This is a genomic window from Chryseobacterium sp. FP211-J200, from assembly GCF_001643375.1.
In the GTDB taxonomy this organism is placed as follows: Bacteria; Bacteroidota; Bacteroidia; order Flavobacteriales; family Weeksellaceae; genus Epilithonimonas; species Epilithonimonas ginsengisoli.
In genome coordinates, this window is the sequence record NZ_LSHB01000027.1 from 1 (window position 1) to 48,436 (window position 48,436).

The window sequence follows — 48,436 nt, forward strand, 5'->3', positions numbered from 1 at the left end:
TATAATGCACTACGGGTTAAGTATTAATTTGACATTATCAAACCTCATCTTCCAAATGCAAAATTTGAAATCCTATTTTTAGACGCTCCTAAATCCTGTTGGGATAAGACTTCTTGCTATTATTCATACAAACATTCCGGTTTAGTTAAAAAGATTTAATTTTTTAAAGAAGTAATGTAAAACGATAATTTAGTTAGACTAAAATTGCTCAAAAGTTTACTCAATTAAAAAACTAAATATTTACAATTAGTCGATAAATCGCTAATAATGTCTTAAATTATTGTGGGATCCTAAACAACTGCAAATTGCAATTTCTTCCTATGGTCGAAAACGCTTTTTTGCCAAGGCGGAGCAAGCACATTTCAAAATCATTGCCTTGTCAATTCCGTGTCTGTTTTTGAAAAGAGCTTGCGGATTTATTTTTTTATTGGTCTTTTTAATTTCAAAATATTATTAAGAAATTCCTATCACAGAATTGCTTCGTTGTTTTAAGGAATATGACCTTATTTATAAACAGAACAATTTCTACATCATCGATCAAAACCTGTGTAAATCTACCGTATTAATTTGCTAAGGTGTGTAAAATAACTACAAGTAATCATAAAACCTGTGGAAAATGAATACAAGTTATGATGATATATAGAATGCTACTATATTCTAAAGGATGAGTAAAATAGCTACAGGTCGATGGATGCAACTGTGCAAGATATTACACGTATCATTTTAACCTGTGTAAAATAGATACAGCTACGAGAATTTGTTCGACTGTTTTGCTTTTTATCTTTTAAAGCATCTTTTTTTATGTAATAAATGTTACTCCATCGGCATTTTTAAACCTGTGAAATTTGCATACTTTATTTTGCAAGATGTGTCTTTGTATATACAAACTTTTCAAGTTTTATATCCAAAGACGATCTTGCCTTTTTTTCAAAAAGGGGAAAAAACTGCGGAACTTGTTTTTTTGTTTTTCATTAAATTTTGGTATAAGAATCCAAATTAATTCATATTATTCTTTTTTAATCCCCGGTAGTTTCTAGACTAATCCAAATTACTTCTATTCAGCCTAAACCCCTTGAATACTATTGTTTTAGAAGGTTTTAACACCCAATTTTGTCACAGAATTTTTAATCAAAATACTAATGAAAAAATTGAGTCATCTTCTACTAGCATTAATAGTAGTATCAATCCAAGGGCAGGTCGGTATCAATACCCAAAATCCGGAAGCGACTTTAGAAGTGGTAGGAAAACCAAATGATGCCAATCATTATGACGGAATTATTCCTCCACGAATTACAGGAAACCAACTCGCTGCAAAAACATATTCATCTGCAAAAAAAGGAGCTGTCGTCTTTGTAACATCTCCGGCCACTAATTTATCAGCCCAGGTAGTTAATATCACAAAATCCGGATTGTATTATTTTGATGGTGATCTATGGAAGTCCTTCTTACAAGAAGACACGTTAAATACAGTCGCACTCAGGGGCCACACTTCTACAACTGAACTTGTTGTCAAGAACAATCTGCATCTTAATTTTGATGAGAAAGAAAATTACATATTAGGAAGTTCTAGGAGTCCGATCACCGGTGACTACAATTCTATTAATGCTTCAGATTCAAATATAACGTCGGGAAAGGGAAATTCAGCAAATTCCTATGCAATGTCTCAAGGGGAAGTTACAGGTAAACTTAACTACGGTGCAGGCGTTTCGGCATTGAATGGTATTGCAAACGGAATAATCTCAGGAAGTAGAAATGTTGGAATTGGACCGGGTGCTATGTCCTACATCACTTCAGGAAACGACAATATATCAATTGGCTATCTATCAGGTACGGGAAATCGTACAGGATCTAACAATATTTTTATTGGTATTGGTGCAGGCAGTCCAGCCACAGGAAACAGAAGTGTAAGTAATAAACTTGCTATACATTCAACCCCCGTTACAACAAGTTCAACCAGCTTTTGGGATAGTATCACGAACAATTATACGGATTACAGATTTGCTTTGATTTCGGGGGATTTTTCTGAGAGATGGTTAAATATCAATGGCAAGCTAAGCGTTACACCTTCCCAAATGCCCAATGCAGACGGAGATTCATCCTATACAAAAAAAGTAGTTACCAAAGCTGATGGCTCATTTGGTTTTGCAACAGAGACAGTTCCTAACCCTCCCTCGACCGGAACGTATATTCTGAAAAGTGTGAATGGAGTAGCGAGTTGGGTAATACCGTAAGATCAATGTAATAAAAGACTTCTACCAAGCATTTCATAATCTAAAAAAACAGAACAATGACAATCTATTTCAAACTCATTATCCTGGTTATTTGTATGTCTCTCTCATCCTGTAAATCTATTATTGCCAATCCGGGCAAGCCATTAGAAGATAATTCTTTAGAATTAAATCAGAAATACGAAATTCAAGATTTCACTGCAAAAATTAATAAAATAAAAATTACATCAGTTGATGGTAAAAATATTTATGGCATTTCCAAAAAAGGAGATTTTATATCAATTGATAAACAACAAATCAGGGAAGTGAAAAAAGTAAAAGTCGTCAGTTCCATTGTTGTGGGTATTATGGCAATTGCAGCGGTCATATTTGTTCCAATATAAAAAACAACATTTAGAAAATCAAATTTGAATTTGAAAGATGAATACTGATGAAGCAAAAGATGAAGTGATTTTGTTCAGGATCAAGAGTCAAAAAAAGAAATATTGGAAAATGATATGTTCCAAAAAACGAATTTCATTGACCAGTTTAATAATCGATTCTGTTGAGAACAGGATTTTAAATGATGAGAGGAGAGAAATATTGGAGTTCATGGAAAAGCAGGATAACATCTTTGGGAAAATTGAAAATAATATCAATCAGGTTGCAAAAATAGCAAATGGTCAGAAGTTTATCAGCGAAAGTGAACTCAGCAATTTTTCAGATAAGTTATCAGAGATCATCATTCTGAAAAAAGAACAGAACGAAATCTTTACAAAAATCTATGCAAGGCTATCAAGATGATTGTTAAGATTATGAATCCGGCAGGTGTCAGTTTTCACGCAGTTAATTATAACGACAAGAAAATAGATTACGGAACCGGAGAATTAATGCTGATGAAAAATTTTCCTTCATTTATCAACGAATCAAGCAGTAAAGTAGAAGTAAAAAATTATTTGAGAGCTATTTCGATCGGGAATAAAAAAATATTGAAGCCTCAATTTCACGCGATGCTCTCTACAAAATTTCAAGGACATTCGAAGGAAGAACTGACTAAGATTGCGGATAGTTTTATGGACAAGATGAAATATGGCGAACAGCCATTCATTGTGGTTTTTCATAAGGATACAGATAATAATCACGTACACATAGTTTCTACCAGGGTTGATAAACAGACAGGCAAGAAGATCAATGACAGTTATGAAAAGCTTAAAGCACAAAAAGCATTAAGCGTAACAATGGAAAAATTGTATGGCCAGAAACCGGAAGAAGAACTGGAAAGACTGCTGAACTACAAAATAAGTTCGCTCAGTCAGTTGGAAACTTTACTAGGCAGAAATGGTTACAAGATAGGCAAAAACACAAGTGATGAAAATTTTTTAAACATTTTAAAAAACGGAGTACCCCAAAAATCTATTAGAGGGGATCAGATTGTTTTTGATAACAGCAAAAATGATAAAAGGGCAAAACAGATCAAAGCAATAATAAGCAAATACAAAGAATTGTATTCTTCCAAGGTTTTTAAAGTTGTAGATGATAGAAAAAATGAATCAATGCTTCCAAAAGAAAAATCGGAAAGAAAAAGAGGTAAGGATTCTGAAGTAAAAATCACCTATGAAAGTGAAATTCAAAAAAAGCTGAGGGATGTTTTCGGGATCGATATGGTTTTTCATCATAAAGAAGATAAAAATCCTTTTGGGTACACTTTAATCGACCACAAAACAGGAAAAGTATATAAAGGAAGTGACATTCTGAAAATGAATGAAGTATTTGAATTTACTTCTTACAAGCTAGATAAGAAGACTTTTGAAATACTCAAGGATTATAATATTCGCAGCCAAGAAACAAAAAAGCTCCTGATTGAATTTTTTAATAAGAATAATCCGGAAACAAAAATCAAGGACTTTATGCTTTTTGAAAACAGAGGGAAGAAAGATTTGGAAACCTATCGAAAAGTTCAGTTTGAAGTCAAGGATTTCATTAAAAATAAAAAAAACACAAATGATGAAAAAAATATTTCAATTACCAAAGGCGAGGACAGAAAGCTGTATGCGGTTCATACGCGGTTCCATTATATCGGAGAGCTACAATCATTAATTGGAGAAAAGGAATATCAAAAATTGCAGAATCCGATACAAGCAAATGAAAACCGAACTGAAAATAATGAAAGGAACGAACTAAGCAAAGCTGTAAACGAACTGTTATTTGAATTATTGAAAAGTTCAGGAACGGCAAAAGACCCTGCCGAAAATGAACTCAAGAAAAGACGCAAAAAAAGACGATAATATTGATGGTTGCCGGTTGATGGAAAAATCATCTTCAGTCCAACAACAATCAGATAAAAAAATCAACTAAGCCCAATGATCATAACGTTTGCCACACAAAAAGGAGGAACCGGAAAAACGACATTAGCCATCGCTTTTGCCAATTACATTTCGGCAATTTCGGAAAGAAAACTGAATGTTTTCGATTTTGATTATCAGAAATCATTTTACTACAAATGGAAAGATGATGAATTATCGGAAAGTCCGAAGTTGTATGAGGTAGAAATTATTGGCGATGATGACCAACAGCCATTTGCAGACTTTGAGACACTCATTAATTTAAAAGATAGCGATGAGATAAACCTGTTCGACTTGGCGGGAACACTCGATGCAAAATACAGCGATCTGTTAATATACAGCGATTTTATCGTGATCCCGTTTGAATATTCAGATGTTTCAGTCAAGTCCACCTTGGTCTTTATCAATATGCTGGGACTATTGGAAAGTGAGGCTGAAAGAGTATTTATCCGTTCCAAATATGATAAAGGCTACAAGTATCTGAATCAGGAAGGAATGGACGTTGAGCTGAAAAAATTCGGAATGCTATTGGAAAATCCGGTATTCAAAAAGAATTGCCTGCAAAAGATTGATACCAGAAAGCTGACCTATGAACAAAAATACGGGGTAAGAAGATCTTTCGATGAATTTATAGAATATATTAATCAAACATTGAGGATTACCCTTTGAAATAAAAAATAGACCTAAGTATTAATCTCTATAATTTCTGAAAATATGATAAAAATATCACTTTGCATACTGGCTGTTTATCTGATTTATTATGCAGGTAATATCTTATATGACCTGTTTCTCAAAAAAGAAAGAGAAACTTATAAAGAAGAGACGGAGGAATTTTCATTGTCCGAAATTTCCGAACAGTATGAAGCTTCTGCTATGAATATTGGGATTGAAGATGTAGAAAATCTCAACACTCCCAAATCCTTTAATAAAAATCCAATTCGTTTCGATAAAATTGAAGGAAAAAATGAAAGACCAGATTTGGAGTATCTAAGGGAAAAATTTGAATCTGAGCAAGATCTGGATGAACCTGTGGAAAATAAAACTGAAAATACAAAAGATTTTCCTTCAAAGAACGAAGATATTCAAAGTTCTGTTCAAATGGAATCTGCTTCCTCCATTCAGAAATCAAATAAAGACAAATGGCATCAAATGCTTAATCTGGCAGAAACCAGTGTGCAGCTCATTGCCAACAATGATGGATACAAAACGTACCAATCCACTATGTAGTCCTAAATTACTGAAATAATTTAATGTACTTATAAACAACGATTTAAAATTTCGATACAGCCTAAGCTATGTCTAAAATTCAACAACCAATCCATTTTTTCACCTATTAAAATCTCTTTATTTATGAATCAAAAATTCAAAAAACAACGTGTGATGAAAAAAGCTATAACTGCTTTTCTCATAGTCCTGGCAGTAACTCCTGCTTTTGCCCAGGGAGGTGCCACAGCAATCTCCAACGCAGCAAGTGATATCACGGATTATTGGGATCCGGTCAAGCTGATCCTGAAAGCAGTGGGAGGATTGGTAGGTTTCATTGGAGGTCTTCGAGTGTATAACAAATGGACGAATGGCGACCAGGATGTCAATAAAGAGATTCTTGGTTATGGAGGTGCAATGATCTTCCTGCTTGTAGTTCCGGAATTCGTAACAGCATTCTTTGCCTAATATGGGATTTTATCTTTACAAGGGGCTTAAAAAACCCCTTGTGTTTTTCGGACTAAAAGGGAAATACATCTTGTACGCCGTCGGAGTCATCGGAGGTGGAGTCATTGCATCATTAATACTTTCAAAGTTCGGTCTCTTAGGTTCTTTACTAGGTCTTGCAATCACTGCGGGAGGTGTTTATTTCATCTTCAAAAGACAGGACAAATATGGTCTGTATGACAAAACCAAAAACTTCGATCAGATTTTAATTTTTCCAAAAAGGTTAGACAGTAATAAACTTTTAAAGAATGGCAACAACAAAGAAACAGGCATTTAGCATTCCTTTTATCGGCTATGATTATGGAAAGGATTTCAATTGGGATTTTGATGTTCTTTTCGGACAGTATGGGAATCCTATTATCGGGATCAAGATAAAAAATATTGTAGAACAGTATTCTGCAGACCCGGATAGCTATCTCAACTTCCACACGGTTTTAAATCAGGTGGTATCGATAATTGGAGAGGGGAGAATTGTTCAGAAGCTTGATATTTTCTCCAAGAAAAAATACAGTGCAGAGCAATCCAACCAGTTTCTGCAACAGAAATATTCGGAACATTTTGACGGCAGGCTTTTCAAAACCATTGAAACAGTTCTGTTTTTTACCGATATCATCGATGATAAGCTGAAAAGGAAAATGAAGCATTATCATTTTTCGGATAAAAGCTATAAGGAATTAAGGGACAAATGCCAGAAAGTATTGATGCTTTTGAAACAGAATAATTTTGAACCTGAGTTTTTATTTGAGAAAGATTTCGAATACTACATTTCCGGAGTTTTGTCGATGCAGTTTACCGAATCTCCAACATTTGATAATATAAAAAGCAACAACGAATTTTTGCAAATAGGAAACAGGTTTGTTAAAAACATCTCTTACGTGGATGTAGAAAACATTGATCTGCCTTCAGAAATAGAACCGTATTCCTTTCTGGGAGGTAATGGTGCAGCTGCTGAAACAGCAGTAGACAATTTTAGTTTTATCAATGAACTGGAAGACTACGAAACTATTGTCTACAATCAGATCATTTCCATTCCGCTTCAGGCACAACAGCAAAGGGAACTTGACAAAAAAAAGAAGAAACACGAAGGTGCAGCTAATAATTCTCCGTCCAACGCCATTATAGCAGATGAAATTCAGACACTGCTTCACAACATTGCAACCGATGGACAGCTCGTCGTCAATGCTCATTTTTCCATCCTTTTTTCAGCAGAAACTCTGGAGAAAATGGAAAATATTCAGTCGATGATAGAAAATAAACTGTTCACAAAAGGAATCATTGTTTCTAAAAATGCCTACAACCAATTGGAACTTTGGCGATCAGCCATTCCTGGAAATGGAACAGAACTCAGGGAATACGATTTATTTATGACGACAAGCGAAGCGGCCTTGTGTTTTTTTTTTAAAGAAAGTTACCCCGTCAATGAAGAATCCAATTTCTACCTGAGATTTACGGATAGACAAGGCGTTCCGCTAAAAGTAGATCCTTCGGATTTACCGATGAAAACAGGAAGAATTAATAACAGAAATAAGTTTGTTTTAGGACCCAGCGGATCAGGCAAGTCATTCCTGATGAACAATATTATCGAGCAGTATTTGACTTACAATTATGATGTAGTGATTGTTGATACCGGGGATTCCTACTCAGGAACGTGCAAATATAAGGAAGGAAGATACATCCAATACACAGAAGAGAAACCAATCACGATGAATCCCTTTTTGATGGATAAGAAAGAATTTAATATTGAAAAAATAGAATTTTTAACCAACCTGATTTTCCTGATCTGGCAAGGTCCGGATTCTTCAATGTCTTCCGCACAAAAATCCATTTTAGATAATGTGTTGATGTCATATTACCATCAGTATTTCAACTCGGGAAAGCCGTGGTACGAAAATAAAACTTCTGAAGAACTCATTTTATATCTGGGTAAGTATAACATTCACGAAGATGATCTTTTTTCTGAATATGAAAACGAAGCCAAAGGACAGCATACTTACTATGATATTTTGGGAATTACTTTCGATGCCAGTTCCGATGAAATAAAAGAAGCGGGAAGAAAATTGTTGAAATTTTATCATCCCGATAAGAATATCAATAATCCGGAATATGAAAGTGAGAATTTCTATAAAGTGTATGAAGCGTATGACACGCTGAACGATGAAGAAAGAAGAAAAATATACAATGAGACACAGGTGATTCTTATAAAATCCAATGACATCATCAGGCAACCAAGATCAGCTGCAGACTGGAATGAATCCTTTAGAAAAGCCATTATCAGAAAAATAAAAGAACTAGAAGAAAAGCTGGTGGTAACAGAACTTTCGTTCAATGGCTTTTATGATTATTGCGATCAATTTCTTCCGATTTACCTGAATAATAAAAAACACAATATCAAAGAAAAGGAATTCAATCTGCGTACTTTTTTGTTTGTCCTGAAAGATTTTTACAAAGGCGGAAGGTACGGAACGACTTTAAATGAAAGCGCAGACAATACGCTATTCGACGAATCATTCATCGTCTTTGAAATTGATAATGTAAAGGACAATCCGAAACTGTTTCCGATTGTCACACTCATTATTATGGACACTTTTATTCAGAAAATGCGCCTTAGAAAAGACCGTAGAAAAGCCTTAATAATTGAAGAGGCTTGGAAGGCTATCGCAAGTAAACTGATGGGAGGCTACATCCTTTATTTATATAAAACGGTGAGGAAATTTTGGGGAGAAGCAGTAGTGGTAACGCAGGAACTGGATGATATTATTGGCAATGCTGTCGTAAAAGACAGTATCATCAACAACTCGGATACATTCATTTTGCTTGACCAAACCAAATTCAAAGACAACTTTGATAAAATCGCATCATTGCTTTCTCTCAATAAAGTAGAGCAAAACAAGATTTTTACCATCAACAATCTCAACAACAAATTCGGGCGCAGCCGATTCAAAGAATTTTACTTAAAACGAGGTTCAAAAGGAGAGGTGTATGGAAATGAGGTTTCATTGGAGCAATATCTAACCTATACCACAGAAAAACCAGAAAAGTCAGCAGTGGAGTATTACGTACATCAATATGGCGACTATGATGAAGCATTGCGCAGAATAGTTGGTGATCTCAAAACCTTCGGAGACAGTCTGGAAAACTTGGTATCACTGGTGAACCTATATCAAAATCCATTGGATGATAAAATCAATTCTTTCTACAGAAGAATGAAAAAAGAACACAAAGGGAAGAATGTTTTTAAAATCATCTCACAGGAATTAGAAGACCGAAATATCAGTTTTTCAGAATTAATCAATAAGCAACAATATGAAAAAGTATAGCATTTTATTTTTATTTTTTGGAAGTTTTCTTTATTCGCAAAACACTTACATTGATCCAACGGTAACGGCTGCGATGATTTTTTATTCTGAAAATCTAAAAGCTAAACAGAATGAAGTCATTGAGGAAACTTCAAAATTAAAGGACGCACAGACCTGGGTGGGAACTCAAATGGTAGCAGCCAATGACATCCAAAATAAAATTCTGAAGGGTTTAAAAGAGGTTTCCGGCACATTGCAAAATGGAATTCAGGCACAGGAGATCTACACTGAACTTAATAAATGCTACAATTATTCATCACAAGTGGTACAACTAGCATCAGAACATCCTGAGTATGCCATTTTTGGGGTGAAAGCTTCACAAAAAACGTATGAGCAAAGTCTGAAAATAGTGACCGACGTTTCTGATATTCTAGCCTCCGGAGAGCTGAATCTGGCTACTGCAGGAGACCGATATAAAATTTTGCATAATATTTCCGGTAATGTGAAAAATCTGAAGCTTTGGCTTTTAGCAATCAAACTGCGATTAGAAAAAGCAAACCGATTAGGATTCTGGAATTCTATTAATCCATTTGCAGGGTACATCAATACCGATAAAGGGATTGTTGAAAACATAATGAACAGGTACAAACGGAATTTTTAATTTTTTCTATTATGAAAAAAAGAATTCTTTTCAGCCTATTTATTCCCGCTGTTTATTTTGTGTTGACATCCTCCGGTGGTGGCTCTACACCAGCTTGGCAACAGGAAAATGTTTCCTTTCCGATGATGGATATAGAGATCAATGCCACGATGAAAGAACACGACAGGCAAAAAGAAATGCGACAAAAACAAACAGCAAATGCTACCGTAGAAACTGCCAACAGAGCCCAATGGAACCAGTTCAAAGATAAGATTACCAAAGTTCAGGACAGATTGCGAATTGTTTCATTTGCCATTCAAGCTATACCAACCGGAATTACAATGAGCAGGGAAATAACGAAGATAACAAACAATCAGACCGCCACTATCAATGAGATAAACGATGCTCCTTATTCCATTATAGCTGTTTTGCCTTCTCAGGTTCAGTTTGTTGATGATCTGCAAATGGTAACACGGCTTGTAACCGGGATCATTTTGTCTTACGGAGCCATTAACCAAATGGAAAAATCAGAACGTAAAGTGTTATTAGAATATGCTTTGGGCGAAGTAAAAACATTGAGCAGGAATTCCACGCATATGCTTTTGAAGATAAGGGATATTAAAGCCAAGATAAAACGCAACAAAAGAGCCTTTCAATATTATGTCAACAGAGATAAGCAAGTGGTTGAGAACATAATGAGTCACATCAAATCCTTTTAGAAATGAAGAAATTAATGACCATTGGAATTGTGGTATTTTCAGGAATCACTGTTAATAGCCAGCAAATAGTTATCAACGACAAACTTCTGTCACAAATTACCGTAAACCACGGCGTCCGATTAGGAAGTGAGCAAACTTTTCTGGATTCATATAAAAAGCAAAAAGAACTGTATGATGATGTCAACAATAAAATTACGCAGATCATAGCCATCCAGGAGTATATCTATCAGCAGTTGAAGAATGTGAATTCAGCCCTGACCCAGAGTAAAAAACTCATTTATCTCTATCAGTATTTGGGTAAAATAGTGACGAACTCCAATAAGATGCTGGATCTATCCACACAGCATCCTGAATATTCTGTACTCATTTCAAAATATTATGTTGAAATCGGGAAGCAGACGATGAAGCTTCAACAAGAAGTTACCCAGGACATTCTCAATGAAGACAAAGATTTTTTGATGGATGCAATGGATAGGGAAATGCTTATTGAAAAGATATTTACCCGTGTCAGAAACATCAACGGAAATATTCTGTACATCAATCTACGATTGGAGAATGCCAAGAAAATCCCTTATCTGTATCAGGTTCCGGTTCTCCGTAATTACATCAATATTGACAGAGCCATTGTCGGAGACATTATCACAAAATACCACTACATCTTTAATTAAAAATTATGGAAAATCTACTGAGGAAAATAAGCTTATTTCAGTTCCTCTTGCTTGCAACCACTGTGTTTGGACAATTAAGTGTAAAGAGATTGAATGACCCTTCCATTGTTGCCCAGCATAAAAGAATGGTCTTTCAAGATTGGGGAGATTGGAGACCCTACCCAAAATATTTTTTAGGCATTCAAACCAATTTCGCCTACGCTACGGTTTGGGGAATGTGGGCTCCGAAAATTAACAGGGATTATAAAGATGGCGAAGACATCAGACCATTAAAACCTTCAGGCGTGCAAAATCAAAGATTCGCTCAATTAAAATTTCAGGAGGAAGAAGCTAAAAAAATAAAAGCAGCTTCAGACACTATTCATAAAAGAAGTGTTCAGGATTTTGCCCATTGGACTTCTGCTACTGTTGATGCAGACCCTCTATGGTTATTGTATTACAAACGAATGCTAAAACCAATTACCGAATTCTCCGATACACCTCAAAATTTTCAAGAATGGCGACTGAAAGACCAACAAACGTTTGAAACACTCAGCTCAACAGGCACCATAAGAAGACTTCAGGAAGAATTGGATCTCATCAAAGAAAAATATTCAATGTCGAGAAGTATGGATATGCCAAGGGGAAAACGATTCATTATGTACCACGAAACCCTTATCAAATGGAGAAAATTTGTAACGGAATTAAGGAAGCACAATAATAAGACAACACTTCTTACAGATTATAAAAATATTTTGAAAAACCATTCAAATTATGCCTTACCACCGGGATGGATACCTGCTTCAGACCAGCAGATCGTTCACAATGTGATGAGCCAATATAAACACCGATATTAAAAATGAATAAAACGATAACCGTAACTTTTTGCGTATTCGCAATTCTACTGCCTGTCATGGGTTTCGCCCAAACAGACGACGATTACAGTAATCTACTCCAATTTTTAAAAGGAGATGGCGCCTTTGAAAAATGGTTTATGGAGGTTTTTACCAAATTAGATAATAGTGTACAAGATAGCGCAGCAGGATCTGCTTTGATAGGAAAAGCGATAGGCGGATTAGGCGCTCTTATGTACCTCGGATATATGGGTTGGCAAATGGCAGCAGGAGATAGAGAATGGGAAATCACCCCAATGCTGAAACCAATTCTTATCGGATTTACACTTGTTTATTGGAGCGGATTTGTCAATATGATTCAAGCGCCATTTGAGGCGATTGCCGAACCCGGAATATCAATTTTCAGTGAGATCGAATCAGAAGTCAATGATTTGCGGGTCGAGAGATTTAAAAAGCAACAGCAATTATTAGATGCCGTTATAAAGCTGAAAGCGGAAGAAGATGCCAAACAGGAAGTTATTGAAAATACTACTGAAGATGCAGATGATTCATGGTTTGATATCAGTGAGGGATTGGATAAACTCATTCAGCCCATAAAAGAATGGCAGATAAGAATGGAATTCCAAATGCAGAAATTAGTGGCAGAACTCATTGAGTTTGTTTGTCTTTCCGTTCTGAGGATTTGTGTTTATCTCATTTTCTTCATTCAAAAAATATGGGCTTACATCCTGATTATTTTAGGCCCGATAGCCGTTGGGATGGCTCTTGTACCTGGATTTGAAAGCTCTTTATATAGCTGGGTGTCTAAGTTCATCAATATTAACTTGTACACTTTTGTTGCCTACACCATCATCAACATTGGTCAGCAATTAATTGCTTCAGGGTATACAATGGAGATAGAAAGGTACGATACGCTTTTATCCAACGGAACCATTACCAACTTAGACGCTTTGATGGTCTATGTGAGTAATTCGGGAATGATCTACAATCAGCTGTTTACGTGTGTTGCCTATGTGGTTACAGGAATCGGAGTTTTAATGACTCCAACTATTGCAGACAGTATTGTTTCTGCGGGAGGAGCAGGATCAATGACCAAAATGAAAAATGCAGCAGGAAAAATAGCAAGCAGTGCCAAAACAGCAATATTGGCGGCTAAAACAGGAGGAGCTTCTGTCGCAGCGAGTGCAGCAGCAGGCTCAGCTTCGGGAAGAGTTAAGGAAGCGATGAAAAACGGAAAATAATCTCAAAAATTACCATAAATGCTTATTAAAAACATAGAACAAAGAATTAAAATCAACAAGGTCATTTCAATCTCAACCATTGCCTTTGCTGTTTTCATTGTCATTGCAGGATTTTTCTTTGCGTACAGAATGATCGAGGATTCCAGAAGATCCATTTACATTTTAGATAATGGGGTTCCGGTTCTTGCCAAGCAAACGGACGTACTTCTCAACCGACCTGTTGAATACAAAGCGCAGATAGAACTTTTCCACAGACTGTTTTTCACACTCGCTCCAGATGATACCTATATCAAGGATAATATTCAAAAGTCATTATATCTCATTGATGACAGCGGGAAAAAAGAATATACCAACTTAAAGGAAAAAGGTTTTTACAATCAGATCATCGCGTCCAGTTCGATGGTCAGTATCCATACCGATTCTATTGCACTCAATATGGAACAGAAGAAATTTAGCTTTTTCGGAAAACAGATGATCACAAGAAAATCTTCTGTCATTACCAGAATGCTCATCACCGAAGGTTTCTTTGAAGACATCATTCGGAGCCCTAATAATCCTCACGGCGTGATTCTTAAAAACTGGCGAATCATCAATAACGAAGAACTATCCAATCAAAATAAAAACTCTTACTAAAAATGGAAACTACATTTAAAAAAAAAGGTCAGAAATGGCTGCAGTGGGCAGTTCAAAATCCGAAGAAATTCTTCACGTATTCAATGATTCTACTGTCGGTTTCATTTATAGGGTCTCTCATTCAAGGTATCTTTTTCCCTTCCGAAACGGCTTTCAAAATAAGGCCTCCGGTTCTCTATTCTAAGAGTAAGATGAGTCAAAATCCACCTGTGAACAATGATAAAGAGATGGAGAAAATTGTGAACGAACTGAAAACTTTAAAAGAAAAAAGAGACCAAAACGCTCTTGAAAAAGAAGACAGCTTACGAATTGACTATCTGTTCAACCAATACCAAAAATTAAAAAATGGCCGGTAGCACCGGAGGCAGTTTATACAAAAATCAAAAATAAATGAAAAAAATAAATTTTAAAGAAAAAAAATATGTTTTGCCACTATTGGCTTTGCCATTTCTTTTTCTTTTCGGCTATGTAGGAGCGCAGTTTGTCAAAGAGGACACTTCTGAAAAAGACAAGCCAAAAGAATTATCTCTTTCACTGGGTGATACGCAGGATTCTATTATGAGCAAAAATGATGCTTATGATGCTTTCTTCAAAAAAGAGGATAACAGAACAATGCTCGGTGGATTGGACAAAGAAGAGGATAGTTTATTGAACTATGATGACCAGTTGTCATTAGCGCAAAAAAGAAAAATAGATTCACTAAAAGCAGTCAATAGCAGACAAAACGGATACCAGGCAAAAGGAAATCAATCCTCCTATTACAAACCAAATCAATCACAAAGGGACGATAAAGATTACAACAGGTCTTCGGAAATCATCAAAATGCTAAATGACAAATCCTACGGAAACCAGGAAGATAAATACGCTGATACACCTAAAGAAAAGACACAAAGTGTCCAACCAGACCCTGTAAAATATCTGAAAGAACAAATGCTCGTGATGGATTCTTTAGAAAAATCCCGTGATCCTGAGTACCAAAGTAAACTCGCAGCAGAACAAAAACTGAAGTCCAATAAAGAGAAAATGGAAGATTTTCTTAATTCAACTTTCAATGTGAGCAAATCCGGAATCAATAGTGGTTTCAATGCTTTCTATAAGGAGAAAGAAAACAGCTTTATCAAAGCGGTCATTGACGAAAACAACAAAGGCTTTCTTGGAAGCAGGATCAGATTTCGATTGTTGGAAGACATCTTTGTTGGAAACAAAAAGATTGGCAAAGGTTCTATACTATATGGTCAAATTTCGGGATTTTCAATGCAAAGAGTCAATCTCAATATTGTTTCGGTCTTTACAAAAGGAGAGATCTATCCGGTCAATCTATCCATTTACGATGTTGACGGGATGAAAGGATTGTACGTTCCACAAAGTGTTTTTAGAGATATGATGCGGGAAATGGGTAGCAACTCAGTTCAAGGAACACAGATGGATATGGGCGGAAAAGGATTTTTTTCAAGTATTGGAAGCAGCCTTTTTACATCAACATCTAAATCAATCGCCAACCTGATCAAAGAGAACAAAGCAAAATTGAAGTACAATTCTTATGTCTTTTTAATCGACGAAAAACAACTGAAAGATGCAAAAAACCAACAAAAAAAATAAAACAATGAGAACTTTATTATACACCCTTTTACTTTTCGCAGCAAACTTACTGATTGCACAAACGGCAACCAAAGAACAGATTATTTCCGATTTACCGGAGATTGAAATTACGGACGGGATCAACCTGCATATTATCTCACCGGAGCCCATTCAATACGTCGATTTATCAACCGAACAATTAACCGGGGATTTACCGGCTACCAATATTGCCAGGATAAAAATAACCGACCATCCTGATTCTGACGAGAAGGGAAAAATAAAAATACCATCGGTTCTTTTTAATGGAGATAAAATCGGAGTGATAACCGTTGTTGCTCAATCTTTCGTCGCACAGTACAAAGTTGTGTACAAAAACCAGGACAACTTAAATATAATTACCAATATCCATATTCAACCCGAAGCGATGCAACCTGTAGAGTTTGAAAAAATGACATTTTCAAATCTTGAGTTGAGAAAATTTGCAATGGATATTATTCAAAAAAAATCTGAGAAAAATCCAATAAGGGAAGAGAAGAATCTAAAACTCAGTTTTCAGCTGAACAATGTATATGTCATCAGTGACTACATCTTTCTTGATATGACGATTAAAAATAATTCTAATCTAAGCTACGATATTGAGGATTTGAAATTTTCCTTAGAAGACAAGAAAATCCATAAGGCCACCAACAACCAAAGTGTAGATATGACCCCGCTTTTTCAACTGAATCCTCAAACACATTTCAGGAAAAATTTCAGAAATATTTATGTTTTCAAAAAATTCACTTATCCAAGCAGCAAAGTAATGATGATTCGTCTCATTGAAGAACAACTTTCTGGACGAACCATCGAAATGAAAGTCAATTATTCAGATATTCTGAAAGCAGATACTTTCTAAGCCGAAATCCGGCCTTCATCTTAAATAAAAATCAGAACAAAATGCAAGAACAACAACATCAAATCAAGATCTACGGCTTTCTACAAAAAGCTGTATATGCAATCGTCGCATTGGACTGTGCTTCGCTTTTTTATCTGAATGCTGATGTTCCGGTGGTTTCCAATTTGCTAAAAAATTTTTCAAAGCTGAGTTTTATCTATCCACCTATCAATGCCAAATTTGCAACCTTGATTTTGATAGGATTAGTTGCGATTGGAACAAAAGCCAAGAAAAAGAAAGACCTCAATATTGCCACAGAAATTGTTATCCCAATAATTTTAGGATTACTGATGATTTTTTCATCGTTGGTTTGGCAAAATGAAGCAGGAAATACAAAGCTTCCAAAAGTATTTCCCGGTCTTAATCTCTATCAAGTAATTTATGCCGTACTATCTTTCTTAGGAGCCGTAATTCTACAAATAGGAGCAGACAGCATTTCAAAACTGATGCAGCAGAAAATGGGAAAAGACCGATGGAATGTAGAGGAAGAATCTTTCGATCAAAATCAAGAACTGATAACTTCAGACGTCACAATCAACATCCCATACCTGTTCCGTTTCAAAAACAAAAGCAATAAAGGTTGGATGAACATCAATCCTTTTAGAGGAACGATGGTCATCGGAACACCGGGCAGTGGAAAATCGTTCGGAGTCATCAATCCTGCCATAAGACAAATGATTGCAAAAGGTTTCTGTCTCTGCATCTACGATTTTAAATTCCCCGACTTAGCGCAGATTGCATACTATCATTATTTGTTGAAAAAAAGTAAAGAATCTGACTACGATTACGATTTTCACGTCATCAACCTGAATGAAGTTGAAAAATCAAAACGAGTAAATCCGTTTCATAAAAAGTACATCCAAACTTTGGCAGAAGCCCAGGAAATGGCAGAATCAATGGTATCCTCTTTACAAAAAGGAGGTTCAAGTTCAGGAGGAGGCTCTGAAGCTTTCTTTACCCAATCTGCCATCAATTTCCTTTCGTCCTGCATTTACTTTTTTGCAACATTCGAAAATGGTAAATATTCTGATCTGCCACACATTCTTTCCTTCATGAACCGCAGCTACAAAGAGATTTTCGATATTCTTTTTACAAATGAAGAAATTTTCTCTTTGCTTTCGCCCTTCAAAACAGCTTATGATAACAAAGCTTTTGATCAGCTGGAAGGACAGATTGGAACTTTAAAAATATTCCTTTCCCGATTGGCAACTAAAGAAAGTTTTTGGGTGTTTTCGGGAGACGAAGTGGAATTAAAGATAACCGACAGAGATAATCCTTCCATTATTGTTCTGGCTTCAGACCCGGGAACACAGGATATTAATTCTGCATTGTATTCTTCGGTATTAAACAGGACTTTAAGATTGATCAATTCCAAACACAATTTACCGGGAGGAATTATTGCAGACGAATTTCCTACGATTTATATTCATAAAATTGATAACATCGTAGCAACTGCAAGGAGCAATAGGATTGCTGTTTTATTGGGGCTTCAGGAACTTCCACAACTTCGACAATTTTATAAAAAAGAAGTGGCGGACACCATTTCTGCAATTGTTGGAAATATTCTTTCCGGTTCTGCTAGAGACAAAAATACGCTCGATTGGTTAGAGAAACTATTCGGAAAAATCAAACAAAAATCATACTCCCAATCTATTTCACAGCAGGGAACGACCACAAGTATCAATGAAAAAATGGATAATATGATTCCTGCAGGAAAAATTGCGGCTCTGAAAACAGGAGAAATGGTGGGAATGATTGCGCAAGGAGAAGAAAATGATGCTGAGGAATATAAAACGTCCGCAGTCAACGGTAAGATAAATTTAGATATGAAAGCCATTCAGGAAGAAGAGAAAAATTATGTAAAAATACCTTCGTATTACTCTTTTGTAGACAAAAAAGGAAACAACCGCAAAGAAGAAGTACTGATGACCAACTTTAGGAAAATCAATAAAGAAGTAGAACTCATTGTGAACGAAAATATAAAAACTGCATAAAATGAAAAAACGAAGATACACAGTTACTTTGATAGTGCTGTTTTACAGTTGCTTATCATTTGCACAATTCAATACACTTAGAGCAACAGTACCGAAAAAGTCTGAAAATCCAAAAGTATCAGAAAAATCCACTATGGTAGAAGGGATAAAACAAAAAAAGAATAAAAGATCTTGGAAAGAGGTTTTAAACATCACCACAAAATCAGATTTAAAAAATGAAACAGAGGGTTCGACGAAGTGGTTAACGAGTCAGATCGATTCTTTGAAAATGTTGATTAAAGAATATAGCAGTGTAAAAGAATTACGAAGAAATGAGTTTGAAAAACTGAAAGATTCTTTGATGCTTCAAGCAGAGAATAGAGTAGAAGTCACAAAGCAAACATCAAAAAAACAGGAACTTTCTACAACGTATGATTTTGTAGATGAACCGAAAGATTTTTTTTCAAAAATTGTAATGCCGGTTAAAAACAAAATTACAGTTACATCTTCCTATGGGACTAGAACGCATCCTATTTTCGGAACGAGAAAAACACACAATGGTATCGATTTAAAAGCCAGCTTCGAAAATGTGTATTCCGTTTTGGACGGAATTGTTACTGCAACAGGTTGGGACTCAAAGGGGGGTGGAAACTTTATAAAAGTAAAACATTTTGACCGTTTCGAAACCTCGTACCTACATCTCTCAGAGATATATTATCGGGCAGGAGAAAAAGTAAAAGCAGGCTTTATCATTGGGAAAAGCGGAAATTCAGGAAACTCTACAGGTCCACATCTGCATTTTTCTGTAAAAGAATTTGGACAAAACATCAATCCATCTCATTTTTTAAATGACCTCATAAAAGTAAACAATTTAATAGCAAACCATTATGAACACTAATACTTTACCAACAGACGAACTGAAAAAATACGGAATTATCAATGAAGATCTGTCATTCTCTAAGAAACTTAATGCAGATGATATTCAGAAATTTCTGAAGGGATACACCATCGTCGCGGACAACGACAAAAACAGAGCCACTTTTCAGCTTACGGATAATAACACCCAACTGAAGGTCATCTTTTTGGAACGGGATAAAAACCTATCGGAAATAATTAAAAACAGTATGGTCAGAGTTGAGTATGCCAATGTTCAAAAGCTTTTACACAAGCTGTTACCGGTTTTTTCGACTCTTGAAAAGAAAGCTTTCATTTTCGACAAAGAAACCAGCAAAGTTGTTGAGTTTGACTTCATTAAAAATGCAAAGGAAATCACCGCAATTATTGCTGATAAAAAGGATACGGAAGAACTGAATCGTTACAGAACTGAATTGCTAAAAATGAAAAGTTTTCTTTTGGACATGATAAACCAGTATCCTGAAGCAGACAAAGTGATAACGAAAAATCTCACCATCGTTTCCAGAGAGATCAATACCGTGGACAGCATAGCTACGAACCAAAAACAAATTTTCAAAGCAGGTGATTCCGATATTCAGCTGAATGGGAATGCCCCGGACTTGTATCAGAATGCCAATCAAAGAAGAGACGATGACCTGGAGCAAGATGAAGAAGTGGATAAATTAAGAAATTTTAGAAGGTAAATGAAATGTATTATAATCTCACCTGGTTTGATAAGAATATAGTTCCTAGGACTAAGGGTTATAAAGATTTTGTAAACGAAATGAAAAATAGTTCATCTGAACATTTTTTCAGAGATGGTGAAAGAATTTTCACAGACAAAGAAAATTATTACATGAGGATTCTTGAGCACAGAAATTATAAAAGCAAAATAAATACTTCCGTACTGAACATAGAAAAATCCACGGAAAGCGAGATTAATCAAGAACAGTTGAATGATGTTAAAAAACTGATTTCTGAAAAAGAATTATCTGTTGCCGGTGGCAATCGTCATATTGAAACCACAATTGAGGGTTATAGTGCAAAGGAATTAATAAACTTATCGACTGAGGGATTAAAACATTTATTAAACCTAAAGAAAGAAGAGCTTCAAATCCAAAAAGAAAATGATGATCTGAGTAAGATGAGTTTCATTTTTAATGAAATAAAAGAACTTGAATCTATCATTCAAAATAAATCAATTATAAACAATAAAAATCCACAAATTATGGAAAACAACAAAACATTTGACCAAGTAGAATACTTGAAAAACCAATTAAAATATCTTGGTTTTGGTGAAGCGGAAAAACTTCACAATGATTTAGAAAAAGGTATTAATTCCAAAAGACAACAATTCGAAATTAAAACAACCTCAGACAAAACTTTACCAGAAAACAAAGTAGATTTTACCTTGAAATTCAATAAATCTGAAGGCGGTGGTGTTTTTCTCAATTCTTACAACGCAAATTTGACTAGTGAAAAGAATGAAGAAATTTCACATAATTTTCCTATCAGTAAAGAAAACACTTTTACTGCAAAAGAAGCAGTGAATCTTTTGGAAGGCAGAACGGTAAAAATAGAATTTAATAATCCGAAAACCGAACAGCTGGAACCCGCTTTTGTCAAACTCAATTTCGACGAGCCAAAAACCGAAAAAGGAAATTACAACTTCCAGAATTTCTACAAAAATTATGGAGTGGACGCAGCTCAAATTGTAGAAAAATCGAATCTGATCTTTGATAAACCTGAATGGAAGGAAAACACCATAAAATCTTTGGAAAAAGGAAATATTGTCAAGGTGAAATTTGAATTGGATGATAAAGTGATAGAAGGTAAAGCGGTGCTAAATCCTCAGTATAAAAATCTAAGTCTTTACGATCAGGATATGAACAGAATCAATACCAATAAACCTTTGGAAGGCTTGGAACAGGATAACAAGCAAGAAAAAAATAATGTCAAAGAACAGAGCATTAAAAGATAGATAAGACTTACAACCAATCATTTATTTCCTAGCGGCAAGTCAAATTAATAAGGCTGCCGCTTTTTTTTAAATCTCCCAAAATGAAAAAACTTATAATACTTCCTTGTTTATTTTTACTATTTGTCATTATTTCGTGCCACAAAGAGATTAAGTCGGAGAAAGGCGGAATCGATATTATCTCCAATGTTTACTTTGACGCATCCAAAGGACTGGATAAGATGCAGAATTTCCATTTGTCAAAGATGAATTATTCAGGAAATCAGCTGTTAGAATTAGTTCCCGATCTTGCATTTCCCGAAATCAATAAGCAGCTCTATTATATTAAAGATTCACTCTGCTATTCATTAGATTCAGAGAGCAGCAACATCATCCTTTCCGATATTTTTGCTAAGCAAAATCCTTTATCGATCTGGAGTAAAAAAGAAGGTGCGATTTTTTCAAAAGAATGGATTCCGAACTATAAAAACAGGAAAAACTTATCAGACACCATTTTATTCAATAAAAAATACAAACGATTTGAGATCAATTCCCCTTGGCATTATAGCCGATTTTACATTTATCCGTCGGATACCATCTTGCCGTATTCTCTTTATAGACACGCGGAAAAAGACTATCACGGAAGGCTTGAAAGGATTGATTCGTACAATAAAAAGAATGACATATTTGTTACACTCCAACTAATACCGAGAAAAAATTGGGACAGTGAAGCTCAAGAGATTTTTGAATATAATCACTTCATAAAAAAAAGAAAAAAGTGAACGATCAAGAATTTTTTAATGAAATAATTGATGACATTTCTGTAACTGAGGGAAATAAGAAAGAACTAATTGTTTTCGCAGACAGTAATGATCAATTTTCATTTTTGGAGCTTCTTCAATTGAATAAGCAAATCAATAATAGAACACTTGTTACACTTAATTCCGTTTCAAATACTAAAAAGTTCCTCAATAGATACCAGAATTATGATGGCAAAATGTTTCTTTGTCTGAGCGGTGACAGGACAGGAAATGAGATAACCAGGAAAATTCTTACGGAATTTGATGGTAAAAACATCAAAGACGTTCGACCTTTGTATGAAATTTCTGAAAGCAAGAATCAAAACCTGAGCGAATATTTAGAGAACAAATTAAATCGTCAAAATCAAAATACTAATTTAGTTGAACCAAAAATTTCTGAAAATGAAAACGATGCAATTGAATCCGGAAGAACATCCAATTCTCAGCAATTGGGAAAAGGAACACCTGAAGAAAACACTGGAGAACTTGGTTCAAAAATCAAATCCGAACAAAACGGAAATTACGGAAGCGGACAAACAGTGGGCAGCAACAATGCTGGAAATGGACTTGCAGGCACAGAGCGGAGTAATTTGGGAAACCGATACCGAGGAAGAGGATCCTATGACGACTCACAACAGAATAATGTTGGAGAGACTCAAGGACGCTCCGTGGGCGGAATCGTACCCGGGAGAACTGTATCCGATAGAAGAAGACCTGATGGAGGACTTTCCGAGATAAGTGAGGAGTCAACAAATAATTTAGAGTTAGATGCTCTTATTTCAAAATATAAAGGGCAAAAACTGAATAGTGATCAAGTTGCGGAAGTAGTTTCTGCGGCTTGTTTTGTTTCCGAGAATCACAAGGTTATTCTCAAAGAAAATCTGAAAGTCACGGATGATTTAAAAGAAATCTGCAATCAATTCCAAAGTGGCGGAACCTCAAAAGAAGGCAGAGGAATTTTAGACGAATATTACACACACGATAAAATTGTCGATGCAGTCCGTAATTTAATCAAAGACCATTTCAAAACTCAAAAAGAAATTTCGGTTTTAGAACCAAGTGTTGGAACTGGAAATTTCATTTATGCTACTCACGAATTATCTGTAAATTCTAAAATTACAGGATTTGAAATCAACGAGACCACCGCGAAAATTGCCAAAATTCTGCATCCCGAAGCTGACATCAATCTTCGTTCGTTTGAAACTGAATTCATCGACGAGAAAGGCAACAAAAAAGGCTTTTCACAGCAATACAATTTGGTCATCGGGAATCCACCTTATGGTGAACATCGTGGGCTTTATAAAGGATTGGGAGAAGAACCAAAAATTTCTAAATATGAAGATTATTTTGTAAAAAGGTCTTTAGATTCCTTAAAAACCGACGGCGTTTTGGCGATGGTTCTTCCATCAGCTTGGCTGAGCAGGCAAAAAAAATTGCAAAACGCCAATATTTTGGATGGATTTCGTTTGCCCAACGGAGCTTTTGCAGGAACACAGATCGGAACCGATATTATCATTCTAAGAAAAAATAATCAAAATATTTCAAAGGATATTTCCCATTATTTTGAAAATAATCCAACAAGAATTTTGGGAGAAACCCGCGAAAAAACCAACCGTTTTGGTCGATTAGAAAAATATATTTACGGAAATTTAGATGAAGCTTTATTTAAGATTGAACAGTTTAAAAATAGGAAAGAAACCCAACGGATCGGAAATCTGTTTGAAGATTTGTTTTTAGAGGAAGAACCTAAAGTTGAAAATAAAGTTCCTGTACTAAAAAAAGGAAGTGCAGAAATCGAAGATTCTGCGAGGATTGAAAGTCAAAATAAAAATGAAGTAAATATAACAGAAACTCAAGAAAAAATTGAATTGGTACTTTCTAAGCTCAATAACATCAAGTTTAAATCTCCGACAATTACGACTGAAATAAGCAAGTACGAAAAACTGCACGAAGATCTGATCACAAAGCCGACATCGTTTTCTGATGAAAAATTAAAAGACCTTATTGAAAAAAGTGATAGAATAATTTCTATTCACAATACGAGAGCCGAGAAGGAATATCAACTTCAAACGAAACCGGTAATAAAAAAAGGTGTTTTAAAATATCAATTCTCCAAACAGGATGAAATTGTAAATGCTTCCTTGCAAAATAGTTCTGAGATTACCAAAGAACAAATTGAAGCATTCAGGGATACGTCTTATGACGGCACGCTCAACAATCACGAAAAACATTCCGAATTTTCAAATTATTCTGATGGAGTTTGGATTCACGATTTTTATTACACTGAAGGAAATATTTACGCAAAACTGGAACAATTGGAACGAGATTTTAGCCGAAGTTCGGCTTCCAATTTTTCAATTAAAGATAACATTGGCGCCGGCAATGCCGGTCAATACGAAAAACAAAAAGCATTATTAGAAAATGCATTACCAAAAACAAAATCGCTAGATGAGATTTATGTCAGTCCGAACCACGAGTTCGTACACAAGTTTGAGTTAGGTCAAACAGAAAAAGACCAATATAATCATATTACAAAGCGTACCGAATCTGTCATAATAGATTACAACCTTGCTGAAAAGTTCAAAGATTTTGTAGGCACTTTACCCAGTGATGCCTTCGCTGGCTCTTCATCTTGGGAAGTCAAAAGTTTTGTAGACAATGAAACTGTGACAGGAAGCGATAAAGAAAGAAATGCATTAGTCCGTGAAAGACGAAAAGCTGCAGCTAATGATCTCTTTTACAAATTTGTCCGTGAAGAATTATCAGAAGATCTACGAGAAAGATTTGTAAAAGAATTTAATCGCAATTACAATAACATCAACGTTCCGGACTATTCTAAATTCCCTTTGTTTTCGAGGATCTACCTGCATTTTAAAGGTCAGGAATTGCGTTTGACCGAAGTTCAGAAAGCTGGAATCGGAAGACAGACCACAAAAGGGGTAGGGCTATTAGCGCACGAGGTCGGTTTTGGAAAAACGCTTTCCGGAATCCTTTCTATGCACGAAGCAATGGAAAGGGGAAATGCTAAAAGACCAATAATCGTTGTTCCGAATGACAGTATTCTGAAACAGTGGGTGGAAACCATTTTTGAAACCGTTCCCAATGCTAAAGTTAATGTTTTAGGGAATTTGGGGAAAGATTATGATCTCTCAAAATTTGACAACAAAGACGGAGAAATTACGATCGTTACTTATGAAGGTTTTAATAATATCGGGTTTTCATCAGAAATAACCGAAGAACTTTCTTCAAAATTCAGCTACATCTCTACAAGCGAACTGAAAGGTGTTACCAATACGGAAAGGGACATCCAAATTGAACTTCAGAAAGAAAAGGAGATTGAGGGAAAAATGAAGCGTGGAAAGATCTATGATTGGGAAGATTTTGGATTCGACCATTTGACTTACGATGAAGTTCACAATGCGAATCATATAGTAGGAAAAGTAAAAATTGAAGATCGCAGATTTGCTTCCGATTTTAGAAGTCAAAACCAACAGACTTCCAAATTGGGAATTAATACCTGGATGGCTGCGCAATATATTCAAGACAAAAATGACGGAAGAAATGTTACTTTGCTTTCTGCGACTCCTTTTACCAACAAACCCTTAGAATATTATTCGATTTTATCTCTGATTGCGAATAAACGGTTGGAAGAATCGGGATATTTCAACGTCAATACATTCTTCGAGACCTTTATGGAAGCGGATAATGATATGGAAATTGATGCAAAGGGCGATGTGAAGTTTAAAGCCAATGTTCGGAGATTTAAAAACAATTCGCTTTTTCAGCAGTTACTTTCGGAATTCATTGATATAAAAGGAGAGGAGGATAACCCTGAATTGATCCGTCCGAATAAAATCAACAAAGAGTATAAAATTGAGCAGAATGATCTCACAAAAGAACAATATGACTTGCTCAATGAAAATTTCAGCGAAACTGAAAAGGGTGCAATTCTTACTCATATTCTCAATGCCCGACTGATTGCGATTTCGCCGTATTTATCTCCTTATTTTGAAGGTGACGAACCTTCTGTAAAAGAATTTGTCGAAAATTCTCCAAAGTTGAAACAAACAATGGATTTAATTCAACAAAATAAAAATGACATTCCGGAATCGGGACAAATTATTTATTCTGAATTGGCGGTTGCTCAATTTCCTAAACTAAAAGAATATCTCATTAAAGAAATCGGTTACAAACCCGAAGAAATCGGCATTATTACCGGAGCGACCAATAAAAATCAAAGAATTTCTATTCAAAATGATTTTAATGAAGGAAAAATAAAAGTAGTTATTGGTAGTGAAGCCATTCAGGAAGGAATGAACCTTCAGGAAAACACAACCGATGTTTATATGCTTACTTTGCCCTATAATTTTACTTCACTTCGACAAGTGGAAGGACGAGCGTGGAGGCAAGGAAATAAAAACGAAAATGTGAGAATCAATTTTATGTTGACCAATGACAGTATTGATGTTTTTATGCTTCAAAAATTGCAATCCAAACAGGCAAGATATTTAGAAGCGATGAAAAAAGGAGCCGATGTTTTGGATATTTCGGACATAAGTACACAAGAGCTTAAAACATCCATCATTACCAATCCCGAAACCAGAGCCAACATTGAAATTGAATTGATGAAAAAAAGGATTGAAAGTGAGAAAAATAAGCATCTCGCAGATAGTGCTTTTGTCTTGAGAAAATACGAAGATGTTTTGAAAGTTCAAGAATTAGTAACCAAAGCTGAGCATTCATATAATAGAATTGAAGGCTATTCAAAAAATGGAGATGGAAATTCTGAATATTGGGCAACCCAATTGCCATCTTATCAAAAAACAATCGACCTACATAAGGCTCAAGTACAAGAAGTAATTGAAAATTTAGCTCAGAAAGGAATAGATGGTACTCAAATTGAATATCAAACCAAAACCACTGAAGCAAAGATTGCAGAACTTGATAAAAAATTGGAAGAACTTCCTGAAATCAAAGTCGATTTAATAATACAATATAAAATAGAGAAGGCAGAACAGATTAAAGCTAATGAAAATAGGGATTACATAACAGAAAGAAAAGAAGAAAATCAGTATCTTTTTGAGGAAGATAAAAATAATTTTTTGGGAAAAATTAATGACTCTGTGCACATGTTTCAGAAAATGGATGGAAATCGAGAGCAGGGAAGCTACTTCGAAAGAAGAAGGTAATTTAGAAGTATGATATAATGGAAATTTGCTTTTAGTAAATTTCCAACTTATTTTATCTTTACTGCCCCCGCCAACTCTGACTTCACATATTTTTGAGATAAGCATTCAAAAATTTACAATTATGATTAGATTTATTATAAAATGGTGATTTGATCCTCAGTTTAAATAATTATTTTTGTAATAAAACTGATATCAATGGATAATGAAATGATTTCCGCAAAAGGAGAAAGAGCTGCTATAGGAGGATATTTACCTCAATTTGACGAATTTGCGTGGTTTGTTTATCTTAATTTAATAAATAAAAGTCTTTCTTGGATAAAAGTTGCAGATCCGGAAGCAGAAAAGCTCGATGACATCCAATATTCTACATCTTCGGAAGTTCATGCATATCAAGTTAAATGGACAATTTCGGAGGCAAATATATCATACACTAATTTTATTAGCCTTCTACCGGTAATTCTATCAAGTTGGCAAAATTTGAAAAGAATTAATGTAAGTAAAAAGGTTATCCCACATTTGATTACAAATAAAAAATTATCAACGAATGACACTATAAAAATCGGAAACGATAAAATAGGAAGCTTTCATGATTTTATAAATGAGGTTTGGAAAAAGCTACGTAATAAAAATGCAATTAATGATAAGTGGAATCCTGTCATTGAAGATTTAAAAAAAACACTTAATGTAGAAGAGGAAGAATTTAACGAATTTGTTGAATGTTTTGATTTTCACCATGCCTACAAACAAAGAGAATTTAGTGTTACAAACTCGAAGTACTTAAGAGAGGATAATGATCTACAAGACTTGAGCAGATTTATTATAGAAAAAGTAGCAAGTCCAATGCGACTCGTAGAATTCTCACGACTTCAGATAATCCAAGAACTAGGCTGGGAAAACCGCTTTAAAACAACATTCAATCACGATATAGTAATTGATAGGAAGAAGTATCAGCCTATAACAAGTAGTTTAGACTTATTAAGTTCTAAGGTTAATCATCTAGAATCAGGCTATATTTTTCTTTCGGGAGGACCGGGCTCAGGTAAATCTACCTTGCTGAACCAATGGTCTAAAGCATCCACTGAAAGAATTATTAAATATTATGCTTTTGACTTTGCAAATCCATCATCACATTTAAATTATCATGAAAGAGGGAATGCAATTCATTTATTTTTTGATTTAGTTTTCCAAATTAAAGAAGAAGGTATATATAAAAGAGATATTTTACCTTATAAGGATCTTGTTTTTTTAAAAGATGTATTTTACGAACAAATAAAATACATAGGTGAAGAATATAATGAGTCTCAACAAAAAACTATAATCATTATTGACGGGTTAGACCATGTTCCGAGAGAATATAAATCAGCTTCAACCAGTTTTCTTAGAGAACTTCCATTACCTGCAACATTACCAAGTGGTGTTATTATTATTTTAGGTAGTCAGTCTTACGATTTAAGCGACATTCCACAAGAAGTTAAAAGTGAACACCAGAATTCCGAAAGAACTATAAAAATTGATTCTTTAAGAAAAGAAGACGTTTATAATTATATAGATAACGTAGATTTCATTGCCGAAGTAACTCTTGGTATAAAATCAAAAATATATGAAAAGTCGCAAGGGCATCCCTTATATTTATCATATTTGGTGGAAAAATTATCAGGAATAGAGAGCTTAGAGGAAGCGATTGACTCCCTTCCAACAATTGAAGGAGACATAGATAACTATTATAAAAAGATTTGGGAACCGATTAATCAAGACGAAAACTTAGTTAGTTTTTTAGGCTTGATTGCTAGAATAAAAGGCTTAATAAATATCGATTTTTTACAAGAATGGTCTTTTGAAAGGGCAACACACAAATCATTTAATGAGAAAGCAAAAATTTTATTTAATGAAGAGAATAAAGCATTGTCTTTTTTTCATAATTCATTCAAGCAATTTTTGTTAACCCAAACAGCCATAAATTATTTAAATAACGATTTTGATTTCATTTTGCATCGTAACTATCACAAACAGTTAGCGGAATATTATGAGAAATCTACTATCGAGCAAAGATGGAATCAGAACTATCATTTGTTCGAATCTGAAGATTTTGACACATTTTTAACTGTAGCAACTCCAGAAAATTTCACTAATCAGCTATTAAATTTTAGACCTGCGGACGAAATTAAAAAAGATATAAATTTAGGTATTGAAATTAGTAGAAAGCAAAATAGTTTAATTTTTCTTCTAAAATATTTGTTTTGTTCCGCTGAGATTGAAAGAAGGTTATTTAATATTAATCCTGCATCTCTTACAGAAGAACTTTTACAAATAAATAAATTTAGTGAAGCTGTAGGATACTTAAGATCAGGAAATGTACTGCATTGTTCAGAATCTTATGCCTTAAAAGCCTCTAGGATTTTTTTTAATTCTGGATACAAATCAGAAGCTGAGTTATTTTACAATTTAGCTTATCCTGAAATCATTACTAATCAGAAGATATTAATTGAGAATTCACATAATTACAGGGAGACAAAAGATTCCTTGAAAGAATGGGCAGCGACTGCTGCATATTTTGAATTGATAGACAACATTTTATTAGTTATTAATAGTATTAAATTTTCTAATGACTCTGAGAATAATAGATTTGAAGAAAAAGAATCAGATTTACGTATTCAAATATTAGAAAGTCTGGGTTATAGTATTATTCAGCAGAATAAATGGGATGATTTCGCCAAAATTTTATATAACATCAATACTAAGACAAAAAAAGGTAAAAATGCAATATTTCATCTTTTCCAAAATGCAATTGAAGAATGTATAGATACAAATGATAATAATCGAGCAATTGAATTTATATCTTCTTTAAAAGGATATTTTACAATAGAGAATACGTCACCAATTGGAAGAATATTTATTGCCGATTTAATTTTCAAAGTCACTCAGGATACCACTGAAGTTTGGGAGTGGATTGAGAATATTAAACACCCTTCAAAAGCCGCAACAAAAGAAATAGATTTGGGATATAGTGATTCTTTGGATCCATTTATTCCATTAATAAAGTTTAATAAATTACTTAATCTTTGCAATAAAGGACTACCTATTACTGCTGCTATCCCTTCTGCTGCTTCTGGAAGTGATGAAGAAGTATTAGTTGAGTTTGAAAGAATGTTATGTTTAATTTCTCAGGTACTAAGTGAGGGAATAATGGGAAGTTTCTCGGGAGAAATTACTCAAAGGATGATTCCGGTTGTCAAATTTTATTATAAAGAAATTTCTCCGCGCAATAGTTATTGGTATAAAATACAACAGTGCAAGGAGGAATATTTTAATCTCCTAATTTACGCTGTATCATTGACCGGAAAAGAAAATATAAATAAAATAGCTCATCTGCTTTCTTTAGAATTTGATAGCAATAAAAAATACTGGAATAGTAAAACTCAACGACATATAGTTACATCTCTTATTGAAGAAGACTATTCAAAAGATATTTGTGTAGAACGATTGCAAATAATTGAAAGTTTCATGTTGGATAATCATGATATTGATGGGCGTGTAAGAGAATGTATTGATCAGGCAAACATTTACTTTCAAATTAATGAGATTAATGAAAGTGAAAAATGGTTAAAACAAGCAATACAAGAGTCAATAGGAATAGGCTATCGTAAAGACTATCAGTTTAATACATGGATAAGGTGGTTGCGAGAAATAAATAAAGTAAATCCCACGGGTGCTTCTGACAGAATTGTATGGTTCTTATCACACCTTAATCATATTAAAGAGACTACAGAGGGAAGAGCATATTGGGATGCTTCAGAAGATTTACTAGAGGTAGGTTTTGAAAACAATTTAAATGATGGAGTGCAACAGTCTAATTGGCAAATAAAAAATGGGCTTATAGACTTTAATGAGGCTTTGGCCCTTTTTATAAAGTATTTTACTAAACAGATAAATACGGAACAAAACTATAATAATGCTATTAACCTATACTGTGATTTGTATTTACTCTTATCAGAGTCTACTAGTATAAAAGTACTTAAAGAAATTCTTAAAAAGGGATATGAAATATGTGGTGAAAATTTTTTCAAAAACCAGCTTCCATATATTTTAAACAGTATAAATATAAATTCATTTGAGGCAGACAGGGTATATCTTTTAAAAGAGGTAGACAATTTTTTTGTAACCCAAGATTTAAATACGATAGATTATTTTCCAGACTTTATTCTTCCAAAAGATTATAAAAATAATGATTCATCCTCAAATGAATTAGTTCTAAAACCAGATTATAAAAGATTATCTGAAAATCAAGTTCTTGAACAAATAAAGAGTTATGATGATTTTAAAGAAATGTTACAAAATGAGGATAAGGGTAACTCATATTTTAACTGGTCAAAAGTCATAGATAAATTAGAACCTATAATATCTCTTGATAATATCAAAGATATTAACAGCTTTGCAAAAATCACAAAAAGAGAATCAATATTTTATTCGAAAATGAGTGGAATAGCTTTGAATAAAGGAGATTCTGATTTAGCAAAAGATTTGGCTGAGAAAAGTATTGAATTGTCGAGCGAATCGGGATGGGTAAAACATTACGATGGAGGCTCAAGAATAGAAGCATTTAATGCTCTAAAAAAAGTTGATTCCTCAAAAGCGACAAAAAAGGCTTTTGAAGTTTTCTCATACAATGTAATTGAGACAGGCTATCCTAGTTCATATTTTTATGATTTAAGAGACATAATGGGATTATTAACAGAAAGCTTTCCAGAAGTAGAAATCTGGAATGAAGTTTTTGAATATCTCCAAAGACTAATGTCTAATAGTAAGCCTTTAGCAGATTTACCTTTACTAGAATCACTAGATACCCCGTCTGAAAAGGTATATATTGACTATTTGGTTGAGCTTTTAAAATCCCCTGTTAACATAGTAAGAGAAAAAGCAATAATACTATTTGCAAAGTGTATTGACGCTAATAATAGGTATGCAAGCAATTATCTTATAGAGAGAAAGCTTAATGATTACTCTATTATTGAAATTGTAGTTTTTTTATTTCATCTCAGCCCAGAAAAGACGGTTGAGTTTGTTCCAATACTCGAAGAATATGCAATATCTAAAGATTTTGAGATTAGGAATGATGCTATTGAAATCCTTGAATTTTTTGGAAAAGATATTCCGCAGAGTAAATTTAATGCACTACCTGCTATTTACTCCTTAGAAATTCCAGAAATAAAATCGCTAAAATTGGGAAGAAAAAATGATTCATATATTCCCATATTAGATGTTAATAATCCTAATGATTTAATAAGTCCATTTGGTAATATAATTAACTATATATCAATAATTTCAGAAGTAGATAAGTCTATTTTACTGATAAGGACACAATCTTTGATGAAAGAGTTAGGCAATGAGAATGAATGGACTGTTGAGTTTGAAAAAGAAATAAGAGGTCACCTAGAAGAAATTAACTTAAAATATTCATTTCATAGACCCCGAGTTATCACGGCATTAAGGGCAATTATGCAATTAGCCACTGAATTGATTGACTCTCAAACATGTTACAATGAGGAACTTAGAGATGTGCTAATCTCTAAAGATAAAAGTGTTCCATTTTTTCACACAATAAAAAAGCCAAGCTTCATTCCAAAAATAGAAAAAGAGAAGTTTGTAAGAAAAGATTGGATTGATAAAATTGATGATAATGTAAGATTGCAGGAAAATTCTCTTATTAATTATGATAATGGTTTTAAAATTATAGGAGAATATAATGTTATTAAAAATTTAGATTGGGGAAGTCCATCTGAAGAGTTTTCATCACAAGTTACGGTCTCAGATAGTATAGACGATTCTGAACCTTATATCTTTGGTTCAGTTTTTCATGAGCTTAGTGATAATTACCACAATTTAAATGGAGGCGGTCATTTTATAATTGTTCATAGAGACCATAGATTTAGTCAGTTTGATATAAAATCAAGATGGATAGCAATAAATCCTGTTCTAGCAAGACACCTTGATTGGATTCCAGAGCCTACAAAATTATTTGCATGGAGAAATGAATCAGGAGAATTGATGGTTGAGTCTATTTATTGGGCAAGTGGTAATATGAATATGACTCCTAGGAAAGATGGGGAAATTGGAGAAGGGTGGTTTGTTATTGCTTCTGATAAGGCTATAGTAGAAATTCAAACCTTTGAAGAAAAACTGTTTTTTCAAAAAAAGTTGGTTAAATCAATATATGAAGATAATAAGTTGATTGATAATAGTATGATTGTGACTTTAGAGATATGAAATTAAAAACCTTCAAAGATAATTTTAATAAAAATTTTTCTAAAGTCTTTGAAAGTCTGTATTTTAGACATGTTAATGATGAAAAGTGGGCTTGTTTCTTTGTGAAAATAAAAAATATATTTGCACCAGTAAAAACGACGCTCTAAATTGTTTAGAAAAGTGACCTTTTTTCGGTGACCTGCTAAATAAGAGAACAATATAACGCTTATAGAAAGTGCTTTTTTGAAAAAATAACAAGTCCCATCCGAACATAATGCCTAATACTTTTTAAAGATTTTCTATTTATCTTTTACTCAATTCTAATTACATTGATTGACTTTGAACTTCTTGTGGTTAGCATTTTCTTTAATATTTTCATATCGTTGCATATTGTAGTTTACATGAATTCTAATTATACTGAATTGATATCAATAATTTTTTTTCCGCTTTCTAAATGTTCTGGTATGATTTTAATAGAAAAACCTTTAAATAAAAGTATTTAAAGGTTTTTCTATTAATAGTAAGCAAATTAAGATTGAAAATAATAATGTATTATAAAATGTTGCAAACTCTCTAAAAAGCTTGGATGAATTTTTTGAAATACCTTCTGTTTACAAAATTTATATGTATCAAGGGTTAGTACGTTATTTCTTTGTCAGTTTTTTTTTCTTCTATTTTAGAATTTTTAAAGAACCTAAAACTTTAAATTTTGTATAGTTCATCGAAAATAATCTTTTTTATCCCAAAGTCATCTAGCTTGGAATCTTTTTATTCCAGACTAACTTTAATTAGACTTCCAGCTATCTATACAACTCTTTTTTACACAATTATTGCCGATTTTTACTGAGTATTAAATCGGAACTTTTATCTATTATTTTTAAGTCAGTATCTTATTTTAGGTGACAAAAAATAGATAATTCTCCTTCTAATTGATCTTTTCTATAGTGCCTACAAGTAAAAAAAAGAAAAATTCCATTATTGATAGTTCATATAAATTTGAGCCAGGGTCGATGATGAATTTTCAAGAAATTAAATTAGATGTAGCAATAAGAATACTCAAAAATTCAGGTTTAAATGTTTCAGAGGAAGAGGCTTCTGAAATTTTAGCACTAGCACATACGTTCGCTAAAATTACCATCAAAGATTTTATTTTAAATCAAGATTGATTCATATCTTATTGCTTCAAATGCATTATAAAAATTTATAAAATTGCTAATTAATGTATTTGCCAGCAAGTCTTATAATGAACTTCAACTTTCATCTAATTAATCTCTATATTTCAATCTGATATGAAGTAACCCGAAATGGAATTATATATAGTAGATAATGTTTTATGGGATAATAAATGATGAGAGTTTTGCAAGTTTATCCAAATCTTCTACAAAAGTGTTCGAAAATTGCACCTCTGCGGTCACAAATACCCCAAATGGCTCCAATTTAATCTAAATTGAGCCATTTTTTTTGTTTTTGATTCTAGAATAATCCAGATTAATCTTTTTAATGTTTTAGTAAATCTAGATGTGAAACATTAAAAAAAAAATATTTTTTGTAAATGATACCTCATAAATTACTGAGATTCTCTTGGTACATTAAAGTATATAGTTGCCTTTAAATTGGTAATAATGGCCGGAAATGCACATACACTTTTTTCTCTCGGATATAATAACAGACAAGCAAAAACAGAATCGCCATAGAAAACCAAATCATCAGAGAATAATAATCCATAATAGACCTTAGTAAAATTTGATTATCGAGTTGTGTCTTAAACACTTTCTGTGTCACAAGCGGAACGGTTTTCTCCTCCAAACCATTATTTCCGAGATAAGTCTTAATCTGATTGATTTTATCCAGATAATATTGATTGTTATAATTGATGTAATCTAGGAATCTGTTGTAATGCAGATTGTAATGATAGACGCTGAAGTATTTAGTCAAAAAAGTACTGGTTGTGTATCCTAAAAATCTTATAATCAATCCAAATGCAGCTGCAGAAGGTGCCAAATAGTAAGGAACAATACTGATGATAAACAAAATCGTAGGAACCATTATAAGTCCAACACCTAATCCGTGTGCAAACAGCGGAATACAGTAGTAGCTTTCATTACCTGCATTAGCAAGCATCTGTGTCATACAAATGTGATAAATCATCAATGAGACAAAACCGCACATCCAGAGCCAGATGACATTCGATTGTTTAATTTGATGCCAAGCTGCCAAAGCTACACCAGCAATTATCCCGATTAGATTAAACACAAACATATACGAGATATGCCTCGGGTCCATATGAAGGACACTTTTGTAAAAACTCCCGACATAGGTAAACGAGAATCGCTCAATGTACATAAAGAACAAGAGCATTGCGCCCCACAGATATTGTTTTTGTTTAAAGATAGAAAAATCAATGTAAGGTCTTTTCAAGGTTAGCTGACGAATTGCAAATAATAATGTCGCCAAACCAACCATTATCGAAACCTGAATAATCTTAACACTATCAAACCAATAATATTGTTGTCCATAGACACTCAAATAACCCAATCCAATTAAAATAACAGCCAGCAAAATAAAACTGCTCATATCCAACTGAATCAGCGTGTGCCGATGAAATACTTTGGCAGAAGAGATACAAACCAAAACAATAATCACGCTTACGGCAAACATCACCATCGATAGTTTATAGACAATGTCAAAATTATATTGGTCGATGAGGTCTGCTGTAATCAGGTTGTTAAAAGATGTTGTACAAAGCAACATTCCGAAAAACAAACTGTATGTGACTTCCTTTGCTCTGTAAGATTTCATAAATCTGATAGCCATCGACATATAGAGATTCACGGCACTGGCAAAAAGCATTCCTTGAACAAACCTTACAATAAAAACAATCAGCAGAATCTGAGAGGAGAACAGCAGATAACAACACAATAGTTGGAACAACTGAAACTGTATAAAGTATTGCTTAGAAGTAAAGTAATTATAAAATCTCCTTTCCAAACAGTAGAATGATGCAAACCCTGCATAGTAAAGAGAAATCGTAAACTGAATGTCATTCGGTTCTATGCCGTAATAGCCTGCAGCTACGTCTTCATTCGCCATTGGCAGAAAAAACATAATCATATTGGGCAATAGCAATGTGAAAAGAATCGTTTTTGCCAGCCAGTTCGGAACCCATTCTTTGAATAATGTCATTTTTTATGTTGGATTAATGATGAGGAATTGTGACAGTAACATTCATCCCGGAAAGTATTTTGGAACGCCATTCTTTGTTGAGGTTAATGATTTCTATCTTAACAGGAATACGCTGAACTATCTTCACAAAGTTCCCAGTAGCATTATCCGGAGGAAGCAGAGAAAAACTAGAACCTGTTGCGGGAGAGAATGCCAATATCTTTCCTTCGAATTTTTTATCAGGGTAAGCGTCTATCGTGATAGAAACTTGGTCACCAATTCCAAAATGTGAAATCTGAGTTTCTTTAAAATTAGCCATAATCCATTTAGGGTTTTCATCATTCACAATGTAGCAGAGATGTTCTTCATCGTCAATCATTTGTCCTTTTTCAATTTTACGTTTCCCGAGTCGTCCGTTGTACGGAGCAGTAATGACAGTATAGCTTACATCTAGATTTTTACGTTGTTTAACCTCATTCAACCGTGATTTTTCGGCACCTATGATGGCTTTTTCCTGATTCAGGTCTTCCGCTTTTTCTTTTGCGACTCTGTAGTGTTGTTCTGCCTGAGACAGGTCACTTTTATAGATGTTAAGACTAGCTTCTATCTGCTCCAGTTTTTGTGCGGTGGCAGATTTTTCTTTGTACAGTTGCTTGTATCTCTCATATTCCAAATTTTCTTTCCATACTTTTATTTTGGCGGCTTCTATAGCTTGGTAGGCTTCTTTTGCTTCAGCTTCCAGCGTTTGTCTTTGTTGGTTCAGGACTTGGGTGTTGGCATTTTGTTTCTGGAGTTCTGCGCCTACTTGGTTGGCATCTAGTTTATATTCTTGATTGTCGATGATGAATAATGTGTCGCCTGCTTTCACGTTGTCATAATCATTGAATCGCACTTCTCTTACATAACCACTCACTCTTGCAATCACAGGGTTGATGTATTCCACCACCTGAGCATCATTGGTAGTTTCATTATGCAAGAAATGATATATGGAGATGGCGGCTTTTATCATAACAAAAAGCACAAAAATCCACGCCACAGCAGAGGTGAATTTGACTAGGGTTTTACGATGAGATACTTTCATTTTATAGGGTTCCGGTTTCGTATTTTAGAGAGTAGTAGCTTTTCAGGATATTCATTTTGGATTGTTCCAGTTCAAATTGAGCTTGTACCTGCAATAGATTGGCATCCAAAAGGTCTGTGATGAGAGCAGTCTGATTGAAATAAGCATTTTTCAAAATCCTCGCATTTTCATTGGCATATTGCAGGTTTTGTTCAAAGACTTTTTCGTGTTTCAGAGATTCATCATATTCGTAATAAGCTTTGTAGATTCGGGTTCGGATGTTATCATTGGTGAATTGATGATGCAGTTGGGCAGAACTCAATTCTATTTTAGCTTCCTGCACTTGATGCTTGTTGTGGTAGATGCTGCTGATGTCATAAGACGCTTGCAGACCTACGAGCCCCAAACTGTACCAATTGGGGTTGTAGTTATAAAGGAACACTTGCGGATTGGCAAATTGGAAAGAACCTATCAGCCCTATTTTAGGATAGTAATTGCCTTTGTCTAGTTTTAATTTGGTTTCCGCCACTTGGGTGTGTTGTTCAGATAATTCTGCATCGTAGCCTTTTTCCAGAGCTATTTCGATGTAGTCATCTACTGATAAAGCTGTTGTTTCTTCTTCAATAGACGCTATTTCTGGTTCAATGATGGTTTTGTCATCTTCACCGGTTAAGACATTGATCTGTTGTTGTAAAACGATGATGCTGTTCTCAATCTCTGTGAGCGTCATTTTCCTTTTACTAAGTTCCAGCTCGGTGCGCAGAACATCACTTTCCAGGATGATTCCGGCTTTGTAGATGTTTTTGATTTCAAGTAATTGATGCTCTTTTTCTGCAATATCGTTTTGCATTGTGGTTTTCCATTGGTATTGCAAATGCAGGTCTATAAAAAGATTGGTGGCTTTCAGCTTGGTAAGGCTGATGAGTTTTTCTTTATTAGTTACCGAGATATCAGAAAGAATCTTAGCCAGTTTGATTTCATTTTTTAGTTTGAAACCATCAAAGAGATTCATATACAGATTGGTCTCTGTGTTGTAAAGGGTGTGGATGATGTCGTGCTGAGCAGGTTTGTGAAGAATACCATTCACATAGACAGGCATATTGGTGGCGTGTCTTATAGAACCTGTGATACTTAAGGTTGGAAGTTGGTTAGATTGAGCTTGTTTAATTTTGGTTTCAGCCAATTGTAGTTTCAGTTGTTCCAAAGCAATTTCCTTGCTGTGGGTTTCCACTTTGCTAAAGAGCTGAGGAAGCGTTAGTTGTTGTTCTTGGGCTTTCAGGAAAGGCTGACACAAACAGGTAAATAGGGCTAGTATAATCCCGTTTTTTTTACAAAACATTTTGCGTTTAATTTTAAAGTGCAAAACTAAAGGCTTTTATGTGATGTAATTTTATATAAAATAGACTAATTTTTGTTGATTCCGGCCATTTTTATTTACCTTTGAGTATGAAATTATTGGATATCCTTCAAGAGATAGATGACTCACCCAAAGATGTCTATCTGGTGCACGAGCGTTTTGAGCGGCATTATGATATGCATACCCACAAGCGTGACCAACTGAGTTTTGTAGAAGGTGGTGTAGCTTATGTTACCATTGAAAATGAATATCTTGTGGTTCCTGCAATGCATTTTTTATGGATTCCTGCTGGGGTGCCTCATAAGCTGGATGTGTCACATCACGCGACTCAGTTGCATTCTTTTTATTTCAAAAGTTCAGGGAAAGCCTTTTACAAGGATTTGGGAATCTATCCTGCCAATCGGCTGATTATCGAACTTATCAATTTTTCTCAACGCTGGTCTCATCAGTTTGTGGATTATCAGGAGCCTTACGCTGCTACACTTTTTTCTTTGTATGATGTTCTTTCTTTGATGGCGGAGCAGCAAATCAAGCTACAGCTCCCTACCTCCGAACATCCCAAGATAGAGCAGGTTTTGCAGTATATCCATCAGAACTTCCATACGCCACTGACCTTGAGTGAAATGACTGAGCAGTTCTATATGAGTGAGAGGAGCTTTTGCAGATTATTCAAAAAAGAGCTTCATATTTCTTTTATTCAGTATCTCAAGACTTATCGCATTATTCAGTCGATTAGCCTTTTACAGAAGCAGAAAGATAGTTCTATCGAGGAGATTGCCAATGCAACGGGTTATGAATCTCTTGCGGCTTTCAGCAATGTTTTTTATGAATATATGGGGATGAGGCCATCACAGATGCGGAAGATCATTACCTGATTTGTATTAATTAACTTTAGAAGGTGTTAAAAATAAAACTACACTTTATATTTATGGCATCTACCTACAATTTGACAATAAATTAAAATTCTATTATAAATTATGTCCTAAGAACATATTAAAACAAAACAAAAACTTATAGAGTATTTGGATGCAAATACTGAATTTAGAAATCAACCAAAAGATTGGGAGACTTATTTATATAGTTATTATTTTCGCGTTGCTACTAGTGGTCTCAATTTAGTGAATGAATTTTTTGGATCCATTAATTTTCAACTATTATGAAACTGACAAACCGGTTACTGATGCATTTGAAGCTATGAATGATAAAGTTCGCAAATGTGTGTTAGGAGCAAAAGAGAGAAAGAAAAAAATTAAAAATTAATGGTGTCAAATTGTTTTTATATGACCGACTTAAATTATGCGTGATTTTTTAAAAAATTTGCTATTACATTTATACCGTAAAAAATACATAATAATGAGGATGATATAATTAGTATCCGCAGAGCTTTTTTTGATTTTAATAAGTTTTTTGTATAGGGAATACTAAACAAATATGATGCGAGAAACATTCCGATAATTGATCCTAGTCCAAAAATAATAAGGTAAATAAAGCTATCAACAGGAGATTTTATTTGAGTAATTACCATAATCACCAAAGCGCCACTTCCTGCTAATCCATGAATGGAGCCTACTCCAAATGCGGCGCGATGCAAAGTGTGGGAATGCTGGGAAGTCAATCTGATATTAGGATAGAACATTTTCAATATTCGGAAGACTCCCAAGGTAATTAACATCAATCCTACAAAAGCTTCAAAATTCCGAAAGACATCTTCACCAATATTCATCTTGAATATAATCATTATGATACCAACGAAAAATATGGTGGTTGTATGACCAATTCCCCAGTAGATTCCATCTTTTAATGATTGTTTTAAGTTGTCTCGTTCAGACACCAATGTGTTCACGGCAACCAAATGATCTGGCTCAAAAGCATGTTCCAGACCTGCATATATTGTAAGTAGTAATTTTATCATTTTTCCTTTTTATTTATCTTGAATAATGGTAATAAGCAGCACAAGCACCTTCCGATGAGACCATTGGAGCACCATGGGGATGGGTTGGGTTACAGCCTTTGGCAAATTCGGGACATTCAAAAGGTTTTTTCAGACCTCGGAGAATCTCGCCTACGATGCAATTACTTTGCAGTTTGGGTTGTGAGGTTTCAATATCAAATTTTCTGGAAGCATCAAACATCCAGAATTGTTCTTTCATTACCATTCCACTATTTGGGATTATGCCCATACCTCTCCATTCTTGGTCACCAATCTCAAAAATGTGATTTACGACTTCTTTTGCCCTGGTATTTCCTTCTTCTTTAACCAATCTTTCGTAGCAGTTTTCTACTTTGTATTCTCCTTTTTCCAGTTGAGAAACAGTGTGATATATTGCACGTAAAAGGTCTACTGGTTCAAATCCTGCAATGACAATCGGAATTTGATATTGTTCAGCAAGTGGGCGATAATCTATTAATCCCATTATTGTACAGACGTGTCCTGGCCCAAGAAAAGCTTGTATGTTGCAAAGCTCATCATCTAAAATAGATTCCATTGCAGGGATTGCCAGAACGTGAGATACCAGTAATGAGAAATTTTTGAGACCTAATTTTTGAGCATGAACAACACTCAGAGCATTACTAGGAGCGGTAGTTTCAAAACCAACAGCAAAAAAGACAACTTCTTTATCTGGATTTTGTTCAGCTATTTTTACAGCTTCCAGAGGAGAGTATAATATTCTAAGGTCGCCACCTTCTGCTTTAGCATCTAAAAGAGATTTTGTACTTCCTGGCACGCGTACCATATCGCCAAAAGAACACATGATGATACCTTTTTCCATTAGAGATACGGCTTTGTCTATCAGTGAAATAGGTGTTACACATACAGGGCAACCGGGACCGTGTATCATTCTCACATTTTTTGGGAGTAATCCCAGAAGTCCATTTTTTACAAGAGAATGGGTTTGCCCTCCACACATTTCCATGATGTTCCAAGGTTTTGTGGCTGTTTTTTCGATTTCGTCCAAGTAGTGGATAGCCAATTCTCTCTTAAAATAGTTAGCTAACTAGTCTTTCCTCATACATCTTGTCAAAATAATTACTCAAAGATAGGATACGATCATTATCTATAGGATTAATGTACCTCAAAAATATTTGTTCCGTGCTGTGTCCGGTAGCCTCCATCAAAAGCGGTGTCGGGATCTTTCCATAGAAATTAGAAGCAAAACTACGTCTTCCTATATGGCTGGAAAGTATTTCCCATTTTTCTGCATCTACATCTTTGGTACGATAACCGATCCGCATGCTGGCTTTGATGAGATTGTTGAGGCTGGCAAGTTTTGCGATGTGTTTGATCTGTTGGTTATAGTTCTGTATATCCATTATTGGATAAAGAGAACTTATCGGTATTGGATATCATCGAGCTCAATAAAAAAGATCTTCGGCTTAGCTGATAAGCAGATCAATGATTTTAACCAGGGACATAGTTCTTCTAGCAGATCTGATATCTTACAAATTCTGGATTATCAAAAAAAATACAAACCTGAGTTCGATTGTTATTACTTTAATAACTAATTGATTATAAGTTAAATGTGATTTAATCAATTGCGTCGGGCTTTAGCCCGATGATAAAATGAATCAAATAATTGGCTTTAGCCAAAATTTAAAGTAAGTTTTGGCTAAAACCAATTTGAAATCTTCATCATTAGACGGGCTAAAGCCCGCCTCTATTGATGTTTTTACAGTAATTTATAAATCGAACTCAGGTTACAAATTAAATAATACCCAGCTCGCAAACCATTTCCATGTGAGTAGAAATACCGTAACTAAATGGAAGAGGATGTATTTGATGCAATGTGAATTGTGAATAAGGTCTTGTTATTGTATGAATTTTCCAAAGGTTAAAGTGTATTATTTCATTTCCCACAATGGATAAAACTCTATATCCTGTGATCAGTTTTAGCCCCAACTATGAGCAAAGGAAAACAACATCGAATTTCTTTTCAATCAATATGTATATTTATTCTGCATTGTAAATTGAATTTGCATTTTTACGGATTTTTTCAAAAAAAGAATCCTTATAAGTGTTACCTATTGGAAGTTCCTTGTCGCCTATCATTACTGATAAATTATCGATATTGCTGATCTGTTTTAGAGATACAATATGAGATTTATGTATCTGCAAAAAATCTTCTGGTAATGCAGACAGAATGTTTTTAAGTGAGGTGTAGGTGATTATTTTTTTATGATGAGTGTGCAGACATATGTAGTTCTGCAAAGATGTGATATACAGGATGTCATCCACATTGACCTTGACATACTTATTTTTCCCTTGTGTTTTAATGAATAGGAAATCCAAGTGATCCTTTTTCTCTTCAGATATTGGAGGTGGTGCCAATTTTGAAATTGCCTGGCAAAATCTTTCAAAAGCAATTGGCTTTAGTAAATAATCTTTTGCGTTCAGTTCAAATCCTTCAAGTGCAAAATTAGGATAGGCAGTAGTAAAGATAATATTGATATTCTTGGAAATAATTCTTGAGAGCTGTATCCCTGTAAGTTGTGGCATCTGAATATCCAGAAAAACAACATCTACAATATTGCTGTTTAGAAATTCAAGTGCCTTGAGTGAGTCTGTGAAAACAGCAGTTCTTTCCAATGTATCTGTCTTTGCAATATAGCCTTCTAAAATACGGATAGCAGGTGGTTCGTCATCAACGATAATGCATTTTAAGGCCATGGCTTATTATCTAGAGTGATTTTTAAAACAGTTGTAAATATATCATTTTTAACATCGTGATCGAAAGTGAAATTCTCTTTATAGGCATAGTCAAGCCGTTTTTTAAGATTCTTAAATCCTGTCCCTGTTGAATAATAGTTTTCACCATTTACTATCAAATTAGAGGTAACCATTGTTAAAGAGTCATCATTTATTGTAATATTTATCATAGCCCTGTTGGTAGGGTCATTAAGCTTCCCATATTTAAATAAATTTTCTGTCAATTGAATGAGTGTAGAGGGAAGAATGGTGTGGTCACTACAGTTTCCGGTAACTAAAAAATCAATGAAAAGCTGATCTTCAAATCTTTTCTTCTGCAGCTTTACGTAGTTCTTCAAAAAATCCAGCTCATCAGAAAGCATAACATATTCTTTATCATTTTCGGTGATCACATATCTAAGTAAATTGGTCAGTGTAAGCAGGTCTGCTGCTGTTTTTTGATCCTTTTCTATCCAATCACTATAAAAAGAATTCAATGTGTTAAAAAGAAAATGAGGACTGACTTGTGATCTAAGCATATCAAACTGTGCTTTTTGATTTTCCAGTTGTAACTGTTGGTAATGACGCTGATAGGCCAGAAACTGCCATAACAAAAAATAAAGTGTGCTTAAAATTACAGCCGGTAATCCAAATAAAAAATTGTCTGTAACATAGTATCGGATGTTCAGTAATTTAGCAGAATAATTATGTATTCCGCTGATATTGTAAATGATAACTTCTTCAAGCAAATACCGGCTACAAACAAAGAACAAGAGACTTACCGGTATTGATACCATATAAAGCAAATATTTTCTTCTATACAGTAAATTGGAAAATACATAAAAGCCAAAGCAGTAAGTCAGAAATATACTGACTATATAGCTTGTGGAGAACCAAATGATGGGTGAGGAAAAGTTGACAGTGAGGCTGGTTTGTCTGATTCCGGTATTCCATAGTACAAAAACAAAAATCAGACCCGCAAAAAGAAAAAGATGATAATAAAACGGAGGCATTGTTTTCATAAGCAGAAGTAAAAATACAATTCCAAAATAGAAGTATTGCAAAAATTATATGAATTGGTAGTTTTAAAAGGTAAAAGCAGCAATTATCATATACGAAAACTCTGTATGGCTGATCTATACTGTTCATATATCAAATAACAGCGTTGGTCAAATTTTATTTTCCGTTAATTGAGGCCAGTCTATCTTAGCCGAAATTTTATTATTTATGAGAACCTTATTATTGATGCTGCTTTGTGCCTGTTTAAATCCTGTATTTTCACAAACAAAAAAGAAACAGATTTTAGTTATCGGAACTTTTCATTTTAGAAATCCAGGACTTGACGTTGCTAAAGTAAATACATTTAATGTGATGTCTGACAAAAGCCAACAAGAATTGGAAAGTATCAGCAACAGCATCGCTAAGTTCGCTCCTGCCAAGATTTTTGTTGAGTGGGACTATAGAAAACAAGATAAGTTGGATGATCTTTATTGTAAAAATTTGGACAGTTTGATGAAAAAAGACGCAAATGAACTGGTACAAATTGCGCTGAGAAGTGCTAAAAAGTTAAAACATCCTAAATTATATGGTGTTGATTATAAAGAAACAAGTTTTCCTTATGACAGCCTGATTACCCAAATGAAAATTGCTGGTCAGGTGGGTTTGGTCGAAGAAGGGGTAACTACGATGAAAGCTTATGAAAGTGCTCAGAATAAAAAGATGGCAGCTTTATCTTTAAGAGAATTGTTGCTGGATTTTAATACAAAACGATCTAATGATTTTAGTATGCAATGGTATTTTGGCAATGCCAGCAGAGGTGGCAAAAAAGATAATTTTGCGGGAGCCTTTTTAGTGTCCGAATGGTACAGAAGAAATCTGTATATGTATGCATTAGTCCAAAAGTTAACAGAAGTCAAAGATGATAAAGTAATGGTAATTCTTGGCGCAGGTCATATTGCGATGTTACGTGAATTTATCAAGTTTGATCCTGAATTTGAAATTGTAGAATTGAAAGACATACTTTAATTTACTGATGTTATGTTCAAGAAATTAATAAATTTGAAAACTCATTTTGGGGATTGAGTAAGTTGTTCAAAGAATTTAGAAAAATTTCTGTTGAAGAATCAAAAAATAAATCCGCTTCTGAAAGCAAAAATGGGAAAAACCTGCTTTTAGCGGCGATTTTTTATAGATTTATAACCCAAATAAATCTCTTGGCTTCTGATCAACCTGACTATCGATAATGAAGTTTAATTAATTTTTCAAGATTACCATAATAGTCTTTGTATTATTTTCTCTATTTCCTCCAATTTAAAAGTTATTTTTATGACATTTGCTGACCTATACATTCGTATGTAACGGATAAGGAAACAAATAATGTCTTTTCCTAATGTATTTATACTGACTTATAAGCCAGCACTGCGTGTCTCTGAGTCTAATTTTCGATTTAATTTCTATCTAATTATTATAATGATGCAAGACTTGATAAAATTTCCAAATCCTTGATAAAAGTATTCGAAAATTGCACCTCTGCGCACTTAAGGAGACAACTATTTATTAGTTGTCTCCTTTTTTTACACATAAATGCTTATTTTTCAAATCTTTATAATCTGATGTTTTGTGTTCGATATTTTAAACGTAAAAAGCTTAGTCTGTTTGAAATAAACAGTCTGAAAGTGCCACAATAGGCTTCTAATCTACAATCATTAAGAGTTCGAAATCTCCTTAAGGTTAGAGCTTTTTTTCTCTTTTGACTTATTGTAGGTTTTTGCTACTAAATATAGCAATTCTAATATATCCTTAGCTTCTTTCTCATTTACCTGAATACCATTCTTGGCCAGAATAATAATCGCTTGTTCTACTGAAACATTTCTATCAATGAAATTCATTTTTCCTATTGTTTTTTCGATTACTTTTTTTTGATAATATTTTTGAAAATGCTGGCTTAAGTTCTAATGAAAGGTCTCCAGTTTTATAATCAATATCAACAGGAGGAATAAGATTCACAAGATGCTTTTTATCTGAAGTATCAAACTCGACAAATTTTTGGAAAATCTCACGAAATGTCTTATTTTCCATTTGATTCATTTTATCGATTACTCTTAAATTAATAGTAATGTCACGCTCTTCTTTCTTCAGATTTTTTGTGTTGATTTGACTTTCTTGTTTTAATTCATTGTAATCATCGATTTTTAATATTCCTGCTATAAATAATTTCCTGCCTCGAGAAAGCGTTAATTTTTCCTCTTTTATCTTTCTGTCCACTAATTGTTGAGCATAGAAATAACTCGCTTTCTGAGTCTTTATATTCTGATCTTCCAAAATATTCTTAAACAACTCCATCGCGTTATCTGCTAGTATTAATTCTTGAAGTTTATTTTGATAACAGTTATTAAGTAAAACTGCACCAATTCTAATTTTACAACGATTATGGCAATGGTAATAGGGATATCTATTCTGCTTACCTTTTGAAAAACTCCCGGTAAGTTTTCGACCACAAACAGGACAAGTTAAAAAGCCTCGAAGAAAAAACATTTCTTTTAAATCATCTCTTTTAGCTGTCGTTTTTCGTTTTGTATTAATCACAGACTGAACTTGATCAAATAAAGACTCAGATATTAGTGGTTCATGTAATCCCCTTACTATCTGTCTTTCATTAGAATTAAGTTTGACGGATATGAGTCCACAATAAATTGGATTGCGCAAAATCCGGAAAAAGTGTGATTGTGACCGTTGTTATATCTATTAATAAAAATTTTTAACTTGATTTTTAAGAAATTATTTTAATAATTGATTGATGATAGTTTAGCAAGCTTATTCAAATCTTCCACAAAAGTGTTCGGGAAATGCACCGCTGAGGTCACTCTAAGGGAAAAGTCACTTTTAGGAGTGGTTTTTCCTTTTTTCACCCTGTAAGATATTGTTAATGTGTACTATAGATGATAGGACAATCTATCTTTGTAGAGAGTTCTCTTTTCTGAGATTTGTGATTTTGTTCAATATTTTAAAATTGCTTGTAAGAATTTCTTTTATTAATTCACGGTATACATCACGCATTCATATTTTTTAAAATCTCTTTCAAACGCTTGATTAACTAAATGAGAACTTTGTCTATAACCGCATTTAGAATTACAGTGATAATAATACACATTTTCTTTCCTCTCGATCCGCTACCGGTAATGTGACCTCCGCATTTGGGACATTTCAAAAAACCTCTTAATGGAAAATGGTTATGGGAAATTATTTTTCCATGTGGTCTTTCTTCCCAAGTTTTTCCGCTGATTACTTTCTGGACTTTATTAAATAACCTGAGTTCGGTT

At 34.1% G+C, this 48,436-nt stretch carries 39 protein-coding genes and 1 pseudogene; 28 read left to right on the plus strand and 12 right to left on the minus strand.

Annotated features, from left to right (window positions below):
* Positions 1-1,139 precede the first annotated feature (1,139 nt).
* The 26 genes from AXA65_RS09580 to AXA65_RS09705 all read left to right on the plus strand — a co-directional run bounded on the left by AXA65_RS09580 (position 1,140) and on the right by AXA65_RS09705 (position 35,020).
* Positions 1,140-2,231 carry a hypothetical protein gene (locus AXA65_RS09580; RefSeq protein ID WP_063969894.1) on the plus strand — a complete coding sequence of 364 codons (1,092 nt, stop codon included), beginning with the start codon at positions 1,140-1,142 and terminating at the stop codon, positions 2,229-2,231.
* Positions 2,232-2,287: 56 nt separating this feature from the next.
* Entirely contained in the window at positions 2,288-2,611 is a 324-nt protein-coding gene (locus AXA65_RS09585; protein WP_063969895.1) for a bacteriophage spanin2 family protein, read from the plus strand.
* Between the two features lie 37 nt (positions 2,612-2,648).
* Positions 2,649-3,011, plus strand: coding sequence for a hypothetical protein (locus AXA65_RS09590; protein ID WP_063969896.1), 363 nt, complete (start codon positions 2,649-2,651; stop codon positions 3,009-3,011).
* A complete protein-coding gene (locus AXA65_RS09595) occupies positions 3,008-4,492 on the plus strand; it encodes a relaxase/mobilization nuclease domain-containing protein (protein WP_063969897.1) in 1,485 nt (494 codons plus the stop codon). Before AXA65_RS09590 ends, AXA65_RS09595 begins: the two co-directional genes overlap by 4 nt.
* A 75-nt stretch (positions 4,493-4,567) precedes the next feature.
* Entirely contained in the window at positions 4,568-5,218 is a 651-nt protein-coding gene (locus AXA65_RS09600) for a ParA family protein (protein WP_063969898.1), read from the plus strand.
* Between the two features lie 45 nt (positions 5,219-5,263).
* Positions 5,264-5,776, plus strand: a complete 513-nt coding sequence (locus AXA65_RS09605) for a hypothetical protein (protein ID WP_063969899.1) — start codon at positions 5,264-5,266, stop codon at positions 5,774-5,776.
* Positions 5,777-5,899: 123 nt separating this feature from the next.
* Complete coding sequence (locus tag AXA65_RS09610) at positions 5,900-6,220, plus strand: DUF4134 domain-containing protein (protein WP_063969900.1); 321 nt, start codon at positions 5,900-5,902, stop codon at positions 6,218-6,220.
* 1 nt (position 6,221) lies between these two features.
* The gene (locus tag AXA65_RS09615; RefSeq protein WP_063969901.1) at positions 6,222-6,536 is read left to right on the plus strand and encodes a DUF4133 domain-containing protein; all 315 of its coding nucleotides are present in this window, start codon (positions 6,222-6,224) and stop codon (positions 6,534-6,536) included.
* Entirely contained in the window at positions 6,508-9,576 is a 3,069-nt protein-coding gene (locus tag AXA65_RS09620) for a TraG family conjugative transposon ATPase (RefSeq protein WP_063969902.1), read from the plus strand. The genes AXA65_RS09615 and AXA65_RS09620 overlap by 29 nt, the downstream gene beginning before the upstream one ends.
* Positions 9,563-10,216 (plus strand): hypothetical protein, encoded by a 654-nt coding sequence (locus AXA65_RS09625; protein ID WP_063969903.1) that lies wholly within the window; start codon positions 9,563-9,565, stop codon positions 10,214-10,216. Before AXA65_RS09620 ends, AXA65_RS09625 begins: the two co-directional genes overlap by 14 nt.
* A gap of 11 nt (positions 10,217-10,227) precedes the next feature.
* Complete coding sequence (locus tag AXA65_RS09630) at positions 10,228-10,914, plus strand: hypothetical protein (protein ID WP_063969904.1); 687 nt, start codon at positions 10,228-10,230, stop codon at positions 10,912-10,914.
* Positions 10,915-10,916: 2 nt separating this feature from the next.
* The gene (locus tag AXA65_RS09635; RefSeq protein WP_063969905.1) at positions 10,917-11,582 is read left to right on the plus strand and encodes a hypothetical protein; all 666 of its coding nucleotides are present in this window, start codon (positions 10,917-10,919) and stop codon (positions 11,580-11,582) included.
* A 5-nt stretch (positions 11,583-11,587) separates the two neighbouring features.
* Entirely contained in the window at positions 11,588-12,418 is an 831-nt protein-coding gene (locus AXA65_RS09640) for a hypothetical protein (RefSeq protein WP_063969906.1), read from the plus strand.
* Positions 12,419-12,420: 2 nt separating this feature from the next.
* Positions 12,421-13,656, plus strand: a complete 1,236-nt coding sequence (locus AXA65_RS09645; RefSeq protein ID WP_063969907.1) for a hypothetical protein — start codon at positions 12,421-12,423, stop codon at positions 13,654-13,656.
* Between the two features lie 18 nt (positions 13,657-13,674).
* Positions 13,675-14,289 (plus strand): conjugative transposon protein TraK, encoded by a 615-nt coding sequence (gene traK, locus AXA65_RS09650; RefSeq protein WP_063969908.1) that lies wholly within the window; start codon positions 13,675-13,677, stop codon positions 14,287-14,289.
* Between the two features lie 2 nt (positions 14,290-14,291).
* Positions 14,292-14,645 (plus strand): hypothetical protein, encoded by a 354-nt coding sequence (locus AXA65_RS09655; RefSeq protein ID WP_063969909.1) that lies wholly within the window; start codon positions 14,292-14,294, stop codon positions 14,643-14,645.
* 34 nt (positions 14,646-14,679) lie between these two features.
* Positions 14,680-15,888 (plus strand): conjugative transposon protein TraM, encoded by a 1,209-nt coding sequence (gene traM / locus AXA65_RS09660; protein WP_063969910.1) that lies wholly within the window; start codon positions 14,680-14,682, stop codon positions 15,886-15,888.
* Positions 15,889-15,892: 4 nt separating this feature from the next.
* Positions 15,893-16,762 carry a DUF4138 domain-containing protein gene (locus AXA65_RS09665; protein ID WP_063969923.1) on the plus strand — a complete coding sequence of 290 codons (870 nt, stop codon included), beginning with the start codon at positions 15,893-15,895 and terminating at the stop codon, positions 16,760-16,762.
* A 41-nt stretch (positions 16,763-16,803) separates the two neighbouring features.
* Positions 16,804-18,795, plus strand: a complete 1,992-nt coding sequence (locus AXA65_RS09670; RefSeq protein ID WP_063969911.1) for a type IV secretory system conjugative DNA transfer family protein — start codon at positions 16,804-16,806, stop codon at positions 18,793-18,795.
* Between the two features lies 1 nt (position 18,796).
* Positions 18,797-19,672, plus strand: a complete 876-nt coding sequence (locus tag AXA65_RS09675) for a M23 family metallopeptidase (protein WP_063969912.1) — start codon at positions 18,797-18,799, stop codon at positions 19,670-19,672.
* On the plus strand, positions 19,662-20,372 hold the full coding sequence (locus tag AXA65_RS09680; protein WP_063969913.1) for a hypothetical protein: 711 nt from the start codon (positions 19,662-19,664) through the stop codon (positions 20,370-20,372). The genes AXA65_RS09675 and AXA65_RS09680 overlap by 11 nt, the downstream gene beginning before the upstream one ends.
* A gap of 5 nt (positions 20,373-20,377) precedes the next feature.
* On the plus strand, positions 20,378-21,649 hold the full coding sequence (locus tag AXA65_RS20040) for a hypothetical protein (RefSeq protein ID WP_185114321.1): 1,272 nt from the start codon (positions 20,378-20,380) through the stop codon (positions 21,647-21,649).
* Positions 21,650-21,729: 80 nt separating this feature from the next.
* Complete coding sequence (locus AXA65_RS09690; protein ID WP_063969915.1) at positions 21,730-22,407, plus strand: hypothetical protein; 678 nt, start codon at positions 21,730-21,732, stop codon at positions 22,405-22,407.
* Complete coding sequence (locus AXA65_RS09695; RefSeq protein ID WP_063969916.1) at positions 22,404-27,614, plus strand: helicase-related protein; 5,211 nt, start codon at positions 22,404-22,406, stop codon at positions 27,612-27,614. The genes AXA65_RS09690 and AXA65_RS09695 overlap by 4 nt, the downstream gene beginning before the upstream one ends.
* Before the next feature lie 195 nt (positions 27,615-27,809).
* A complete protein-coding gene (locus AXA65_RS09700) occupies positions 27,810-33,875 on the plus strand; it encodes an ATP-binding protein (protein WP_063969917.1) in 6,066 nt (2,021 codons plus the stop codon).
* A gap of 923 nt (positions 33,876-34,798) precedes the next feature.
* Positions 34,799-35,020 carry a hypothetical protein gene (locus AXA65_RS09705; protein ID WP_063969918.1) on the plus strand — a complete coding sequence of 74 codons (222 nt, stop codon included), beginning with the start codon at positions 34,799-34,801 and terminating at the stop codon, positions 35,018-35,020.
* Between the two features lie 442 nt (positions 35,021-35,462).
* On the opposite strand, the gene AXA65_RS09710 is transcribed toward AXA65_RS09705, so the two are convergent.
* The 3 genes from AXA65_RS09710 to AXA65_RS09720 are packed head-to-tail and all read right to left on the minus strand — an operon-like array spanning position 35,463 to position 39,415.
* Positions 35,463-37,037, minus strand: coding sequence for an MFS transporter (locus tag AXA65_RS09710; protein WP_063969919.1), 1,575 nt, complete (start codon positions 37,035-37,037; stop codon positions 35,463-35,465).
* A gap of 13 nt (positions 37,038-37,050) precedes the next feature.
* On the minus strand, positions 37,051-38,097 hold the full coding sequence (locus AXA65_RS09715) for an HlyD family secretion protein (RefSeq protein ID WP_063969920.1): 1,047 nt from the start codon (positions 38,095-38,097) through the stop codon (positions 37,051-37,053).
* A 1-nt stretch (position 38,098) separates the two neighbouring features.
* Complete coding sequence (locus tag AXA65_RS09720) at positions 38,099-39,415, minus strand: TolC family protein (protein ID WP_063969921.1); 1,317 nt, start codon at positions 39,413-39,415, stop codon at positions 38,099-38,101.
* 107 nt (positions 39,416-39,522) lie between these two features.
* Between AXA65_RS09720 and AXA65_RS09725 the strand changes: the two genes are divergently transcribed.
* Positions 39,523-40,308 carry an AraC family transcriptional regulator gene (locus AXA65_RS09725; protein WP_063969922.1) on the plus strand — a complete coding sequence of 262 codons (786 nt, stop codon included), beginning with the start codon at positions 39,523-39,525 and terminating at the stop codon, positions 40,306-40,308.
* A gap of 419 nt (positions 40,309-40,727) precedes the next feature.
* Here the strand turns inward: AXA65_RS09725 and AXA65_RS09730 are convergent, their stop codons facing one another.
* The 5 genes from AXA65_RS09730 to AXA65_RS09750 all read right to left on the minus strand — a co-directional run bounded on the left by AXA65_RS09730 (position 40,728) and on the right by AXA65_RS09750 (position 44,914).
* Positions 40,728-41,345, minus strand: a complete 618-nt coding sequence (locus AXA65_RS09730; RefSeq protein ID WP_028123504.1) for a hypothetical protein — start codon at positions 41,343-41,345, stop codon at positions 40,728-40,730.
* A gap of 13 nt (positions 41,346-41,358) precedes the next feature.
* Entirely contained in the window at positions 41,359-42,405 is a 1,047-nt protein-coding gene (hypD, locus tag AXA65_RS09735; RefSeq protein ID WP_028123503.1) for a hydrogenase formation protein HypD, read from the minus strand.
* A 16-nt stretch (positions 42,406-42,421) separates the two neighbouring features.
* Positions 42,422-42,745, minus strand: a complete 324-nt coding sequence (locus AXA65_RS09740) for a hypothetical protein (RefSeq protein WP_086048149.1) — start codon at positions 42,743-42,745, stop codon at positions 42,422-42,424.
* Positions 42,746-43,382: 637 nt separating this feature from the next.
* Positions 43,383-44,099: a LytR/AlgR family response regulator transcription factor gene (locus tag AXA65_RS09745; RefSeq protein ID WP_028123501.1), complete on the minus strand. Its 717-nt coding sequence runs from the start codon at positions 44,097-44,099 to the stop codon at positions 43,383-43,385.
* The gene (locus tag AXA65_RS09750) at positions 44,090-44,914 is read right to left on the minus strand and encodes a sensor histidine kinase (RefSeq protein ID WP_228373921.1); all 825 of its coding nucleotides are present in this window, start codon (positions 44,912-44,914) and stop codon (positions 44,090-44,092) included. Before AXA65_RS09750 ends, AXA65_RS09745 begins: the two co-directional genes overlap by 10 nt.
* Before the next feature lie 430 nt (positions 44,915-45,344).
* Here AXA65_RS09750 and AXA65_RS09755 point away from each other — a divergent pair, with 430 nt between their 5' ends.
* Positions 45,345-46,142, plus strand: coding sequence for a DUF5694 domain-containing protein (locus AXA65_RS09755; protein WP_028123499.1), 798 nt, complete (start codon positions 45,345-45,347; stop codon positions 46,140-46,142).
* 680 nt (positions 46,143-46,822) lie between these two features.
* On the opposite strand, the gene AXA65_RS09760 is transcribed toward AXA65_RS09755, so the two are convergent.
* From AXA65_RS09760 to AXA65_RS20195, 4 genes and pseudogenes are all read right to left on the minus strand, one after another.
* Positions 46,823-47,005: a hypothetical protein gene (locus tag AXA65_RS09760; protein WP_028123498.1), complete on the minus strand. Its 183-nt coding sequence runs from the start codon at positions 47,003-47,005 to the stop codon at positions 46,823-46,825.
* A complete protein-coding gene (locus tag AXA65_RS09765) occupies positions 46,992-47,651 on the minus strand; it encodes a zinc ribbon domain-containing protein (protein ID WP_410492745.1) in 660 nt (219 codons plus the stop codon). The genes AXA65_RS09760 and AXA65_RS09765 overlap by 14 nt, the downstream gene beginning before the upstream one ends.
* A gap of 54 nt (positions 47,652-47,705) precedes the next feature.
* Positions 47,706-47,831: pseudogene (locus AXA65_RS20560) on the minus strand (recombinase family protein); the annotation flags it as partial.
* A 379-nt stretch (positions 47,832-48,210) separates the two neighbouring features.
* Positions 48,211-48,436 (minus strand): zinc ribbon domain-containing protein (locus AXA65_RS20195; protein ID WP_228391659.1); only part of this gene is annotated, 226 nt, incomplete at its 5' end.

Excerpts from the sequence above, each read along its gene's own strand:
- AXA65_RS09580 (WP_063969894.1), top strand. The coding sequence starts at position 1,140 with ATGAAAAAATTGAGTCATCTTCTACTAGCATTAATAGTAGTATCAATC.
- AXA65_RS09585 (WP_063969895.1), top strand. The coding sequence starts at position 2,288 with ATGACAATCTATTTCAAACTCATTATCCTGGTTATTTGTATGTCTCTC.
- AXA65_RS09590 (WP_063969896.1), top strand. The coding sequence starts at position 2,649 with ATGAATACTGATGAAGCAAAAGATGAAGTGATTTTGTTCAGGATCAAG.
- AXA65_RS09595 (WP_063969897.1), top strand. The coding sequence starts at position 3,008 with ATGATTGTTAAGATTATGAATCCGGCAGGTGTCAGTTTTCACGCAGTT.
- AXA65_RS09600 (WP_063969898.1), top strand. The coding sequence starts at position 4,568 with ATGATCATAACGTTTGCCACACAAAAAGGAGGAACCGGAAAAACGACA.
- AXA65_RS09605 (WP_063969899.1), top strand. The coding sequence starts at position 5,264 with ATGATAAAAATATCACTTTGCATACTGGCTGTTTATCTGATTTATTAT.
- AXA65_RS09610 (WP_063969900.1), top strand. The coding sequence starts at position 5,900 with ATGAATCAAAAATTCAAAAAACAACGTGTGATGAAAAAAGCTATAACT.
- AXA65_RS09615 (WP_063969901.1), top strand. The coding sequence starts at position 6,222 with ATGGGATTTTATCTTTACAAGGGGCTTAAAAAACCCCTTGTGTTTTTC.
- AXA65_RS09620 (WP_063969902.1), top strand. The coding sequence starts at position 6,508 with ATGGCAACAACAAAGAAACAGGCATTTAGCATTCCTTTTATCGGCTAT.
- AXA65_RS09625 (WP_063969903.1), top strand. The coding sequence starts at position 9,563 with ATGAAAAAGTATAGCATTTTATTTTTATTTTTTGGAAGTTTTCTTTAT.
- AXA65_RS09630 (WP_063969904.1), top strand. The coding sequence starts at position 10,228 with ATGAAAAAAAGAATTCTTTTCAGCCTATTTATTCCCGCTGTTTATTTT.
- AXA65_RS09635 (WP_063969905.1), top strand. The coding sequence starts at position 10,917 with ATGAAGAAATTAATGACCATTGGAATTGTGGTATTTTCAGGAATCACT.
- AXA65_RS09640 (WP_063969906.1), top strand. The coding sequence starts at position 11,588 with ATGGAAAATCTACTGAGGAAAATAAGCTTATTTCAGTTCCTCTTGCTT.
- AXA65_RS09645 (WP_063969907.1), top strand. The coding sequence starts at position 12,421 with ATGAATAAAACGATAACCGTAACTTTTTGCGTATTCGCAATTCTACTG.
- traK (WP_063969908.1), top strand. The coding sequence starts at position 13,675 with ATGCTTATTAAAAACATAGAACAAAGAATTAAAATCAACAAGGTCATT.
- AXA65_RS09655 (WP_063969909.1), top strand. The coding sequence starts at position 14,292 with ATGGAAACTACATTTAAAAAAAAAGGTCAGAAATGGCTGCAGTGGGCA.
- traM (WP_063969910.1), top strand. The coding sequence starts at position 14,680 with ATGAAAAAAATAAATTTTAAAGAAAAAAAATATGTTTTGCCACTATTG.
- AXA65_RS09665 (WP_063969923.1), top strand. The coding sequence starts at position 15,893 with ATGAGAACTTTATTATACACCCTTTTACTTTTCGCAGCAAACTTACTG.
- AXA65_RS09670 (WP_063969911.1), top strand. The coding sequence starts at position 16,804 with ATGCAAGAACAACAACATCAAATCAAGATCTACGGCTTTCTACAAAAA.
- AXA65_RS09675 (WP_063969912.1), top strand. The coding sequence starts at position 18,797 with ATGAAAAAACGAAGATACACAGTTACTTTGATAGTGCTGTTTTACAGT.
- AXA65_RS09680 (WP_063969913.1), top strand. The coding sequence starts at position 19,662 with ATGAACACTAATACTTTACCAACAGACGAACTGAAAAAATACGGAATT.
- AXA65_RS20040 (WP_185114321.1), top strand. The coding sequence starts at position 20,378 with ATGTATTATAATCTCACCTGGTTTGATAAGAATATAGTTCCTAGGACT.
- AXA65_RS09690 (WP_063969915.1), top strand. The coding sequence starts at position 21,730 with ATGAAAAAACTTATAATACTTCCTTGTTTATTTTTACTATTTGTCATT.
- AXA65_RS09700 (WP_063969917.1), top strand. The coding sequence starts at position 27,810 with ATGGATAATGAAATGATTTCCGCAAAAGGAGAAAGAGCTGCTATAGGA.
- AXA65_RS09710 (WP_063969919.1), bottom strand. The coding sequence starts at position 37,037 with ATGACATTATTCAAAGAATGGGTTCCGAACTGGCTGGCAAAAACGATT.
- AXA65_RS09715 (WP_063969920.1), bottom strand. The coding sequence starts at position 38,097 with ATGAAAGTATCTCATCGTAAAACCCTAGTCAAATTCACCTCTGCTGTG.
- AXA65_RS09720 (WP_063969921.1), bottom strand. The coding sequence starts at position 39,415 with ATGTTTTGTAAAAAAAACGGGATTATACTAGCCCTATTTACCTGTTTG.
- AXA65_RS09725 (WP_063969922.1), top strand. The coding sequence starts at position 39,523 with ATGAAATTATTGGATATCCTTCAAGAGATAGATGACTCACCCAAAGAT.
- AXA65_RS09730 (WP_028123504.1), bottom strand. The coding sequence starts at position 41,345 with ATGATAAAATTACTACTTACAATATATGCAGGTCTGGAACATGCTTTT.
- AXA65_RS09740 (WP_086048149.1), bottom strand. The coding sequence starts at position 42,745 with ATGGATATACAGAACTATAACCAACAGATCAAACACATCGCAAAACTT.
- AXA65_RS09745 (WP_028123501.1), bottom strand. The coding sequence starts at position 44,099 with ATGGCCTTAAAATGCATTATCGTTGATGACGAACCACCTGCTATCCGT.
- AXA65_RS09750 (WP_228373921.1), bottom strand. The coding sequence starts at position 44,914 with ATGGTATCAATACCGGTAAGTCTCTTGTTCTTTGTTTGTAGCCGGTAT.
- AXA65_RS09755 (WP_028123499.1), top strand. The coding sequence starts at position 45,345 with ATGAGAACCTTATTATTGATGCTGCTTTGTGCCTGTTTAAATCCTGTA.
- AXA65_RS09760 (WP_028123498.1), bottom strand. The coding sequence starts at position 47,005 with ATGAATTTCATTGATAGAAATGTTTCAGTAGAACAAGCGATTATTATT.
- AXA65_RS09765 (WP_410492745.1), bottom strand. The coding sequence starts at position 47,651 with ATGTTTTTTCTTCGAGGCTTTTTAACTTGTCCTGTTTGTGGTCGAAAA.